This window comes from Shewanella sp. A22 (genome assembly GCF_053850585.1).
On record NZ_JBSQBN010000012.1, the window covers coordinates 1 to 57,569 of the forward strand.

Sequence of the window (57,569 nt, forward strand, 5' to 3'; positions counted from 1 at the left end):
AGATGCTGGAGGTAGAGTAACGCAGGAGCTTGTTACCGAGGATCACTATTCGCTTCAATCATCTGCCTTGCCTACAGCACTTTGAACTCCCGCTGAAAGATCACATATTTAATAGGATTGGTATAAATTGGCATTTTTAAAGATTACCAAGATTATTAATCTGAAGCCTTCTAGCGCTTTCTTGTCAGCTATTTTGGGGCCGTTCAGTAGGCTATTTCAAAATAGGTGCCGTAAAAAGAGTTTTCGTTATCCATTACTCGATAGAAATATATTATGATATGATTTGTTCACTTATATTTGCAGCGTTTATGTTATCAGATGCTTAAAAAATTAATTAATCTCATTGTGTTACCAATATTTTCTTTAATATCAATCACGCTTGTACAAGCTACTGAAGTAGGCAAGCTTGATGAAGCTGATATTGCGGTAAGCTCACGTGCAAACGATGTAAAGAATGATGCCTTAAAAGAGGCATTAGCGGCTGTATTTTTGAAGAATTCAGGTCGGCCGAGTGTGGTGTTAAACCCACTGGTTAAAGCGCAAATTAATTCGCCTGAAGTTATTCTAACTCAATATGGTTATTATGAAAAAAATGGCGAGCTAATGCTCAAGGCCAACTTTGATCATCAACGAGTTATTTCAACGTTACGTCAAGCTGGCTTACCTGTTTGGGGTAGCCAACGGCCATTAACTTTATTATGGATGACTGTTGAAGAAAATAATGAGTCGACGATTTTAGCTGATGCATCATTGGCCGATATTCGTGTTGATCTTGCTCGAGAATCCAATAATAAAGGTATTCCATTATTGCTGCCTGTTATGGATTTGGATGATGTTATGAAAGTGAGCATTACTGACGTTCGAGGTATGTTTACAGATGTATTAGCGAATGCATCATCACGTTATCAAGCCGATTATTTTGCTATTGCTAATCTGGATACTCTGGGCGGTAATGTGCGTTTTTCTGTCAAATTATTTGATAAAAATAGAACGAATGGCGTGTTACAGGCATTAGTATCACAGCAGGGCGATGCGGTAGATTATCAACAAGCGATCAAGAGAATGATGAATATTTTGGCTGATTACCATATTAGCCAATATGCTATAGCTTCAACGGGAACGGATGTTGCGACTCAGGTTAGTTTTACGGGGCTTAACAATATGGCTCAAGTGGTGCAGATTGAAACTTACCTTCGCCAATTAAGTGCGGTTAAATCGATTCAACTTAGTCAATTTAAAGGTGATTCTGCCATATATACAGTTGAGCTGTTTAGCAGTTTAGATGACTTACAACGCTTACTTGATATTGATAGCCGACTTTCATTATTAGATAACGTTGGTAGTATTGAGTCGTTTTATGAACCTCAAAATGACAGTATTAAACCTAAATTGATTTATCAATGGCTGGGTCAATAAATAACATTAACCGATACACTCTACATTTGAGTTGTACAGTGTATCGGTTGCCAAGCAACCACTTATCTTTAGGCTTGTCGCAGAAACTCGCATAATGGTATGACTTAGGTATAATGATGTTAGTTTGTTTATGATATTGAGACCTATCTGAGTGACACAAAACTCACCAAGACAATTATCTTTACCCGTTTATTTACCTGATGATGAAACTTTTCAAAGTTATTATCCAGCCTCTGGTAATGATGAGTTGATCCAAAAGCTTCAAGCCAGTGCCGAGGGGGAGTTAGCTCCCTCTTTGTATGTTTATGGTCCAGAAAAGTCAGGTCGAACTCATTTGATGCATGCAGCTTGCGCGCATGCTAATGATTTGGAACGTCGCACTCTTTATATCCCACTAGGTATACACGCAAGTATTTCACCAGCATTATTTGAAGGACTAGAGTCTCTTGAATTGATTTGTATTGATGATATTGAAGCCATCGCTGGTCACCCTGTATGGGAAGAGGCGATATTTCATTTATATAATCGTATTGCGGAACAACAAGATTGTCGTTTGATTGTTAGTGGTAAGGCTTCGCCTTCTGAAACAGGTTTTTTATTGCCAGATTTAATTTCTCGTATGCAGTGGGGCTTAATATATCAACTTCAACCCATGGCCGATGATGAAAAGCTTGTTGCTTTGCAGCGGCGTGCAGCTATGCGTGGTTTGCAATTGTCGGATGAAGTAGGGCGTTTCTTACTAACCCGTATGGCACGTGATTTACGTACATTATTTGATGTACTTGATAAATTAGATAAAGCCTCAATGGTGCATCAGCGTAAGCTTACGATTCCGTTTATCAAAGAAATGCTTAGGCTTTGATCGAAGATTACTTTACAGACAATAAAAACGCCAAATACATGTATTTGGCGTTTTTTTTGGGTACAGCATCATAGAGGCTACTTGAGTGTTATTTCTGTGACTTTTTCTTTAGCCCTAATCCCAATTCTCTACCGCGTTTACGGGCATAAAACGGAAAGCTGATTAACAGGACACAGATAAGAACAGATTCAATAAGCGCAAATACTAGGGCATCTGTCGTAATGTACGCAAGGGTTAAGCCATGTAGTAAATATAAGCACAGAATAAAACTTGCCCAAGCATAAGTGTAAGGATTACCCGTTAAAATACCTTTTAATGGGAACAATAATGGCACAATCCAAACAAGACTGAAGCCCAATGAGTAAGTTCCATTTATGCCTTGTCGAATAAACCAACCACTCAGAAGCAAGACTAAAGCAAGATACCCAATACGGCTTAATTGGAACAAAGATTGAGAGGTCATTATGTTACTCATTAGAGAATAGAAAGGGCATTTTCAGGCGGACGACCAACGGCAGCTTTGTTGTTGGCTAACACAATAGGGCGTTCAATTAATTTTGGTGTTGCCACCATTGCTGCAATGAGTTGGTCTTCTGATAGCGAAGTATCCGCTAAATTTTGGGCTTTATACTCATCTTCTTTGGTGCGCATAAGTTGGCGAGCTGTTAAACCAAGTTTTTGTAAAATATCGTGAATTTCATCGGTCTTCGGGGGTGTTTTCAAATATTCAACTACAGTGATATTAACTCCATTTGCTTGTAGCAATGCAAGTGTCTCACGGCTTTTTGAACAACGTGGGTTGTGTAATATAGTGGCTTTTTTTAGTGTCATGATCACAGTCCGTCATTAAAAATGGCAAACAATAAGTGGATTTATTGTTTGCCATTATTCTATCAAAGAATCACTTACAAAGTGAGATTATCGAGAGGATTTAAGTTCTTCCATTGAAATATCTGCTTGTCTAAATTGCCTTATCCGTGCTTCTATACGGGCCATTTGTAAGGCTTCACCGTCTGAATAGCGGTACGCATAATTAAGCTGGTCAATTGCTCCCTTATAGTTAGCAGATAAGGCCATGAGTTCAGCATTGCTATAATACTCAAGGGCTTTGTTGTTTAACTTCCGATATGCATCAGCCATAATTTGATATGGCAGCATACTTTTCTTATCAAAAAAAATCAGCTCTTCTAAAAGTGGGATAGCCTTCTTAGGTTGGTTTGCTTCAACATAGATATTGGCTAGGTTGGCATTGATCACTTGCGATGTTGGTTTTATTTTTCGTTGTGCTTCTAATAATGCGATTGCGCTTTCATAGTCTTTTTTCTGGGCTAATAAGTCTGTTTTAGTATCAATATAAAATAAATTATTATCATCTTGTTTAAGTAGTTGATCAATAATGGCTTCAGCTTGGTCGAATTTGCTTAAGCGAAATAGAGCTAAGGCTTTACCATAAAGTGCGGCATCTTTAAAAATGTAATCATTCTTTTTTAGCTGTTGTTCAAATAATGACAATGCAGCATCATCACTTAAACTGGAGAAGCGCACCTGGATACGCGCTTTTGCTAATTGAAAATTAAGGCTGTTGGGTATATTGCGCTTCGGATATTGAGCAGCACGATTACGTGCTTCAGTGATACGTGATTCAGGTAATGGGTGTGTAAGCAACATTTGTGGTGGTGTTGTTGTAAAGCGATAACGAATAGCTAATTGCCCAAAAAATGTTGCTGCAGCACTCGGTTCAAAGCCCGCATCAGCCAATATTTGCATACCAATTCGGTCAGCTTCTTGTTCATTTGAACGGGTATAGTTAATTCTAGCTTGGGTAGATAATGCTTGGGTGGTTGCTAATGCAGCCATCCCAGCTTGTGGCGCTGCAACGGTTAATAGTATAGCGCCTAGCATGCCAACAATGGTGGCTGTTGAGGTTTTAGCCTGAGCCTCAACAGAACGTGCTAAATGGCGTTGGGTTACATGGGTGATTTCATGGGCTAAAACTGATGCTAATTCACTTTCGTTGTCGGCAGTTAAAAATAAACCTGTATGTACTCCAACATGACCGCCAAAAAAAGCAAATGCGTTAATTTCGTCGTTGCGAAGCAGAAAGAAATAAAACGGCGTTTTAACGCCAGTAGCATTAGCCACTAGCTTATTACCCAGCTCCGATAAATATTGGTTCAATACGGGATCACTTAAAACCGGTGCTGATGAGCGAATAATGCGCATATAGGCGTCGCCGTAAACAGTTTCTTTTTCTAAACTAAACGTATTCACCGCAGCAGTGCCGAGATCGGGTAGGTCGTTATTAGCAAAACTGTGGCCAATACTGGCGGCAAGTAACACGCTAACCGCACTAGCGGCAAATGTTTTTGAAAAGGTCGATAATGATAATTTACGCAAGCGAAACCTTTATTGATGATTGAATTGAAAATTTAACTTTAACCACAAATTTAGGTAAATTACATCGCTTGTGGTTTAGTGTTCAAGCTAGGATAATAGGCCTAGATTGTTTAAAGCAAGTTGATAATGATTTTAATTGATTTAACACCCTATGTTTGCCCTTATCCTTTGGTAAAAGTTAAACTTTTACTGAAACAAATGCATGCGGGTGAAAAATTACATGTACTCTTATCTGACCCCGGTTCACGGCGAGATGTTCCCCTGTTGATAAAAAAAATGGGTTTTGGTATTGAAATCGTTGCAGAACAATCACATTGTTTGTCATTTATCATCACCAAAACAAATTGATATTGTTTATAGAAAAGGTTTTTCAATGCTGGAATTTCTATCTGATTGGTACAAAACGCGTTTTAGTGATCCACAAGCGATAACATTAATGTTTATCATTATTGGAATAGGGCTTGCTTTGTATTTTGGTGCTGGTTTACTTGCGCCATTGCTTGTTGCATTGGTGTTGGCCTTTTTACTTGAATGGCCAGTGGCACAAATGTCGAGATTAGGTATAAGCCGTACGGCTGCCGCAACAGTAGTGTTAGTAGTGTTTTTAGGCTTGATGCTAATTTTGATGCTGGGTTTAGTTCCAAGTGTTTGGCGTCAAGGTGTGTCATTGGTCAGTGATTTGCCCACAATGATAGATAAAGGAATGTTGATTGTTAGGGAGTTTAGTGCCGATTACCCCCAATTTGTGAGTGCATCACAGATTGATTCTATGATGTCAGAAATCAATAAAATGTTAGATACTCAACATATTATTGATTTGGGTAAACAAATTTTAGGTTATTCGGCGTCATTGCTCGTATTGATGGTGTACGCCATTTTAGTGCCGTTGTTGGTTTTTTTCTTTTTAAAGGATAAAGACTTTTTATTGAAAGGGAGTAAACGATTTTTCCCTGCTAATCGTGGTCTTGCACGAAAAGTGTGGTTTGAAATGGATCAACAAATTTTTAACTATATTCGTGGTAAGGTCATTGAGATTGTTATTATTGGCGTCGCCAGTTATATCTTTTTTGCCATCATGGGGCTGCGATACTCAGCTTTATTAGGTGTGCTCACGGGGCTGTCGGTATTAATACCTTATGTTGGAGCAACCTTGGTAACGTTGCCGATTGCGCTAGTGGCATTTTTTCAATGGGGTGTGAGTGCAGAGTTTGGTTACTTAATGCTAGGTTATGGGATAATTCAAGCGTTAGATGGCAATTTATTGGTGCCACTGCTTTTTTCTGACGCTGTTGATTTACATCCGGTAGTGATTATCGCCGCGGTGTTGGTCTTTGGTGGCCTATGGGGCGTGTGGGGGGTATTTTTTGCTATACCACTCGCATCATTAGTGAAAGCAGTTATAAATGCTTGGCCAAATACAAATACCCAAGGGCAGCATGTCACGCTTGACAGTGAATAGTACATGCGGGCATACCTAACTGAGTAAGGCCTCAAGGTAAACTTATGCTGTAACAAAAAGCTAACATCATTATGGTGTTAGCTTTTTTATGAGTAACATTATGATCTTGTTAGTACTTATCAATTAGTCAATAAAGTGTATATAAGATTTTCTGATGACAATGAGTTTATTCATTTATCACATATTGATTTGGCACATATGTTATTAGGCCATTACAAAGGAGGGTTATTATCTTTAGTGTTTTTGTTGTCTTCTGCTGGCGATGCTTCTACGGTTTTTTCTGATTGACTTTGTTGCCCTGAATGAGGTTTTTTTTCTTTAGGTTCGCCAAATTGAGGCATTTTAAATTTGGCCGAATATTTCAATACCGCAATATTACTGGCGATAACACCGATGACTAAAATGATAATCAGCCATACTTCATAGCCTTCTAAACTCATTAGAAACTCCTGTTTAAACTTGTGCTTTTTAGCCGTGTACTGTGCTAACACCAAGGTGACAATAACATATTTTCCAATCACATTAACAACCTGAGCTGTTCAGGGCGCCTCAATCTTTTTGATTCAAGGCGCATTGATGTAGAAATGGTTATTTAAGTTGATGCAATGCAATCGTGGAATGCTTGAGGTGCTTCCTTCGGATAGAGGCGCATCACTTATTATACAGAAGCTGCTTGAGGTAAGAATAGCGTTTTCGCCTTAATTAACGCAATTTTCTTTCCTGCGGCATAACCCGATAATGAATACGATTAGTATTTATTAGTCAACGGCTAAGCGTAACTCACATTTACGAATATCTTCTGGAGTATCTACTTCTGGAGAGTCGAATGCGCTGATGGCAATTTTAATTTTATGGCCGTATTCAAGAGCGCGTAATTGTTCTAACTTTTCAATATCTTCAAGTTTACCTAGCGGCAACTTAGCAAAGGCATTTACAAAACGTTTTGTATAAGCGTAAACGCCTAGGTGTTTATAAACGGGGTAGTCATTGGTGTCGCGGCCATAGGGAATGCGAGCACGTGAGAAATATACGGCATTATAGTCATTATCAAATACCATTTTGACATGCAATGGATCATCTAATTCATTTCTGTCGACGATTTCAAAACCTAACGTTGCCATTTCAAACTCACCAGGATGACGCTCAAATAGGCTAATAATTTGCTCAATGGATATTGGGTCAATAAGTGGTTGATCGCCTTGTAAGTTAACCACTAAATCGTCATCTTTTAGGCCAAGTTGTTCAATTGCATCATTGATACGATCGGTGCCTGAAGCTGCATCTGGGCTAGTCATTACCACTTTTCCACCAAATGATTCAACTGCATCTTTGATTCGGTCGTCATCGGTTGCAACATAAATGTTATCTAAACCTTTGGCTAATGATGCGCGTTCATAAACATGTTGTATCATGGGTTTACCATTAATCGGGGCGAGTGGTTTACCCGGGAAACGGCTTGAACCATAACGCGCCGGGATTAATAGAGTAACGTTCATTAAATTAGACCTACCTGTGGTTATGTTAGAGCCTGTTTATCTTTGCGGGTTAAATTTTGTTCGAGATAAAACGTGTTAATCGAGGCGAGTAGATTGCTGCTTAGCAATATAAGCAACTATCACGTCGAGAAGATCCACTCAACAAAGAGTAACACGTTTTTAACCGAACCCTTCGGGCAGCGTTTGTTGTTCATTTCTACTGCGTTATCGGCTTTTAATGTAGAATAATGACACTACAAAGCCTCTGCCTTGTAGCTCATGTTTAAGTAATGAACAAAATTCGTTGCCAAAACAACCTTGAAAGATCAACAGGCCCTAGTAATGTAAACAATATATAAAAGGGCTCATAAGAGCCCTTCATGAATGACTCTATCGTGACTAAATACGACGGAATAACGTCGTTAGCATTTCATCGGTCACTTTTTCTTCCCATCCTTCACCGTAAACATTTGCCCATAATGGCCCCATGCTTTTAGTGACTGCAACCATTTTAGCAATGGTTTCATCGGGTAAGTCTTTACAGATATTTTTCGGTAACGTGATGTTGTGTTTCTTCATCATTACACGGAATTCTGCTACGCCTTCAGGGTAGAACTCTTCTAATACATCAAAGGCGATACAATTACCAATACCATGGTGATAACCAAGAATATAAGACAAACCGTATGATACGGCATGACATGCACCTACTTGACTGTACGCGATGCTCATGCCACCCATAAATGATGCCATCATGAGTTTGTCGTCTTTTTCTGGGTGATCTTCAATGTACACTTGGCGACATAAATCCATGGCTTTCTCAGCATAAGATTTCGAGAATTCGTTTAAAAAGGTACCCTGTAAAGATTCGACACAATGGATGTAGCAATCCATACCTGTGTAAAACCATTGATCGGTTTCAACACCATCAATTAACTCAGAGTCCATAATGATTTGGTCAAAAACAGTGTAATCAGAATTTAGGCCTAATTTACGAACTGGTCCGCATAATACTGCAGTGCGTGATGCTTCTGCACCAGTACCTGAAATCGTTGGTATACCAATGTGGTGAATGGCTGGGTTGTTAATTAAATCCCAACCTTGATACTTAGCAGAACCACCTGGATTGGTTAGCATTAACGATACCGCTTTAGCAACATCCATCGTAGCACCACCACCTAAACCCACAACACTCACTGGGTTTTGGCTGTTATAGGCTTGAACTTGCTCTGTTAATGTATCAATTTGAATGGTGCTCGGTTCATCATCGACATTAACCCAAATAATGAGGTCTTGTTCTTTGGCTGGAATACGTGCTTCTAACGCTTTACCTTTATGTACGTCATCGACCAAAAACACAACAAAGCTATCATCGTTGATACGTTGTGCAGCTAATACCGTGTCGAGCTGACTGAAAGAGCCACGGCCGAAGATCATTTTTTCAACTACTTTAAAATTCTTAAAACTCATTACAACAGTCTCCATTGAGATAAATACTGTAAAAAGTGCGCTCGTCTATTTGTGGACGAGAGGCATAAATGCTATGCAAAAGCACGTTTGATGTTTTCAATACGTTCAGCAATCTGTTCGTCGGTCCAAGATAACTTGATTAGCATCGAAATCGTGCGACTTATAATAGCGTCTGATTTTGGTGTCTTGATTTGGGTATAGTCAGGACGGTTTTCAACCAACATAATTGGTAATGCTGCTGGTGATTTAAGTTCTTGGATGTGTTTCCAATTCTTTAGGTAATGCCAGTTGTTAATATACCAATAAAAACAACCATCAACTTTGTTGGCTGCCAGCTTTTTATTGATTTCTTGGGTACGCTCTTCTGTTGGTAAGAAGAAAGTTAAGAAACCCGCTGAATCACCATCTGCATCAGGGATTTCACGGAATGTGACTTCTGGTATTGCGGCCATTGCATCTTTGATGGTTTTTTTATTCTTGCGTTGAATAGCAATGATCTTATCTAGCTTTCGTAATTGGGCTAAGCCCATTGCAGCATTCATTTCAGAAATACGGAAATTCAATCCCATAATTGGGTGCGTTTCAGCGCCACGGTCGCTACCTACATGGTCATGACCGTGATCAGAAAACATGTGTGAGTGATTATAAATTTCGCTGTTATTAGTAATGACAGCACCACCTTCACCACAGGTGATGGTTTTGACTGAATCAAATGAGTAACAACCTACATCACCGATAGTGCCTAATGCTTGGCCTTTATAACTGCCACCAATGGCTTGGCATGCATCTTCTAAAATCAACAGGTTATGCTTTTTACATACCGCTTTAATTTCGTCCATTTTGGCCATAGAACCACACATATGGACTAAGTTAATCGCTTTGGTACGTGGGGTGATAACGGCTTCAATACCTTCTGGAGATAAACACAATGTCTCGTCAATTTCTGCGAAAATTGGCACAGCACCAGCCATGAAGACGGCTTCAACTGAGGCAACAAAAGTAAATGGAGGAACAATGACCTCATCGCCAGCACCAATGCCTGCTGCAGCCATGGCTGTTTGTAGTGCTGCGGTACCGCTCGATACAAGATGCGCGTGTTTAACGTTCATCTTTTCGCAAAGTAGTTGCTCCATGTCGCGGGTTTTCCAGCGATCATTGCGCATATGGTCGAAGTTATAACGGAAAGTGAAACCGTTCTCCATTACGTCAGCAACTTCCTGCTTTTCTTCAGGACCAAATAATTCAAAACCAGGCATGGAAATAATCTCCTAAAAATTCTGCGCATAGTAGCGCTAAATAAACGCGCTAATTATAACCCCCTCAAAGGGTGTTCGCGACTTTTATCGCATATTTTTAATAACAAAAAACAAAGGCCTGCTAAAAAGCAGGCCTAATTATCTTATATTTCATATAGGGTACAAAATGACTACCAAAAAGAGCCGCTAACATTGACCTTTATGACGGAATATTGCGTCCATGTAAACGATCAATGGTCACATCTAAATCGGTGAGCAAGCCATTATTAATGCCATAAATCCAACCATGGACAGCGACATCTTGTCCACGGTCCCATGCTTCTTGAACGATGTTAGTCGCCACCACATTTGATACTTGTTCCATTACATTGAGCTCACATAAACGGTCAAAACGCTGTTGTTCGCTCATGAGTTCAAGATCGGCATGATGAATACGATGAATATCACGTAGGTGCCCGAGCCAATTATCAATGAGGCCTAATCTATCTTGATTCATGGCAGCTCGTACACCACCACAACCATAATGCCCCACCACCATGATGTGTTTTACTTTTAACACATCAACAGCGTATTGAAGCACTGATAAACAGTTTAAATCAGTATGTATCACCATGTTTGCGATATTACGGTGGACAAATACTTCACCTGGTAATAAGTCAATAATTTGGTTTGATGGTACGCGGCTATCAGAGCAACCAATCCATAAATATTCTGGGTTTTGTTGCTTAGCGAGTTGTTCAAAAAAGGTCGGATCTTCTTTATTGATCCGTTCTGCCCATCGGCGATTATTATCAAATAATGGTTTAAGAAGTTTCATCGTTGCTCAGATTATTCAGGATGTTACCAGTAAAATTTTACTGGCAGTATGTCATTTTTTACGAGTATATCAGCAATGTACGCCGATCTGGTCTATCCATTTGGTTGATTAATTAAAATTAACTTTTTTCAAAAAATCAATAAGATGTTGATTGAAAAAATCAGCTTTTTCAATATTAGCCAAATGACCCGCATCTTCAATATGTAATAATTCGCTACCATCAATGCAGTCATGCATTAAGTAGCTTTCTAACGCTGTGCGTAAATGTCCTTTTAAACCAACAGCGATTAATGTGGGTAAGGTTAATGCCTCTACTGATTCTAAGGTATCGTGTTTGAAAATAGCCATGTTGGCAAACTTTAATAAAGGCACTATTTGTGCTGTGTCTATTTGAGTAAGTTGTTGAGTGAACAGCGCTTTTTTGAGTGCCAAATCTGGGGTGTGTTGACATAGTTCTGCGAAGTTTTTACTGAAAAATAAATTGCTTAAGCTGGTTGCTAGCTCGTTTGGAATTGCTTGATGGTTAGCAATTTGTGACATATAACCTTGGTATTTAATGCAGTTTACTTGGGGTTCAAAGCCAACAAAACTATTAAGCAGCACTAGGCCTTGAATACGAGTTGGCGCCATTAATACCATTTCGGCTGCAATAGCTCCGCCACTACCATGACCAATAATCACGACATTATTTATTTCTAGTATGTCCAGTAAACGTAAGACGTGCTGAGCGACATCTTGTAACGTTTCACAGTCTAGCGGTAGCGTTTTACTCTGGCCATGGCCCCAAAAGTCTATGGCAATGCAGCGGTAATGAGCCGATAACATATCAATTTGTGTTTGCCACATTTGGCTGTTAGCCAACAAACCGTGACAAAAAACAAGTGTTGGGCCATTACCCTGATCAATATAATGCAGTGGTTGGTTGTTGATGACTTTGTGGGGTAATAAGGTAGGCATAAAGATGGCTCATTTATTATGTTGATTAGGCCGGAGAGGGCGCAACAAAAAAAACATAACGATTAACCAGTTCGGTTAATCGTTCAAGTAGTGGCAATTGTAAAGATATTTCAACGCTAGACAACACTTTTGCTAATTCGTTGATGTTGAAGTTTTTTAAATAGAGATCGGCAACAGGATAGTAACTTAAATGCCAAGGTTCAGGACTGACACCACTTTGCTGGGGTTGGTAGGGGAAATAAAAACCAAACTGCCTGGCATGGGTAGATAACCATTGATATAAAGCAAAGCAAGGGCCATTACTTTCATATTCAGTCGTAATCAGTTGCAACGATTGTTTATTGATTTGTCTGGCATCAAAAACATCAATATCGGTACCCCAATGATGTCTTGATGCACCGGGTAACGCTGACCAAATTAAAATGGTGTCGATTAATTGTTGCTCTGTTAATGCTGCAGAATCTACCGGTTGTGATCGATTATCCAACAATACTCGTTCACCTTTGGCTTTAGAATTCCAAATATGCACTTGACGTTCAAAAGGGCGATAAGCTGAACACAATTGTAAATCTATGCCTTCTTTGGCTGCTTGTTGTTGCATCCTTGTCAGTGCGATAGCGGTTTGCTGTTCAAGTAGAAAATGGCCAACAGATATCATTTTCTGATCGTCTAAGCCGTACAATTTATATTGTTGTTGGGGAATATTGATTTTTGGCTGTTGAGTTAATTGCACAGTAACTTTTCCAAAATACGTTCATAACAGTTAGCGAGTACTTCTAAGTCAGATACTTTGACACATTCATTGACTTTATGAATGGTGGCATTAACTGGGCCTAATTCAATAACCTGAGCACCTGTAGGGGCGATAAAACGGCCGTCTGATGTGCCACCTGACGTTTGTGGGTCGGTGTCATAACCTGTGACTTCCCGAATGGCATCGCGTGTTGCATCAAGTAATGGTCCATCACCTGTTAAGAATGGTAAGCCATTAAAAATCCAGTCGATTTCGTAATCTAATCCGTGAGCATCAAGAATGTTAACCACACGTTTAATCAATTCTTCAGCGGTAACTTCTGTAGAGTAACGGAAGTTAAACATTACTTTAAGATCACCTGGGATGACATTGGATGCCCCCGTGCCGCCATTAATATTGGCTATTTGAAAGCTGGTTGGTGGGAAAAATTCATTGCCATTATCCCAATGCATTTGGGCTAATTCAGTGAGGGCGGGGGACGCTTTATGAATTGGGTTGTCGGCAAGGTGAGGATATGCAACATGGCCTTGAATACCATTAACGGTTAAGTTACCTGTTAAGCTCCCACGACGACCATTTTTGACCACATCACCGAGTTTATGGGTTGACGATGGCTCACCAACTAATGCCCAAGTGATTTTTTCATTACGGGCTTCTAAAGTATCAATAACACGTGTAGTGCCATTAATAAAAGGGCCTTCTTCATCACTGGTAATAAGGTAAGCAATAGAACCATTATGATTGGGGTTTTTGGCGATAAATCGTTCGGTTGCGACAATCATGGCTGCCAGTGAACCTTTCATATCTGCAGCCCCGCGGCCGTGGATATAATCATCAATAATGGTCGGTTCAAAGGGGGGCGTGTGCCAGCGATTTAAATCGCCAGTGGGGACAACGTCGGTATGGCCTGCAAAACAAAATACCGGTTGGCCTTTACCTCGTCTAGCCCACATATTAGTTGTGTCTTCAAAGATCATAGGTTCAATATCAAAGCCTATTGCTGTAAGACGGTTTGCCATTAATGTTTGGCAACCTTCATCCAATGGCGTCACGGAAGGGCGTGCAATTAATTCTTTGGTTAACTCAATAACATCGTTATTCATTATGCAAACCACGCTTGGTATTGTTCAGCGTTAAAGCCGATGAGAATATTGTCTTGTTTGACTAATACAGGCCGTTTGATCAGTGTTGGGTATTGCACCATTAGGCTTATTGCTTTTTTTTGAGTGATATCCGATTTTTCAGTATCGCTTAAGCCGCGAAAACTGGTGCTGCGCTTATTAAATAATGCTTCCCAACCGACAATATTAACCCATTGGGCAACGGTTGTTTCGTTTAGGCCATCTGCACGGAAGTCATGAAATGTGTAGTCTAATTTTTCTGTTTCAAGCCATTTGCGTGCTTTACGAACCGTATCGCAATTTTTTATGCCGTATAAGGTCAAGAGAATACTCCACTAATGTTGATTGGATTGTCATATTTAGGGCTAGTGATTACATCACTTGGTAATGGCCAAATGTGATATAAATATCATTGAATGCATTATCTAACATTGTGGCATTGTGAAGCGGCTTGAACAAGCCGAAGACGGTGTTTTGAAAAGATTTCATAGAACGCAACCAACGCAAATTAACACGTTGGCTTGCATTTTAGTGTTCTGAAAGGTGTTAACGGCTTTAGGCGTTATTACATTTGCACAGTAAAGATCACATCTTTACCCGCTACCACACTGCCTTGAGCTTTATCCAATTGTTTGACGTCTTCCATATTGGCTAATACTACTGGCGTTAATAAACTGTCAACTTTATCGCGCAAATAAGCCAAATCGAAGGACAAAATAGGCTCACCCGCTTTAACTTGTTGGCCTTCCTCGGCTAAACGTTTAAAGCCATTACCTCTAAGCTCTACCGTTCCCACGCCAAAGTGAACAAACAATTCTAGCCCTTGTGGCGATTCGATGCTGAACGCATGATTGGTTTCAAAAATTTTACCAATAGTGCCATCAATTGGGGCGACAATAAGTTCACCCTTTGGGTCAATGGCAATGCCATCGCCAACAATTTTTTCGGCAAATACCACGTCAGGTACTTTTTCTATCGCAACAATATCGCCTGACACAGGCGCAAAAATAGCGATACCGCCAGTTAATGGCGGTTGACCAGAAATAAGTCGTCGAATGCGGCTTAAAAATCCCATAAGAACAAGCCCCTTTTTATTAATATTTTTAGGAGGTTAATTGTAAACGCCTCTAGTAACTTTACCAACTTTATTTGTATGTTCAATTACAATCGAGTGTAAAAGCGTTAATCACATCCCGAATATCGGCTATTCGTGTTAACAAAGCAACATGTTGTGCATGTTTAACAAATTTCGTGTAATCACCTTTAACTAAGGCCACTTTTACGTCCAATAAATTAGTGGGATTAATGCTCAATTCATCAAGACCAAGCCCAACAAGTAGAGGCAATAGTTTTGGGTCGCTGCCCAGCTCGCCGCATAACGATACTTTTACATTAGTATGCTGACATTGTTTGATCGTTAATGCGATTAGTTGTATAACTGCTGGCGATAATGGTGGGTACTGTTTGGCTAAATTAGGATTAGTGCGGTCGGCGGCTAAAGTATACTGGGTTAAATCATTGGTGCCGATACTGACAAAATTGAGTAGTGGTATCATGCTTGGCAAATTGAGTACCGCAGCTGGGGTTTCAACAACGATGCCATAACTGACGTTGCCAAACCCCTTTTCTTGTTCCATTAACTCAGCTTTAGCGCGGTCAATTAATATAAACGCGGCATCAAGCTCCTCTACCTGACTGACCATGGGGAACATTAACCTTATGTTGCCATGATGAGCCGCACGGAGTATCGCTTTGATTTGGGTTATAAAGGTTTGGGGATGCGCCAAACTGTACCGAAGCCCACGAATGCCAAGTGCCGGATTAGTTTCACTGTTTTGTGCTAAGCAAGGGATTTCCTTATCGGCACCGATATCAAATGTTCTAATGGTAAGCACGTTTCCCTGTAAGCTATGTAAAGCATCACAATAGAGCTTATATTGCTGCTGTTCATTAGGTAATGCTTTTGCGTTCATCAATAAAAATTCGGTACGAAATAAGCCAATACCTTGGGCTCCCACATCATTAATATGGGATATTTCACTTAGGTTACCAACGTTGGCTAGTAAGGTAACATGGTGGCCATCACGAGTTTTACTGGGATTATCTTTATAAACCATCAATGCATTACGTCGTTGCGATTCTTGTGATTGTTTATACGTTAATGAGTTAAAAAGATCGGCTGTTGGGGCAATGTGTAACTCACCAGAAATCGCGTCTAAAATTAGCGGTGTGCCATCTTCAATTTTAGAAAACGGGTAATTAAGTAACGCCGGAATACCTGCTGCTCTAGCGAGAATAGCGGTATGACTAGTCAGGCCGCCTGATTCGAGTATTAGCCCTGTGATGTGAGTGAGTGGCAACATCGCAAATTCAGCCGGGGTTAAATCATCAGCGAGTAATATGGTGTCTTCTCTGAGGGTTGATAAGTCCCATTGTAAATGACCATGCAGTGCACTGATGAGGCGTTTGGCTAAACAAATAATATCGCCACTACGATTGGCTAAATACGGGTCGTCTAATGCAGAAATTTCTGCCGCATGTTGGTTAAATATGCGATCAACAGCAACGGCGGCGCAAACTCTAAATTGACGGATATGGAGATACAGTTGTTGTTGTAACTCTTCATCTTCAAGCAGCATGATGTCGCTATCAATGAGTTGGAAGTTTTCACCTTCGGGGCTCAAATGATGTTGACAATGTTGTAAATGAGTAATTAGGTGATCGATGGCTTGTGTTAGTAGTAATTCTTGGTGGTTAACTTGTTCAACACCGAGCAGTTTGAAATCAAGAGGTGGTAGGTCTGTGGTGATAGTCAGTGCTTTACCAAATGCGATACCTGCAGATACAACAATTCCATCAATTGACATACGGTTGTCCTATTAACTAAGCGTAATCAGCAGAGCGGCAATTTTGTCAACGGCTGCTTGAGCGTGTTCACCAGAGGCAAATACCGTAACAGATACACCTTGATATAACCCTAATGTTTGTAGTTTAAATAAACTTTTTGCACTGGCTTGTTTACCATTACATTCAACCATAACATCACAATCAAACTCTTTGGCTTCTTTAACCAGTAATGCCGCAGGTCGGGTGTGAATACCGTGAGGAGCAACAATAGTGACCGTTTTTTGATACATAGACAACTTACTCTACAAAGATTGAGACAACTAATACTCAATTTGTTCATTATCCAAGTAACGACATAATGCATTAAATTGATATTCATACAGATTGAATTGAATATTGCTAATTCAGTACGCTATAGTATTGAATTATTGATGAATTTCTTCGTCATTAATGCACGAAGGTATTCAATTTGATGGGCATAATATACCCTAAAGTCACAAATGCTAAAAGTGGTGTATGGCTCTAAATGATTGCAGGTGTTTTATTTATCGTAATTATTAACGATAAATGATGCTGAATTGGGAATAAAAATCGCTTCCCACATGAAGGCTTACTGTTATATGTGGGAAGCGCTCGACGGATTAAATTTTAAATTGACCTAATGTTTGACTCATATCCACACTAATGGTCTGCAATGACTGAGCAGCTTCACTGTGAGTTTTGTTAGTTGCAAGAGCATGTTCTGTTAGTTCTGAGATGGTATTGACGTTGATATTGATGTCTTCAGTGACTAAAGCTTGTTCTTCTGTTGCACTAGCAAGTTGTGCTGTCATACTACTAATATTGTCGATCAAGGTTAAGATTTCGATAATTGCATCACTTGATTGAACCGCTTTTGATTGTAATTGTGCCGATTGTTGTTGTGTATGCGTAATGCTGTCGATAACCGATTGAATGCCGGTTTGGATTTGACTAATAATTTTATTAATTTCGTTAGTTGATGTTTGCGTTCTGCTTGCTAAAGCACGAACCTCGTCAGCGACAACCGCAAAACCTCGGCCATGTTCTCCTGCGCGAGCTGCTTCAATGGCTGCATTAAGCGCGAGCAAATTTGTTTGATCTGAAATGCTACCAATCACATCTAGAATACTGCCAATTTCGGCAGAGGATTGACTGAGAGTTAATGATACTGTTTCAGCTTGATGTAATTCGTTGACTAAACTTTCTGTTTGCTCGACAGTTTGTTGCATCAATTGTTGATTCTGTTCTGCCTGATGTTTCACATTAGTCGCACCATCAGCTGCATCTTGAGTATTACGAGCCATCTCTTGACTCGTAGAGAGCATTTGATTGATAGCGGCAGCGACGCTTTGGGTTTCACTGTGTACTTGGTTAGCACTTTGGTTAGATGACTTGACCGTCTCTAATAAATGCACAGCTTCATTACTCAACGTAATCCCAAGTGGTTGTAATGTGGCCACCACATGAGCAATTTTTAGGACAAATTGATTGAAAGCATCAGCTAACTTAGCGACTTCATCGTTACCTTCAGTCGATAAGCGTTGAGTCAGGTCACCTTCTCCTTTAGCAATTTGTTCCATTGCGTCAATGGTGACATTGAGGGGTTGGGTGATCGAATGATTCAGCAATAAAAAGAACGCAAAAATAGGCACTGAAATAATCATCATAATAATCAAGTAGTCAATGATGATGCCAGTCATGCTTTGGTTGACATCCTTAACATTGGCTTGGGTGATTAAGGTCCAGTCAAGTGGTTGATAATACTGCATTGCTACCAACATTGTTTGTGGCTGATTGTTGGCGTCGACAATTGCGAGTTCAGCTTGAGCGGTTTGTTTCTCTTTGGCCGTGTTGATCAGTTGCTGGTATGAAATGGAATCATTAGATGTAGTCAGTTGGGATATAGGTTTGCCAACAGTTGCATTATTGAATGGGTTAACAATAATACGATGTTGATTGTCAACAATGATAAAGGCTTGATGCTCAGAAACCTTAATTTGACTAGCAAACTGGCTTAATACTGCCCCAGTAGTATTTTTATTGGCTAGCTCATAAGCGTCAAGAGTGTTACTCAATTGGCTCACTTGTCCTGTAATTTGTTTGAACTTCTCTTCTATTAAATGACTGTATTGTTCTTTAATAGAAAACGAACCAAAAATCACAGTGCCTATAGCTGCTAAAGCTAACATAATGAGTAAGCGCTTTAAAATCGTTAAGCGCCTTAATAATCGAATCATTACTAGTCCTAGTTCAACGTATCCATACAAAGTGGTGAAATTATAATGAAAATATTACAAAAAATAAGATTAAAAGATTGTTTTTGTGAACAGACTACACATTTTTGGCCTTTATAAATTGAATGTAAATTATTAGTAAAAATCATTTATTATCAGTGAATTAGTGAGTTGTTAAGTTTGAGCGGTTAATTAACATGCTAATCGATTGTTTTAATTTTGATTTTTTTTCGATTTACCCGCAAGATTAGTCTAATTAACAAATTAAGGTAACACCGCTATGAATGCATCCCATACAGTCAATAATGACGATATTCTACTTAAACTTTGTCATTCGGTTTCACATGTGCTGTCAAGTACCAGTGCAAGCCAAATAACCCATGCCGGAATGGTACAAAGTATTTCACGCACGCGCTTAAAACCTGATTTAGGCTGTTTCTCGATTTTCGATGGTGGCTTTTGTGGTTTAGTTGTCATTAACTTCTCTGCTGCTGCAGCGATTGAAATTTATCGTCGTTATATGCTTAACATGGGCATGCCTGAAACAGAATTAGCTTTTTCGCATACGTCTGACGATGTCAGCAATGTAATGGGCGAACTAATGAACCAAATTTTGGGTGATTTTATTGGTAAAATTTCAAAAGAATTACAAACATCAATAAGCCAAAGTCAACCAAAGATGTTGACTATAAATAAAGAGCTAACAATCTCCGTTGATACAAATCTTGACAATGCAGTGGCCAGAAGAGTGTCGTTTAAGACTGAGAATAACCATATTTTTTATCTCGAGTTTGCTATGGACCAAACAGAGTTTATTCGTTCTGCAGATTTTGAGATGGATGAAGAATTTGATCTTGATTCATTAATTGAAACTCATGGCAAAACGGCGCAGGTTAAAGCCGATAAAACAAAAGACGTGTTAAATGATCCTAATGTGAAAGGCATTGTGGTTGATGATGCAGATGATTTACTCAGTGAGCTTGGGTTATAAGTTTGTGTGATAACCACCAAGATAGGCTTGGTGGTTTGTTTATAGTGGCGACGATAATAAAAACAAAAGGTTAACCATACAAATGGCATCTAAAGCGACTTCTATTGATATAGCTTACCGTGCAGGAGTGTCTCAATCGACGGTATCCCGTGCGTTAAGAAACAGTCCGTTGGTCAATTTAGAAACACGGCAGCGTATTCAAGCCATTGCTAAAGAGCTCAATTATAAAGTCGATAAAAATGCCAGTAACTTGCGCATGCAAAATAGCCAAACATTAGCTCTACTTATTTGTGAAGATCCAACCAATGATGAGTCAATGATTAATCCGTTTTTTTTATCCATGCTAGGCTCTATTACCCGAGCGACAGCACGGCAGGGTTATGATTTACTTGTGTCATTTCAACAGCTTTCTAGTGATTGGCACGCAGATTATGAAGACAGTAATAAAGCCGATGGTATTATTTTATTAGGCTATGGCGATTATATGGATTATGCCCATAAACTCGAAAAGCTGATTGAAAAGAATACGCACTTTGTTATTTGGGGGGCGGAGCATAATAATAAAGCGGTATTGTCGATTGGATGCGATAATCATCAAGGTGGCTACATTGCCACCGAACACTTACTGAAGTTAGGGCGTAAACAGATTGCCTTCTTAGGTGACTCATCAAGTAGAAGCCCAGAGTTCAGAGACCGTTATTTAGGCCATATTGATGCGTTAAAAGTGGTCGGTATCGAGGCCAATAAACAGTTACAGCATGATGCGATTAATACTGAAGCTTCTGGCTACAGTGCGGCGAATCATTTGTTGGATAACGGTGTTGCTTTTGATGCCATTTTCACTGCTAGCGACCTGATCGCTATTGGCGCCATCCGTGCGCTAAAACAGCGTGGCGTGTTGGTTCCTGAACAAGTAGCGGTAGTGGGTTACGATGATATACCTATTGCAAGTTTTACTAACCCAGCACTGACAACGGTAAAGCAAGATACTCAATTTGCTGGTGAAATATTGGTTGATAGTGTGCTCAAATTAATCCGTGGGCAAGATGTCAGCCCAAGGTTAATTAAAACGAATCTTGTGATCCGTGGCTCTTGTGGAGCCAATATTAACGAAAATTAGTTTTTCGCAATAGCAAACTCGTTATATAAAGTTTTCTCTAGATGGTTCATCTAAAATAGTTTGTTATTAATATATTGTATTTTAAAGGGTAATACTGTGTATGGCAGGTGCAAGTTTATTAACGCTATTAGATGATATCGCGACTATTTTGGATGATGTCGCGGCAATGAGCAAAGTGGCGGCCCGTAAAACGGCTGGGGTGCTAGGTGATGATTTAGCGTTAAATGCGCAACAAGTGTCTGGTGTTGCCTCTGAACGTGAACTCCCAGTGGTGTTTGCGGTAGCAATGGGATCATTTAAAAATAAAGTGATTTTAGTGCCAATGGCTATGCTGATCAGTGTGTTTATTCCATGGGCTATTACACCTTTGCTGATGTTTGGTGGATTGTTTTTATGTTATGAAGGCTTTGAAAAAGTCTATCATTCACTAACACATAAACGTGCTCCTGTGATCGATGACGATGCGGTAGTCGCCAAAGCAAAAGCGGATATTGAAGATTTAGCTGCATTTGAGAAGGAAAAAGTCAAAGGCGCAATTCGCACCGACTTTGTGTTATCGGCTGAAATTATCGCTATTAGTTTAGGGGTGGCAGCCCACATGGATCTATTAGCTCAGTTTTTAACTTTATCGGTAATTGCTGTTGTTATAACCGTTGGTGTATATGGCTTAGTGGCAGGTATTGTTAAAATTGACGATCTTGGTTTGTTTCTTGCCCGACGTAAACCTAGCGGAATAGGGCATAAAATAGGATTAGGGCTGATATCTGCAGCACCTTATTTAATGAAAATCCTCACCTTTGTCGGCACAATTGCGATGTTTATGGTGGGAGGCGGCATTTTAACTCACGGTATTCATCTGGTATTTGAATGGATTGAGCATGCACAAACCGTTGTTAATCAAATCAATGTAGTCGGTGGTTTTTTAGGTATGTTAACGCCTAGCGTGCTCAATGCACTATTTGGTGTTGTCGCTGGTGGTTTGGCTGTGTTAGTGATGAATGGTGTGATGAAATTAATGCCATCTAAATCGTAGAAATACTTTCAGAATAGCGCTTTAAATACAAAAAGAGCATAGTCACTGACTATGCTCTTTTTGGTAATAATACTGCTTAATGTCTAAACCGCTAAATTATCATTATTTTCTAGGTTAGGCATCGCTTTTGGATTTGGCCCATATTCATTATCATCTTTACTGTTAAAGCACATTACAGCCAAAATGATTAAGATACCAAGGATAGGTATTAGTACTAATAACAACCACCAACCAGAATGGTCGCTGTCGTGTAAACGGCGCACACTCACCGCTAAACTTGGGATTAATATCGCCATTGAATAAACGGAGCTAAGTAAGCCCGCACCATAAATATCACTGTATAAACCAACACCCATATCAACTAAGGTCAATATAATACTAATGACCGCACTGATTAATCCAAACATCCAATATTCTTTACGGCGCGCTCGACCGCTAAAATCAAAATACTGCTTTAAAACTTTTAGATACCAATCCATTTGTTTTCCTTAACGTTAACTTTTTAATACGGTATATATGTAACAAGATAGTATTGAATTAACAAGGCTTTGTTTAAAATTCTGACTAAGAATAAAGCCCTTGTTTACCACAACGGTTTATTGAGCTAGCTACTAATAATATTCTTAATAACAGGGCTCTTGATGTGTGCTTATCTCGCTAGAGTTTGCTTTACAACAGGGTAAAAGTCCCACACTTGTTCGTCGGTCATCGAACGTACCAATTTAACGTATTCTGCATGGGTCCAAGCCAGTGGGGTGGCAGAGTTAGTCCCTTGGCCCATTTTGTAGTCATAGCGAGTGGCATTACCGACACCGTCCCAAGCTTGTTCTGGTAACATTAACCCTTGGTTGGCAAAGGTTTCCATGCCTTGAACATAGGTATTGATAAGTTTGTGTTTGGTGTCGGCGGATAATGTACCGTTGGCGTTGACTAGGGCTAACTCATAATGGCCACGCTCACCAGTAAAGAATGGCCAAACACGTCCTCGTTGATCTTCAGTATTGCCTTTTTCGGCATAACTTAGCCCTGTTACTGTGTCTTCGCCGTAGCCATCATTACCATAACGGCGGTAGCCTGGAATTTTGCTACCATCTTTAGCGGTAAACTCATATTTAATTCGCAGGTTATCTTCAAAGCCTTGATTATCTATCAACATTACGCTGTTTTTAATCACTGGGTCTTGAGCGTTAACCACACCATAACGGACTAATTCTAAAAAACCACCGTCCAAAATCATCCGCTGATCAAGTCCCGGTTTACCGTTATTATCTAAGAGTTTATCTGCGGTGTTCGGATTGCCATTGGGGCTAATACGCACATAATAAGGTGCAGACTTATCGCTAGCATCTTGCTCCCCGTTCGCTTTTTCAGTAAGCAAACTTGTAGTTGTCACCATAGTGGTTTCAAGCTGACTTTGAAGCTTACGTGCTAAATCGGCATACTCAGGAGCTTGTTCATCATTTGCTAGCGCTCCAATATCACTGGCAGCCACTAAACCCGCAATGACAGCTGCAGTTGTGGATGGAGAAAATCCGGCTTGTTCTTCCCAGCGTTCTTGTTGAGTACTTGGTGGAGTAATTTCAGTGTCATTCCAATCCAGTTTTACGTTACCGCCTTTAACTAAAAAGTCAGCGGCTGGTTTAAGCATGTCGTTGTACCATTGGGTTATTTCAGCATCGCTAAATACACCTGCTTGCCACAGTTTCCAGCCGAGCATGATTGGCATGGCAGTTTGATCGAGCTGCACGCCAACCCATTCAATTTCACCATCGACATGAGTTTTTTGTAAAAACCATCCAGGCGTACCTGCAAACCCCGGAGTTTGTTGCTTAACTTGTACTTGTTTTAAATACTCAAAGGCCACTTTAGGCGTTTGGGTATCGCCCATGGCTAAAAATGCCATTGCGCATTGGTAAAAGTCACGTGGCCATACCGCTTTATAGCCAGTGCTGCCTACTTTAGCTGAAACGGTGTCGCCCCAAGGGTTTGAAAGTGATGCGATTAACGCACCTGCATGGCTTTTATCTTCTTGAGCTTTTAACACTAAGGCGCTGGCATAGAGTAATTTACCGTTATCTGTGGTGTTGGTACTCATGCTATTTAGTGGCTTAAGCGAGGTTAAATAGTCTTTCCAGCCAAGATGTTTGTCGTCACCTAAATAGGCTTGTTTAACGGCATCATAACCCTCATCCAATGTTGCTTGAGTGGTGGCAAGGCTGCTTGCTTTGTCTTTACCAAATCCAATAACCAAGTTAAAACGTAAACTATCATTAGCCTTTTTAAGGGTAGGGTATTGAGCCGTTAGCGCAACATTTCCACCTTGATTGGTGTTGCTAGTGGCTTGGTAAAGTGAATCGAGTTTGCCATTATCTTGTATATCTAACAGGCCATCTGATGTGCCGACGAACCCAGCGCTAGCGGCGACAAACTCAACATCTGTTTTAACAGTCATTACCGTTGAATTAGTGTCACTTGTGTAAGCCACTAGCGATTGGCCTTCTACACTAGCAATGTCATTGGCGCCGCTGTTATCAATGTGCGGATTGACATAAAGATGTGGTGTAATGCCAGCCTCAAAAGCCGTAAAGGTGACTTTCATCATCAAGCTACTTCTATCGGGATCGGTAAAGATATGTTTTTCTATTTGGTATTTACCTTCAACATCTTTATTAATGACTTTATAAGCTAGCGATAATGGTCGTCCCATATCATCGGTATCTAAATACTCAATAGTGCTTATCGTGTTGTCTTTTTCAGTATCGACAAAGCCATTGCCAGAGATAATGAATTGCAGTTCTTTAAGCTGGGCATTGTGAATAAGGCCAAACATGGTTTCGGTTAATACACCTTGAGCTATTGAAAACCACACTTTACTCACTGGATTGACGGCAGTGTCTTGGTATTGGCCGTTAACATAGGGCTCGTAAGATGTGCCAATGCCTGTTTTACCAGCAAATGCCCAAGTAGGTTCTACGCCTGGCGCACCGGTGGCGACGTTAACAACTTGAGCTGAAGTGTTAACTTGAGTATCTACTGGTGAGCAAGCACTTAAGGCTAGTGCCATCATGCTGGTTGTAATTGCTTTCGCTATGATGCTGCGATGTGTGAGTAAATGTGGTTTTAACATGGAGTTCCCCAAAAAAATAATCTTAATCTAGTTACTAGTGACAAAGACTGGTAATCCTTATTGTGTTTGCTTGTCTTGATCTACAAATAGCACCGCAATGCCCGACAACATCATAAATATCCCGCCTAGTACTAACGCGTAAATAGGTTGGCCATCAAAAAATACCTTAAGCAATAAGCCAAGAATACTGGCTGCTAATAACTGAGGGATCACAATGAAGAAGTTAAAAATCCCCATGTAAACGCCCATTTTTTTCGGAGGTAATACACCAGATAACATGGCGTAAGGAACCGATAGAATAGATGCCCAAGCAAAACCAACGCCAATCATCGGTATCCACAAAAGGTTAGGATTTTCAATAAACATAAAGCTGATGAGACCCGCTCCGCCAATAAACATGTTAATGGTATGGGTGAGTTTAATGCCGACGGCTTTGGCTAGAAACGGAATAATAATCGCAGCAATTGCAGCAAAGCCGTTATATGACGCGAATAACATACCGACCCAATCTGCACCGTCATTATAGGCTTGTGATACTACATCAGTGGTGCCGTAATGGTACGACGTAACGGCCGCTGTGGTGTAAATCCACATTGCGAATAGGGCAAACCAAGCAAAAAATTGTACCAGTGCTAGCTGACGCATGGCTTTGGGCATATGAAACAAATCATCGACAACATTAAACGTCATGCCAAATCCGTCGCGTGTTGCTGACGATTCAGTGTTGCTGTTTGACAGTTTGGCTAACTTACGCGAGCAGTAAAGTTGCAACGGTCCGAAGGTGAAAATACCCAAGCTTAAAATATAAAGTTGCTTATCAAGGTCCTGGGTAACAATTGCGAGGGTGAAAATGGCGCCAATAGCCATCCATATAATCGCACCATTTTGATATTGTTTGGCTGTACGCGTATTAACGTTAGTGTCTTGTGCGTCAGTGGGGTCTTGTTGATGAAATTCAGCTAATTGCTCTGGAGAGTATTCTTTGGTTGAAATAATGGTCCAACCCACGGTTAGCATTAGTACCGCGCCACCAAAGTAAAATGCATAGCGCACTGAGTCGGCAATTTCGCCCGCTGGTGCGGTATTTTCGACATCAAATACATTGGTTAAAATATATGGCAAGGCAGATGCCACCACCGCGCCGATACCAATGAAAAAGCTTTGCATTGCATAGCCTTGGGTTCGTTGGTTTTTGGGAAGATTATCGCCGACAAAAGCCCGAAACGGTTCCATGGCGATATTGATCGACGCATCCATAATCCACAACATACCTGCAGCAATCCATAAAGTAGGCGAGTGCGGCATGATAAAGAGTGACAATGTGGTTAATACTGCACCAATTAAAAAATACGGGCGACGACGGCCAAGGCTATTCCAAGTATTGTCACTTAAGTAACCAATGATAGGTTGTACAATGAGGCCCGTGAGTGGGGCGGCAATCCATAAAATGGGAATGTCATCAATGGATGCTCCGAGGGTTTGAAAGATACGGCTGACATTGGCATTTTGCAGTGCGAAACCAAATTGGATCCCCAAAAAACCAAAACACATATTGAAGATTTGCCAAAAATTAAGCTGCGGTTGTTGGGTGATTTGTTTATGATTATTGCCAGACATGTGACATCCTTTTTGGTAAGTCATTGTGCTTACTTCTTTTAATTCTATTGCTAATGTTAGTCTTACTGGTTTTTGTTTGTATCTTCAGTTTAAAGATTTACAGCTAATATGTTGCCAAGTTAGTCATTAGATCTATGTAACGATAGCCAAAAAAATAGCGAATACGCATCTCCCTAAGACGGGTATTCGCCAAGACCTGCACTTTATTCATTGCCGACTTTCGCAAATTATCAACGGATAAAGTTAAACAAGGTACTCTAAAACTGATGATCTCCATGGTCGAAGATTCACCAGAAACGACCCAATCCATTTCGTCCTGCAATCACAGATGAAATAGCTGGGTATATCCTATCCTCGAGCTCGTTGTTGGTACAACTTAATACATACGTATTCATGCCTTTTGGATAACTTAACGCATACGCTTTATTAACATTTATAAGGCTTAATTTGCTTAAAGCGCTTTAAAACGAATTGCAGTACCACCACTGGCAGCTAATGATAAATTTAGGGTGTCTTTTGCAGTAACATTTTTAGACTCAATTACATAATCATAAGGGCTTGTTTGCCAATCCGCTTTATCACCGTCACGATAAATTGTGGCTTGATAATGTTTACCTGGAGTTAAAAAGTTAAGCTTTAGCGTCAATTTTCGTGAGTTTTCATCTGTTAATGCGCCTAGATACCAGTCTTCTGCACCACGTTGTTTTCTTGCAAAGGCTACATAGTCGCCAATTTCACCCGTAAGGGCGATGCTTTCGCTCCAATCTGTTGGTACATCTTGAATAAATTGAAATGCATCTAAGCGTTGCACATAGTTACGTGGTAAGTCTGCAGCCATTTGAATTGGGCTGTACAGCACAACATATAGGGCTAATTGCTTTGTGAGCGTGGTTTTGACTCGGTTAACCGCATCTAGACCTTCTGGTGCTAAATTAAAAATCCCAGGTGTGAAGTCCATCGGCCCAGCCAGCATACGAGTATAAGGTAGAATTGCCGTATGTTCTGGAGTATTAGGTGGGCTTCCCCATGCATTAAACTCTTGGCCTCGCGCGCCTTCACGTGCAATCCAGTTAGGGTAAGTGCGGCGCAATCCTGTGTCTTTTATCGGTTCGTGAGTATTAATGCTAATACCACGTTTTGCGGCTTCTGTAACGCTATGTAGATATTCGTTAACCATAAACTGACTGTCGTGCCATTCATGACGCACTATACCATTTTCATCTATTCGTTTAATATCACCACCGTCTGCCACATAACCTGTCTTAACTTGAGTCACGCCATATTTTTGATATAAATCATAAGCATTACTCATTTGATTTCGGTAATTAGTGACTGAACCAGAAGTTTCATGATGACCAATTAAACGGACATTTTTATTGTGCCCATATTGAGTAACTTCATCAATATCAAAATCAGGATAAGCTTTAGTAAAGCTAAAAACATCACCGTTATCGAACCAACTACCATCCCAGCCTTCATTCCAACCTTCGACCAATACACCATCAAACCCATATTGGGCGGCAAAGTCCATATAACGCTTGGTTTCGCTGGTGGTCGCGCCATGCTTAGGTCCACTTCCCCAGGTATTTTCATCGAGGTGCATACCCCACCAAATGCCAACGTATTTACCTGGTTTCACCCAAGACACATCACCTAATTTATTGGGTTCGTTAAGGTTAAGGATCAGGTCTGAGTTAAGCAGGCCAGAGGCATCTTTAGCTATTTGAATCGTACGCCATGGTGTTGAAAATCCAGGTTGAGTCTTCACGCGAATACCGTCCGACCATGGCGTTAAATCAGCACGTAAAATACCGTCGCGACCTTGATTAAGCACCATAGCAGCATAGTCGGTAAGGGTGGCTTCATGGATACTCAGATGCACGCCATCGGCCGTTCTAAAGGTCATTGGTGTGTGGGCTCGGTCGATTTTATCAAGCGAAGTTGTACGGTATAAATATTCGTAACGGTTCCAACCGCGCCCTGGGATCCACCATGCGGTAGTATGTTGTGGTTCTGGAATCGCAAATTCAGTTAATTCGTCGGTAATATTCAGTTTGGGAGTGTCATTAAGTCCAGCTTGTTTTGGCACCAAGTAGCGAAAACCAATACCGTCGTTAAAGGCTTTAAATTCAATGTCAAAATCGACTTTACCGTTACTCAGGGTCGTCACTATGCGATTGTAATTATCTCTAACATTCTCACGCTCACCCCAAGGTTGCTGCCAAGTTTGGTCAACACTGTTGGAGGTGACATTTTTTATACTGAAATCTACCCCAAATTCACCTAATTGCTGAAATACCAAGCCAAGTTTACTCGGGTTAACCACGGTTTTACCGTTGAAGCTCACTTGATATTCAGGACGACCATTGTTATCAGTCAAACTGATATTGATATGTTTGTCTGGGGATTCGACGTTGACGGTTCTAGCTTGTACCATGCTAGGGACGGTAAGAGTTGCAAATGCTATTGCACTCGACAACACGATAATATTGGGAATAAAGCTTAAATGAGCTGTTGAGGTCGTAGAATGAGTCGAGTTAACGCGCGCCATACAAAATCCTTGTTGTTTATTATTTTATCTTTTCAACAAGCAATATATGACGCTTTTAGATTTTACAGCAAAGATCTGCATACGTATTCAGTGTGCAAGCTGAAAACCATTGTAAATAACGATCTCTATATCGAAGCTGTGGGGTGTTCACGGTGGTCATGTATATTCGCTCGCTCATTACTTTAAACCGATAACTCTATATTGTCCTTTTACTGACAAGTGAACGGTTACAGGGTGATTTGACTTATTTTTCCAATACCACCCGTGAGAACCTGCAAAAGGTGCGGTAAAACTGCCTTTCACATCATCCGATATCGCGATGACATAGCTTTCATAATATCCAGTAGTATCTCCCTTTGGTTCGCCGTGTAGATCAAAAAATAATGATGTTCCATCGGTTACCCATTCATAACTCATTTTATCAAATTGCTGCATTTCAAATTTATATTCTATTCCTCGCTCAGCTGGCACTACTACGGCTATCTTTCTATACGTATCGGAGCCTATTGTTGAAACACTTATTGGTACTTCAGATTCAACAGTCGGCGCTAATCTGGTAACACCTAATTTTTGGCCAATTCCAGTTAGATCTATATTGTATTCGGCCGGCAAAATGAGTATCACTAGAACAATACCAGCTGCCATAATTGCCGTTAAGGAAGCTTTAATTAATGTACTGCTGCTTACAGTCGGTTGCATGTGTTTCTCATTGTTATTGGTTGATTATGTAGCCTGCAAGTTGAAAACCAATCAACATAACACCTGCGCTCATAAGTAGAGTATTGGTAAATGTTGAAAAACGTTGAAATGAAGACCATTTTCGCCATGTATTAATTATTATCAAAATAACGGCTAATGCTGCAAATTGGCCAAGTTCTACACCAATATTAAAGGCCACTAAATTGGTAGTAAGTCCATCTTTTGGTAAATTAAATTCCTGTAACTTTGTCGCTAAACCTAAGCCATGAAACAATCCGAAAATAAACACAGCCCACTGGGTATTAGGCTGCCAATTGAAGCAACGTTTAAAACCACCTAAATTATCAAATCCTTTGTACACGACGGACAAACCAATTACGGCATCAATCAAGAAAGCATTTATTTTCACATCACCTAACACGCCTAGTAGTAGAGTGGTGCTATGCCCAATAGTGAACATAGTGACATACAAAAATACATCACGACTTCTATATAAAAAAAAGATAACGCCAAGCAGAAATAATAAGTGATCATAACCGGTAATCATATGCTTAGCACCAATGTAGAGAAATGGTACGAACTGCACGCCAGTATTTTGTTCTAAAAAAGCACGCGTATTGTCATCAACCCCATGAGATAAAGCTTCGGTGCTAATGAAAGTTATGCCGATGATAATAGCGAATAAGCAATAACTTGATAGTTTACGAATCATTGGATAACTGCAAAGTTTTTGTGTCAATCAAAATTGATACCTTTTATTTATGTACAACACTATCTAGCACAGAGATACTGGAAGCATACTTTGACACAGAGCTCGATTACAGAGCAAACATTTAAGCTTCAATCCATTGAAATATATTAATCATTCAACACATGTAAACTGCTTTCTTTTTCGATAGAAAACGTCGGTGTTATATGGTTGCTGAATAAAAGATTATACCAATCCTATTAAATATATGATCTTTCAGCGGGAGTTCAAAGTGCTGTAGGCAAGGCAGATGATTGAAGCGAATAGTGATCCTCGGTAACAAGCTCCTGCGTTACTCCACCTCCAGCATCTGACCGCCATGGAGGGTGGGAATGTCTTATTTTTTATGGAAAAAAATAGACCATGCAGCCGTATTTTGAAAGCATCTAACGAAGCATAAAGGACTTTAAAAACCGCCAGAATGGAGTCTCTCAGGTATTCCACTTCTGTGTTACATCGATTTAAAAGGCAACAACCATTTCTACATCAATGTACCTTGAATTGAAAAACCTGAGAGACTCTGAACTGACCAGATATTTAATGAGATTGGTATTATATGCCTAGTTAATATGGCAGGGGGGATTAGCGCTTGTTATCATCTATTACGGTACATTCTTGATCTTCTACTCAATAAGATTGAACACCAGGCAGCCTTCTAAAGGCGTAGGTAACTCTTGATGGGTAAATGGAGTGGTTAAAAATAAAAAATGATAGTAAAGAGACTTTACTATCATTTTCATATTAACGCTTTAAGTCATGTTAGAATTTATAGCTGACTTCTGCACGATATGCCGCACCAATTGCCGCGCCAGGATATGAGAAGCTGTTGTAATATGGCCATTCGTCATGTGTAACATCCGTTTCAGGACGTTCGTTGAAAATATTTTCACCACTTATAGCAACGGCTAAATTATCATTAACCTGATAAACAACACTCATGTTAAATGTGTAATAAGCTTTTAAACGATCCACTTTAAAGTTTTCGCCAGTTTCAGTATTATAGTTCTCACTAGGTTGTTCCCAAACAGGAACTGAACCAGTGCGATCACCACGTAGAGCCACAGCCCAATCTTGATATTTCCAAGTTAATACTAAGTTAGTTTTTGAACGTGGTTCAGAATTATCTTGATCGTCTCTAATATCTTCAACTGGTGAGTCAGCATTAGGTTGATATTTAGTGCTAAGAATATGTGTCCATCCCATAGAAGCACCAAATTCGCCATATTCGGTATCCAAAAGATAATTAATCTTTGCATCCAGACCACTTTGTTCATACAACGCTTTGTTTTCTGGGGTTACTTGAATATATTCGACATCTCCTTCATTTGGAGAGCCTGCACCTGCTCTTACAACTTTAGCCGCATTATTAGTACATTCGCTACTGCTAGAGACTTTACCGCCTAACTCATATTTACAGTCATATTCAAGATCTAAAATATCTTGTTCGCTTTCATCTGAAATCAAATCTTTTAAGCTGATATTATAATAATCTAACGTAAAGCTAAGATCTTCAACAGGTTCGACTATGATACCAACTCCCCAGTTTGTCCCTTTTTCTTCCTCTAAGGTTTTACTACCAGAACGCTTACCTTCAAGGCTGGTTGTTTCACATGAACTCGCACTTGGTACGAAATTAGGGTCATCATCATGTTCATTGACTCGGCAATCTATATAATCATATGCACTAGTAAAATAACCAGAATCACCAGCAAATACATAATGCATATCAGGTGCTCTGAAGCTCTTACCCCAATTCGCACGGAATTTTAGCTCATCCATAACCTTGTACGTTAGATTGACTGAAGGTGATAATCGCCCACCGACATCGGTAGTATCATCATCATATTTATCATAACGAGCGGCTAAACCAAGATCTAAATTTTCAATAATTGGCACAAGTAATTCAATACCAGCAGCATAACGGCTACGGTCACCACCGCCTTCAGTACCAGTTAAGCCTTGCCAGCCCATCCCTTCATCATTTAGCGTACGTTCATCCTGCGTAAGCTCATATCCCTGCTTATTATATTCAAGTACGGCAGCAAACCCAACGGCTCCTGCTGGTAGCTCAAATAAATCTCCGTTAATATCGGCAGAGAACGTTCTAGAATATGAATCCCCAACAATGACTTGGGTTCCAAGTAATTGGTCACGGATCTCTGGGGTAATTACATCGTATAAACCAACAGGTGCATCACCATTATATAAGCCGTATACATTATCGATTGCACCTAGAAAGAGCTCGGTAACTTTCTCTTCTTTCATCCAATCACGATTACTTTCATAATCATAACGACTCTCTGAATAATAAACTTGCCAATTATATTCATTATCAATGTCACCCTTTAACCCAACTGTGACATTATAAGTTTGTTCATCGAATGTCGTTGTGCGTTGGCCCATTTCGTTAAAATTGAAGATACGCTGAGATAATACATAATCTTTTGTACCGCCAAAATTTCCCGAACCGTCAGGGGTATCCATTAGCAAATATTCACTGTAAAAATGGCGAGAACCAGATACTGATGAATCGACTTTAGAAAACATGGTGTCTGCGAATAACTGTAAATTATCATTGATATCATATGTACCAAATAAATAACCAGTTAACGTTTCACGTTCATTTCGAATCGTTCTATCACCCGTTGTATCTATACCACAGTAATTACCAAAACCTTCACGTTCAGTATAAGCATAACCAGAACCTGAATCGATACATGCTTGTTCACCTGGGTCTCGATACGCTCCAGCAAATGGGTCGTATGACAAAATACCTCTTGATAATGGACCTGCACCCGCTGGGTTATCATCAACAGAATCCATAAAATCACGTTCATGAGAATATATAGGTTCTTGTTTATAAAACTCTACTGTGCCGCCCAGAGAATAATTTGAACCCGTTTTACCACTTGTTATAGAAATGCGCGATTGCTCACCGCCACCTTCAGTAGTTGCCCCAAACATCGCATTAACTGTAGTTTCATCAATATCTTTTTTCAAAATAATGTTCACTACACCAGCAACCGCATCTGAGCCATAAATCGCTGAAGCACCTTGAGTCAAAATTTCAATTTTATCAACGGCAGAAAATGGAATACCACTTAAGTTAACAAAGTTACTTTGCCCATTATAAGGTGTTGGGTTTTCTGCTATACGTCGTCCGTTTAGCAACACTAGAGTATAACCAGGCCCAAAACCACGAAGGTTAATTACGTCAGCATTAGGCGTAAAGCCGCCCTGTGCGCCGTATTCATTACCTTGAGCTGTACCTGTATTTTGTGACAAGCTCTGTAATGCATCAAAAGCAGTAGAAAAACCTTCACTTTTCATATCTTCAGCTGTTAACACAACTACTGGCTGAGCATTTTCTAAGTCGGTTCTACTTATGCGACTACCAGTTACTTCGATTTTTTCTATTTTATCTTTATTATCGATATCTTCTGCGGCAAATGTGACTCCAGCAACAGATACTGATGCAGTTAATAAACTGAAGTTAATTGCTCTACTCAATTTTGTTAAATTGTTCATTTTCACTCCCTGAGACCTACCAATAACGCTTTAGTAAGGTAAAGATAGATACAAAACCTATTTTTATGTTAACGTTTAAGATTAATGTTAACTTTATTACAACAAATATAAACTATTACATTAAAACCTTAATGTAAACATTGTTGTATAATTGTAAGGTAAAAATGCGATATGTTACCTTTTAGTCAGGTTTAGAACGTTAAAACTTAGCTTTTGAGTGACACCTAACATAAATGTAGGGTCGGTAAAATTTTTATATAAGAAGTACAGCCAATCACAAGAATGCAGGCATGCTTAAGGTTGTATTAAAAGGAAGATAGATATGAAGGTAGTAATGATAAAAATGATAAAAATGATAAAAATGATAAAAATGATGAAATATATAGCAACATCACTAATCTTATTTTTTTGTGTATCGTCAATGGCAAGTACTTCAATTAATCTTGAGGGATTTGCAAAACATAACATGTTCAATAATATAAGAATATCCCCCAACGGTGATTACTTAGCTGCAACTTATCCATATAAAGAACACAAACGATTAGCCATTATCAACAATAAAGATCAACAAATTATCTGTAATTTTTTCTTTGGCGAAGAGGAATCTGTTCAGAATTTTTGGTGGGCAAATGAAGATCGCATCATTATGACCATTTCGACTCAATTAGGGCAGTATGCCGCTCCATTTTTAACTGGAGAACTATTCGCAGGTGATGCTGATTGTAGTAATAAGCTACAACTTTTTGGCGTTAGAAACAGTGACAGTGCTGCAGCCAATCTAGAAAGTTTGCTAATGGATGACCCTAAAAACATATTAATATCCTCTAATTTAGAAAAAAAGCAATATAACAGTTTGTATAAGTTAAATATTTATAATGGAAAGCGAAAGTTAGTAGAAAAAGCTGACTATGAAAATGCATCAATTATTCTCGATAATAATGATAAATGGCGAGTAAGCGAATCATATAAAACTGAACGAGATGGCCTTTTGAAAGCAGAAGCTTCGGGTGAGTTGGTAACCTATTTCCGAGATCAGGAGAATAAATGGAAAACGTTATCTCTTGCTGATTTGACGAGAGCTAGCTCTAAAGGGACTACCAAAGTTATAGGGTTTAATGCCAATAACGAATATATGTTTACATCGGATAATATTGAAGCCAGTACTGTTGGTATATATAGAATTAAATTAGAAGATGGTACGCGTGAACTGATGTATCGAAACAATGTAGTTGACGCTTATCCATTTGTTGATATTTACACGGCAAAAAATGGTAAGCGAGTTAGGGAAACTGTAGGTGCCATTATTAATGATGGGAAACCAGAAGTCGTTTTTTTTGATGAAACGAGTGAGTTTGCAAAAGAGTACCGTGGTTTACAACAAGCATTTCCCAATCAAATGCTAAGAGTGACATCAAAAACCAGTGATAATCAGACATGGGTATTATTTAGCTATTCAGATGTGAACCCAGGAAAATTTTATCGGTATGATAGAAAGAATAAAAAAGTATCATTTTTAGCTGCTTCTAAACCTTGGATTGATGAGAAAAAAATGTCTCATAAAACGCCAATCAGTTTTATTGCTCGAGATGGGTTAAAAATTCATGGTTATTTGACCACCCCTAATGGTAATGAAGGTAAAAACTTACCGTTAATAGTACATCCACATGGCGGGCCGCATGGGCCAAGAGACTATTGGCAATTTGATGATGAAGTACAAGTATATGCCAGTGCAGGTTACAGCGTTCTACAAATTAATTTTCGTGGGTCTGGCGGTTACGGAAGAGAATTTGAAGATAGCGGTTATGGTCAGTGGGGCGGAGAAATGCAAGACGACCTAACTGATGGTACTTTGTGGGCGATTAAGCAAGGATACGCTGATAAAGATAAGATTTGTATCTCAGGTTCTAGTTATGGCGGTTATGCTTCGTTGATGGGGGTAGTTAAAGAGCCTGATTTGTATAAATGTGCAATTGGTTATGTTGGAGTGTACGATTTACCTTTAATGTTTAATAAAGGTAATGTTGCTGAAAGGCTTGGCTGGGGGAAAAGGTATATGGAGCAAGCATTTGGTGGAACAGAAGCTGAAATGAAAAAAAACTCCCCATCGTACAACGCAGATAAGATAAAAGCAGGGGTATTTATTATTCATGGCGGTAGAGATGAACAAGCGCATTTTGAAAATGCGTATGTAATGAGGGATGCCTTAATCAAATCTGGCAATACACCTAAATGGCTTTGGAAATCTACTGAAGGTCATGGATTTTATGATGAAGACAATCGTAAAGAACTTTATACAGAAATGCTAAACTTTCTAAAAATTTATTTAAATTAATAAGCAAATTTAATGATGGTGCTTTAAGGCCATCATTAAAGAAATTGATTTTTTAAGTTGACAGTATATGGTTTCTATCCAAACGTAAAAGTAAGCGTTACCCATTTTGATAAGGATGTCGTTGCACCAAGTCAAAATGAGTAACGCTCATTATTTATATCAATAACCCATCGTCACGTTGAATTGTTTGGTTAGTATTCACATACTCTATTTGGGTCATTAAGATCTCTACACACTACGAATATTAATTAATGTGGTGAGCCATAGTTGCATTTACCAGGATAGAGCGTTGTCATTGCTGATTAGAAGCATGCTTGTAAAGTGTTATTTGAGGAATTACATACAATCACATCAGAAAATATAATAAACCAACCAAGTATTTGTTTGCTAACAAATCGGTAATTTGGATTGTTGTGTGTATTTATTACAATCTCATATCTAACTCATTATGGATCAACACCACACATTGCGACGCAAACAGCATTCTAGGCCCTAAATTAATGTGTTGGGTACCCAGACGCTTTAAGCTATTAAAGCTCTTTTTAGGCATAGGAATATGATCAGTTAGTAGAAAACAAGGATTGTTAGCAAACTCAATTTCTCGCACAGGAGTGCCTTTTTTCTCTAACATATACAGTTGATAGTCTTCTGCTAACTCTTGCACCAACTTTTCAAAACTTACTGTCCGCACGGTAATGCCTGGTTCAACCTCGCGCAATTGTTCTTTCGTCATTCCCTTAGATGCTGCTAAAGCTTTGGCGATTTGATGAGTGAGATTCTGCTCATGAAAGCCACCAATATGACCTAATTCACTTGAACGAAAGCAAATGGTGCGCGAAAAATCGAGGGTGCTTTCTAACACTAAATACACCACCACATCATCTCGATGAGATTGGGCGACAAAAATAGTGTTCATTAACGTGTGGGCTAAAATTTCAGTGTGAGCCGATTGACCTATACCAGCCAAAAATTGCTGACTATCGACAGGAGCCGCTCTGGCTCGAACTACAAAAGCGCGCATTGTAAATCCTAATAAGAAAATTGGAGCAATAAGTATGATAATTGAGTTGGATAATCAATCAGCCATTGCGCATGGTATTGACTGTATTATCACAGCTTTACGCCTGTCTGTAACGCGTTTAATCTAATGGTTGTAATTTTATAGAATATTGAGTCGTTGAATGACTTAATGAGTTTGTTTGATCCTTGATTAAACCCTAAGCTGAAGTTGTGTTGTTTAGAGAGTGTATAATGATGGTTTTTAAACCAATAAATTCCATTTCACGAGGTCACTAGCCTAAGGATGTTTATGATTGTTATTAGAAAAGCATCAGAGATTGATGTTCAAGCTATTTACTCCTTAAGAAACCGCGCCATTATTGAAAAATGCTCAAGTTTTTACAGTTCAGAGCAATTGACATTATGGACTCAAGGCGATATTTCAGCGGTCTTGGTTGACGATATTGTGGATTATTTTTATGTTTCATTACTTGATGATAAGGTTATTGGTTGTGGCAAGGTTAACCTCGAAACCGGAATGAACGATGCAATTTTTGTTGATCCCGACCATTTTGGCCTAGGTGCGGCAAAGTTGATGCTGGTATTTCTTGAACGTTTAGCGCTAGACAATAATCTCGAATTATTGCAACTTGAATCAACGCTAAATGCAGCCTCATTTTATCGTGCTTGTGGTTTTTTGGCGATAAAATAACGACGTATCATTCTCCAAGGGGAATTAGTTTGGATTGTATTCCGATGCAAAAGAGCCTGTCACCATTAAGCACAACGGTTCAAGATAACATTTAACCCGCTACAACTCGTCGGGGAACTATTGCTAAAGTGAATATTTTACTGTTATCGGAATGATGGATTGTGCATACATAAGGAGTTTGGCGGTGTTTGAGCGTTTTGTTATTTATTCAGGCTTAATTGCAACAATCTGGATCGTCATTGGAGTATACATCGCAGGTCGGTTTTATAGCGGATATGATCATGGGAAGCAATTTTGTAGTGAACTAGGGGCTGCTGGTAGTCCAACAGAAAAACTGTCGCCAATTATAAATAATTACCCATTAGAATTACTGTTTAGCTTGTTTGGTTGCTATTTAGCACAACTTACAGACGTCTCTCTTTTGGTCAATATTACGGGCTGGTTAGTGATTGTCCATGGAATTGCTACTTGGGTGGCGGGTTATTTTCCTATGGATGCCGACCCATTTACAAAAAGCCCAACGGTAAGTTGTAAAGTACATTCTTGGGCTGGCTTCATCATGTTGCTTTCGTTAACTGTCGCCCCCATTCTTATTGCGATAAGCCCAACAACAGATATGATCCCATTGTATTTTCGTTTCTTTTCAATTTTTTCCGTTATCGCAACGATTTATTATCTTTTTGCTATGGCTAAAGCGATAAAAAATCAAAGCAAACCTGGTGTTTATCAGCGTATCTCTTATGGTTGTCAACTTATTTGGCTGAGTGTGTTCTCGATAATTTTGGTATGAGGCGCTTAATTAACTCATTGTTATATTGGCTTATTTTAAGCTGCTTTTACATTGATAAATTGCTCGTTTACTGCTTTGGCTTGTAATCAAAACAAACTATCACACTAAAACCATGTTCTAGATCGAAACTCAGCACTATGTATGGTCAAATAATGTTAAATATCAAATACAAAATCGCCGTAATGGGTGAATATCTCCGTGAGTATCCAAAGCTAATTGAATTATAAAATGATGTCATTGATCAATAAGCGCGATAAAAAAACGGCTTAAGATAAATCAATGAGCAGTATGTTTTAACGTTATCCCGGATGTGAACGATCCACAAAAGAAGGAGCATTCCATGTTGCAATTTATCCCCGTATTTGATGGTAATACCATTGCTATTCGTGCATCAGGACAATTAACAAGAGAGGATTATCAGAGTTTTTTACCGCAACTTGAAGAGCAAATTAATCAATTAGATAAAGTATCCTTACTTTTTGAGTTTGATAATTTCTCCGGTTGGGACTTTGATGCCATCAAAGATGACTTTAACTTTGGCATGAAGCATATTCATGATTTTGATCGCATAGCGATGGTTGGCGATAAGTCATGGGAACGTTGGATTGCTATCTTGGCTAAGCCGTTTTTATCATCCAGTGAAGTGCGTTATTTTAACCGAGAAAATCTGCAAGATGCTTGGGACTGGTTGCGTGAAAAGCAAGAGCTTGAAAAGTCAGCAGAACAGTTGAAACCTTATAATAGTATTGTGGTTGCCGTGGATTTTTCTTTGTATTCAAAGCGTGCGTGCAAACGTGCGATAGAATTAGCTAACTATTATCAAGCTTCGTTAACATTGCTAAATGTTGTTCAAGAGGTTATTCCTTATACACTCTATGGCGATCCAGTGGGCAATAATTTTGTTGATTTAAGCATTATCGAAACACAAAATAAACAAGGTATTGATGCTGCTCAGTCCCAGATGAACGTTTTTGTAAACGATCTGGATACCGATTATCCCATTGACACCAAAGTGATTTGTGGTGAAGTCAATTATGGCATTGTGTCATTTTTGGAAGCTCGGCATGTTGATTTAGCTATTTTTGGGGCAAAAAAGAAAAAAGGCATAAACAAGTTATTGGGCTCAGTGCCGAGTTATGTCCAAAATCATAGTCGTTGTGAAATATTAATTGTTCCGGTTCAAGAATCTGTGTTCTAACGAGTTACGGCAAAGGAGTTACGATATGTCCGATATACAAGATATAGAAATTGAACGTTACCAAGACAATATCACTGAAGACTTACGTAAAGTAGTAGAAAAGTATCGGGAAATCATGGCTTGGGATGTTCCTGATAATGACACTGTTGAGGCTGATAGACTGATATTTGAAGCTATTCATTGTGCGGTTACAGAAATGGAAGAAAGCGCAGCAAAAACCTAAAACCATTAAAGTTAGGGTTAATAAAGTAGATGTCATTACATGCTTCTATTTTATTTATGGCTAATCTATTGAGTATTTATCTACAAAGCTTTGCTAAGTTGATTTAAGGCACTATCACAAACACATATGTGGTGGAGATGTGCTGTATCAATGTTGACTGAGGCCTCAAAAAAAGAATATTTATTAGGGCTTGTGGGTGAGATCAGTGTTTATGAAAAGGTAATGGATTATAAAGTATAAAAAATTTACACCTTAATTGGAGATACCATGTCTGAATCAGTGCACGGCCATCAAGTGATGGAGATGATGTTAACCCACGGCTCTGCGTTAACAAAGCAAGATCTTAAAACTATGATGCATAATAAATTTGGTACTGAAGCTCGTTATCATACCTGTTCTGCAAATGCGATGGATGCAGAGATGCTGATTGATTTTTTAGAAGGTAAAGGTAAGTTCATCCCGAGTGAAGGCGGCATTACCACTGCTGAAGATAAAATCTGTAATCACTAGGATCTGATAGTCTTTGTTGGTTATATTTTGCTCTTAAAAAAGCGCTTTAATCGAAGCGAGTGGTTTGATGCCTAAAAATCTAAGCTACACTCGCTTCAAAAAAATCAATTACTTTAAGGCGCTCTAAGCCTTTATCTAATTATCTTTTTACTTCAAGAATGACAGATTGCAAAGGGGCTAATTTAATATCAACACTGGCACTGCCATCTTGATTAAGTATGAGCTCTTGACTGAGTTGAGCGTTTTTTAGCAAATCTGTCAGTTTTGCATTTCCCATAAGATGCCAAGTTTGTATTAATGTCTTTGGTAACTCAAAAGTAAATAGTTTGCTTTGGGTTTGACTGAAATTACTGACGATGAGCAATTGCTGCTCAGTGTTAAAACGACTGAAAGCGAATACATTGTTGTCATATCCAACAACCTGTTTTTTGCGTTGAAAGCTATCTAATTCCATATAGTTACCGCTAAGAGCTGATGCTGTGTGGCTTAGATTTAATAGCGTTTGATAATATGCGCGCAGGGCTTTCTCATCAGCGGTTGATTGCCCGCCATCGAACTTACCGTTATTCATCCAACGTTGATGTGCGGGTACGCCAACATAATCAAAAATACTTGTTCGAGTGGGTTGACCAAAGCCTGCATTTTTAGCGCCTGGCTCGCCAACGTCTTGGCCGAAATATAATAAGGTAGGCGAACGGCTTAAGGTGGTAGATATCACCATAGCTGGTAGGGCATGGTGTGAATGACCCGCAAAGTCAGCGGTGTTAATACGTTGTTCGTCGTGGTTTTCTAAAAAGTGCAGCATATGCTGGTCGATGTCACTGACTTTGGCTTGTACAGTCGCAATGGCTGCCGCGCTGGCTTTACCCTGAATAATAGCTTTTAAGGTGTCATATAAATCAACTTTGTCATACAAGTAATCCATTTTACCTAAGTGAATATAATCGCGATATAAATCGGGGTTATACACTTCAGCTAAAATAAACGCATCTGGGTTAGTGTGTTTAATGTGGCTGTTAAGATAGCTCCAGAATTCCACAGGTACCATTTCGGCCATGTCGTAGCGAAATCCATCGACACCTTTAGCTAACCAATACTGGGTAATGTGCTCAAACTTACGCCATGAATCGGGAATATCATCGGCAGCTTGTGCTTGCCAAAAGGCTAAATGTTCGGCTGCGGTTTTATTTGCATAATCATTAGGCAGTGTAGGGAAGTCATAGCTACCATCGGGTTTGACTCCGTAGTTTATTTTGACCGTTTCGTACCAATCATTGATGTCAGGTTTGGCTACGCGCGAGCCATTGCCGGTCCACTTGGCTGGTGACTCATAAAATTGACCGTCATTGAGGGGATGTGCTTCACCACCTAGTGGTTGATATCCCTTTGACGCATCTGGGACTTGAAAGTCTTCACCCACCACATAATAGAAATTGTTGTGCTTGCTATAGACCTGAGTCTTATCATCGTTGACGCCAAAGTCTGACTTGCCTTTAGGTGCTGAAATAGAATGATAATTCCGTGCGACATGGTTAGGCACTATGTCTATAATCACTTGCATGCCATTGGCGTGAGTGCGGTCGATTAAGGCTTCAAATTCAGCCAATCGATTAGCCGGATTATCAGCTAAATCTGGATTAACGTTATAATAGTCTTTTACCGCATATGGTGAGCCCGCGCGACCTTTTACTACATCAGGATCATCATTACCAATACCATAAGCCGTATAGTCATTAATTAATGCATGGTGTGGCACGCCGGTATACCAAACATGGGTGGTGCCAAGTGACTTAATATCTTGTAATGCTACATCAGTAAAATCGCTGAATTTACCCACACCGTTATCTGCAATAGTTCCCCATGGCTTGTTGCTAGTATTGGTGTTGCCATACAGGCGAGTGAATACCTGATAAACCACAGGTTTGGTTATTGTATTAATGGCTTTGTTGTTTTCATCAATGTTGATATCTGGCTGTGGTTGAGTTGACTCAGCTATAACGGGCTTGATTGACACTGTTGGTGTATTCTTCTGATGGCAACCACTTATCGTTAGACAGAAGCTTAAACCAATACTACAGATTAGTGGGTAGGTGTTAAGCAATAAAAAAGCAGGTGAATGTAATCGCATAGGTTCTCGTTATGTTTCTAATTATTGAGCCTTAAGGCAATGGATTTGGCTTAAACATACTGTGCGAGTCAATCAATATGATTGTCTCGCACAGTATTATTGGCATTAATGATTAAGCGCCAATATCGTTACGCCTTTTTTTGCCAGTTTTAGTGGTTGATTTAGTACTTGTGTTTGCTTGTTAATGATATCGATGCCTTGAGTATTGCCATTAAAGACTCCGCTAAAACGGCTTAGATCAAGTTCAACGGCTTGTTCATTTTTGTTATAAACAATTAATAAAGTTTCATCATTGAAATGACGACTCTGTACGTAAATGCCGTCTTTAGGTACAAAATGATGTAAATCTCCTTGCTGTATCGCTTGCGAGGTTTTACGGTAATTCAGTAGCGTTCGCATAAAATTCAACGCTTGTTTTTGTTCTGCATTTAAGCCTTGATGACTAAAGACATTGACGCTGTCTTGTGGCCACCCTCCAGGGAAATCGGCGCGTACAGCACCGTCGTTACGCTCTCCTGTTGGGCTTTGCATTAGTATTTCTGACCCGTAAAATATTTGTGGAATACGGTTACTGGTAAGCACATAGGCCATGGCCATTTTATACAGTTCAATATCGTTATTCATTAAGCTGTAGATACGATTGGTATCGTGATTGCCCTCAAATAAGACTAGCTTGCTAGGCTTGGCATACACCACATCATTTGCCAGTATTTTATAAAGCTCAATAAAGCCTGAATCCCATCCTTCTTTGTCGGTTAAGCTTGATATAAGTGTTTCATACACTGGGAAATCCATCATGCTTGGTGCAAATGATTGATAACCATCTGCATTTATCTTACCTGCTTGCCAATAACTTACTGTTACAGGATTACCACTCCATTCCTCACCCACAATATTAAAATGAGGGTATTCATCCATAATGGCTTTTGACCATGTGGTTAGAAACGTTTTGTCTGCATAAGAGTAAGTATCTTCCCTTATGCCACTTAACCCTGCATATTCAATCCACCAAATACTATTTTGGATTAAGTAAGTGGCCATGTGCGGATCGCGCTGATTGAGATCCGGCATGGTGACGTCAAACCAGCCATCACTGAAGTCGCTAATATCTTCGCTAACGGCATAAGGGTCTTGTACTGTGGTGCGTCTGTGGCTTGAGTAACTAACATCGGTTGGATTTTTTAGCCAACGAGATTGGTCATTTATCCAAGTGCTGCTTGGCATATTGTTTATCCATTGATGGCCTGATCCCATGTGATTAACAACCACATCTTGAATGATACCAATACCAAGTGTTCGCGCTTCTTTTACTAAGGCTTGATATTCTTGATTACTGCCAAAGCGTGGATCAATTTTATAAAAATTGGTGGTGGAATAGCCATGATATGAATATTTTTGTTGGTTATTTTCAAGCAGAGGATTAATCCATAACTGAGTAACGCCTAAGTCATGTAAGTAGGGCAGTGCTTTGCGGATCCCCATAATATCGCCACCATGACGGCCACCATCAAAACTACGATTAGCTTGTTCAAGCATATCGGGATGGTTGTCATTATCTGGATTGCCATTAGCAAAACGGTCTGGAGTGATTAAATAAATCACATCTTTATTGCTAAATCCTTGACGATCACGAGAGCCTTTTTGGCGGGCTTGTAGTGCATAATCAAATTGCTCAACCAATTGATCGCCTTTAAATAAACCCAAGGTTAGCTGCTGTGGTTTAGCGAGACTTAAATCAAGGTTTACAAATAAATGGTCGTTGCTGTTCGTCTTATCAACGTTGCTGAGCATGACACCGTCAGCCTTGATTAATTTCACTTGGGTGTCGCGAATGTTATCGCCGGCAATCAACAGTTGTAACTTCGGTTGTTGCATACCTGCCCACCATGACATTGGTTCTACGTTAAGGGTGGCACTGGCTGACATGGTAATGCCACTGAGTACACAACCCAATAAATAGCTTGCTGCTAGTGTACTGATACTGCGCGGGGGCGATTTTTTCGAAGCGGGATAGAGTATGGGCATAATGATTAATCCTGTATTGTTTCTTTTTATTGGCTTATTGATACTTATGTTAAACAATCGGTTAAAGAGATTTAATGTAGTCTTCATGTGTCGTCATTTGTTTAACCGTCGTGGAGATAACTTTTCGGATATTGGCTAAATACTCGGTAAGATCGACAGGGCTGACCGATCGCGTGAGTGGATGAAAATCTGTTGGAATGATGCCTTGCCCAAGCATGACTTGTAACCATGACACTTCAGTAAATAATTCATCTTTATGCCTAAATATTGTTGCGGTAGCGCCAAATAAATCGATTTTCTGTTGTAAGCTTTCGGGAATATCCATATCGCGACATTGTTGCCATAAACCGTGTTCACCGTTGGCCGATTGTTTTGCATTGAGGCGGTAGTGCAAAATAATAAAGTCGCGGATTTGTTCAAACTCAGTTTGTGATTGGCGATTAAACTCTTCTACGTGTTGAGGTTGGATACCATGATGGGGAAATAATTTGGTTAAGCGAATTATTGTCGATTGCACTAAATGCAGGCTGGTGGATTCTAGGGGTTCTAAAAAACCACTGGATAACCCAATTGCAACACAGTTTTTATGCCATTGTTTGACGCGTCTGCCAGTGGTGAAGTTTATTTTACGCGGCTCGGCCAATGGTTTTCCATCAAGGTTGGTTAATAAATGCTGTTTTGCTTGTTCGTCGCTCATAAATTGGCTGCTATAGACTATGCCATTACCTGTACGATGTTGTAGCGGTATTCGCCATTGCCAACCTGCATCATGGGCGATGGCTTTGGTGTAAGGTGTTAGCTGCGAGGCCCTTTCACTAGGCACAGCGTATGCGCTGTCACAAGGTAGCCAATGTTGCCAGTTATCAAAGGTAACCCCTAAAACTTGGCCGATTAATAGTGAAGAAAACCCTGAGCAATCAATAAATAAGTCACCTGATACCGTTTGACCATTGTCTACTGAAACGCTCGCTATATTCCCCTCTGTATCTAGCTTGGTTGCGTTGATCTTGCCTTCAATACACGTCACACCTCGCTGAAGGCTGTATTGCTGCAATAAGTCAGCATAAAGACTGGCATCGAAATGATATGCATGTGTAATTCCACTCATTTGTGTTTGTGCAATATTCTGAATGGGTTGGAACTTATTGTTTTTAGCTGCTTGATAATTAAGAGAATATTTCCACAAATCTTTTGTGGGGTATTTGTTGTTAATGTTTGTATTGTTGGACAGGGAACTTAACCAATAGTGATGAAAAGCGGTAAAACCTAAGTCGCGACCAACATTACCAAAGGCGTGCATGTAAGTGTCGCCTTTTTGATGCCAGTTTTCAAATTCGATGCCTAATTTGAAGGTTGCTTGAGTTGCTTTAATAAACTCGCTTTCTTGAATACCCAAAATACTGTTAAATATCTGTAAGGGTGGAATGGTTGCTTCTCCCACGCCTATCGTGCCTATCGCTGCGGACTCTATAAGGGTGATATTGAGCTGGGATGCAAATAATTTGCTCAACATGGAAGCCGTCATCCAGCCAGAGGTCCCACCACCAACAATGACAATATTTCTAATGTGAGTTTGCTTCATTGTTATCGCCTTAGCTGTATCATTTGTCGCTGATAATTAAAAAGCCTCTGTAAGAGGTTACAGAGGCTTTTTATCGGTTTAGTTCAGTTTACAAGCCCATTAGAACTTGTAGTTAGCACCTAGCATAAAGTTACGGCCATAATTTTGGTAATCACGCACTAACCTTTGGTCATCACCTGTGTAAGAGGTAAACGGTTCGTTAGTTAAGTTGTTCACTTGGAATTGTACCGATAAACCGTATAGGGCATCGATACCACTTTCAGTAAAGTCATAACCAATTTGTGCATCGACAACCGTTTCTGCCTTAATGTTGACGTTTTCACGTTGTAAACTGATTTTTGTGACTTCACCTAGGAAGTCACTGCGATAACGTGAGCTAATGCGTGCTTCAAAACCAGAGTTTTCATAGTAAACGGTTGCGTTGAAGGTTTTCTCAGAAAGACCAGGTAAGGTCGTTGGATCACTGTCGGCGGTTTCTTTCACTTCGCTGTCGTTGTAAGAACCACTCAATATAGTACCAAAACCACTTAGTGAATCAGCAAAAATACCAAAATCGATAGATAAAGAGGCTTCAATCCCTTGTACGTAACCTCCATTACCATTTTGTGGTGTGCTGATACTTCCTATTGGATTATCACCAGAGTTTCTTTCAGGTAGTAGGCTACTGAAATCAAAATTAATATCTTGATTGTAAACATAGTTTTCTAAGTCTTTATAGAAAACTGCTAATGAAAAATAACCTTGGTCGCTAAAATAATTTTCATAGCTTATGTCATATTGGCGGGCTAACCATGGACGTAGTTCTGGATTACCTGCGCCACCTGACCAGTTAACACCGTCATTTGGATTTTGGCTGTAACTAAAGTTAAAGTTAGCGTTCATTTTGTCCATACGGGCACGTGTTAATGTGCGCGCTGCGGCAAAGCGTAACATTTGGCCATCGGCAATTTCAAAGCCTAAATTCATACTTGGTAACCATTCAACGTATGAATCGCCAGCTGTACGAGGAGTCAGTACTACAACTTCATTTTCAACTGATGCCACGGTACCATCAGAACTTTGATCGGTATGCACTGCTTGAATACCGATATTACCCGTTAACGGTAAACCAAATAACTCAGACTCTAGATTTGCTTTAACATAAAAGGTTGATACTTCTTCAGAGACTGCCCAAGAGTTTGTCGCTCGGGAGATATCAACATCAGCGGCATCAGTTTCGGTATAGCCGCCATCATTATAAAACGCTAGTGAATCGTAACTTAACACATCGCCCATGCCGAAGAAGTCGAGTGAGGTAGGTGATAATAAATACGCTTCAGGTATGGTTTCTGTGTAGTTATCAGAACCATCATAACCCGCTAACGTTAAGTAATAACCTTTGTCCAGCTTGCTTTTATCACGATTGGTGCGGTTTACGCCAAACTCAACGCTGCGCACTGCACCTTGGTCGAATACGTATTGGGCACTTAAACGGAACGATTGTAGTTCGTCTTCAATTTCGGGTTTGTTAATAAAACCATCTTGGGTATTATCACCAAGCGGATTCGCCCAGCCAAGTGGATCGGTAAGTTTAATTAAGTTTGGATCAGAGTAGTCAAGGTCGTGGGTAAAGTTGTAGCCACCATTACCATTGTAGTTAAAACCTAAGTCATCAACGGCACCAACACCTGTGCCGCGCCCTGTACCACTGTAACTTTCCATACCAATATCGGTACGATCAGCTTTTGACAAGGCGATATCAGCTTCAACACTCCAGTTATCGTTAATCGTGAACTTGTTGTTCCAACCAATTGACAGTGATTCGGCATCACGTTTGTTTACATCATTACGGATAACGACTTGAGCCCCGTTAATGGTTCCTTGGGTGACTAAACCATTATCGGCTGTTGTTGACGTTAAGCCATCATTAGTCCCCCAAGCCCCAGGAATTTCAATGCCGCGTAAACGCTGATCGTCGGTAAATTTGGTATAGTAAACATCAACGACCGAAGTAAATTGGTCGTTAGGTGCATATTCAAATACAGCTAACACGCCATCCCGTTCTAATTCGCTTGAACGAACAAATGGTTTTGCACCACCTAATATACTGTCACCAGCATCATTTTCTGGGTATCCCCATGCTTGCCAGCGTTCTTCTTGGTTTGGTGACATCATGCGGGCATAACCTAACGCAATGCCAATAGTGTCGTCGGCAAATTGGTCTATATATGAAATACTGCCACGATAACCCGTGTCGCTTGAGCCGCTATTAAGTGAACCTAAATCATTCATTTCACCACGCAGTGACATGGCAAACGTTTGTTCACCATGAGTTAGTGGGCTAATGGTTTGCATATCTACTGTGCCGCCAATGGCCTGCGCCATAACAGATGCATCTGGTGTTTTGTACACCACCACACGATTTAATAATTCAGAAGGGTACTGGTCAAATTCTACACCGCGATTGTCATTCACTGAGGCTTGTTCGCGACCGTTAAGTGTTGCTGTCGTGAAATCAGGTCCTAAACCACGGATAGAGATAACGTTGGCGCGTCCATCTAAACGCTGAGCTGAAACACCAGGTAAACGTGCAAGTGATTCTGCAATACTGACATCTGGTAACTTACCAATATCTTCAGCAGAAATGGCTTCAACAATGGATGATGAAGACATTTTTAATGATTGTGATTCTTGTAAACTGCGACGTATACCAGTGACTTTTACCACTTCAATATTTTCGTCAGCAGTCACTGTTGTCGTAGCGTCATCAGCAGCATAAGCATTTATACTTGCTCCTGCAGCAACTAATGCCAGCGTAAGTAGGCTCGGTTTAAATAGCAACATTCATCTTTCCCCTTTTGTGGACACTTAACCCCTTTGTGTTAGGGCAGAGTGTTAGTGTCCTTTTGAATTTTGGTTACAGTCTTTATTGTGATTTTTCCTCAGCATACTTAATTAACTTAATATAAGTGACTGCATAAGAGCTGAAGTTATGACCAAATTGTTGCGCAACAGTGACGATACTACTCGCAGTTCAGTTTTGGCGACAATATCATGCATACGTATTCAACGTTTATGGAGGTGGATTTACACTCTGCGTTTACATTTTTGAAACAACTCGACGATGTTGCATTTAATATATAAAACCTTGTATTTATTTGATTTATGTTATTTATATCGCTAACGATAATGCAAGTATTTCTTTGCATACGTATGCAGGTGTATTGAACCTGATTTCCTTATTCACGTATCCTCGGGGTATTACAAAAATACAGCGAGCTGTTACTCAGCTGCAACATCAAGATAACTCAATAGGATGATTGTAGAGTTAACTTAATTCTAAGGGGAAACAATGGGTCAGGTAGCCTGGTGGCGCGGAGGAGTGATTTATCAAGTCTATCCTCGCAGTTTAATGGATTCTAATGGCGACGGTGTGGGTGATTTGCAAGGGATTATTGCAAAGCTTGACTATATTGCCAGCTTGAATGTTGATGCAATTTGGATTTCGCCTTTTTTCAAATCTCCGATGAAAGATTTTGGTTACGATATTAGTGACTATCTGGAGATTGATCCCTTATTTGGCACCATGGCTGACTTTGAGCAGCTTATTGAAAAAGCGCATCAATTAAACATTAAAGTGGTGATTGACCAAGTGCTGAGCCACACTTCTGATCAACATGCGTGGTTTGAACAAAGTCGTCAAAGTCGCGATAACGACAAAGCCGACTGGTACGTGTGGGCTGATCCGAAAGATGATGGCAGTGCTCCAAACAATTGGTTGGCCATTTTTGGTGGGTGCGCTTGGGAGTGGGAACCTCGTCGTCAGCAATACTATTTACATAATTTTTTAAAAAGCCAGCCCGACCTTAATTTTCATAACTTGCATGTTCGACAAGCCGTATTAAACAATGTTGAATTTTGGCTAAAAAAAGGGGTAGATGGTTTCCGCCTTGATGCGATTACATTTTGTTATCACGATGAACAATTGCGAGACAACCCCGCTAAACCCAAAGATAAGCGTCAAGGCCGCGGCTTTAGCGAAGATAATCCTTATGCCTATCAATATCATTATTACAATAATACCCGGCCGCAAACGGTTGCATTTATTGAACAACTGCGCACATTAGTTAATTGTTATCCAGGTGCTGTCACCTTAGGTGAAGTGTCATCAGAAGATTCATTAGCCACCATGGCAGAATATACTCAGGGCGATGATCGTCTGCATATGGCGTACAGTTTTGAACTATTAACCGATGATTTTAGTGCCGCTTATATTCGTCAAACAGTTGAAGAACTTGAAGCCAGTATTGGTGATGGTTGGCCATGTTGGGCAATTGGTAATCATGATGTGCAGCGTGTTGCGTCTCGTTGGGGTAAAGATTGTGTTAATCCTACAATGGTAAAAATGCTCAATGCACTGTTATTTTCACTACGTGGCAGTGTGTGCAGTTATCAAGGTGAAGAATTAGGTTTAACTGAAGCCGCGATTGAGTTTAATCAATTGCAAGACCCGTTCGGCATTGCGTTTTGGCCAATGTTTAAAGGCCGTGATGGTTGTAGAACACCAATGCCTTGGTTAAGTGAAGCACCTAATGCTGGGTTTACCGAAGTCACACCATGGCTACCGATAGATCCCTCACACATTAATCGTGCTGTTGACATACAAGAAGTTGATCAAGGCTCAATATTAAACAGCTACCGCCAATTTTTACAGTGGCGCAAACGACAAAATATCTTGATTGAAGGTGCTATCGAGTTCATTGACAGTCATGTTGATGTATTAGCGTTCATTCGCGGTCAAGGCCAACAACGAATACTTGTGTTGTTTAACTTATCAGATAAACAGCAAACCTTTAGTTTAGGGCACTTGTCTTTATCTTCAATATTAAGTGGTCATGGCTTACTGAGTGGTTGCCAAGATAAGCTGCACCCAGAGACCCTTGTTTTGCCTGGTTTTGCCTGTTTTTATGCCGAACTTGGTTAGTCGTAATATACAGAACCGAAATATGAATGTATTTCAGTTTTTTTAATTTATTAATCTACAACGCTTGTATAACAATAATTAACCAGAAGAGACCACACTATGGCTTCAACAATACAAAGTACTGAGCAAACAACAGTGACAGGAGGTAGCGGTAGCTATCGTTTTGCACTTGTGTCATTGACTTCACTATTTTTTATGTGGGGATTTATTACATGTTTAAACGATATTCTTATTCCGCATTTAAAAGCTGTGTTCTCGCTTAATTACACCGAAGCCATGCTGATACAATTTTGCTTCTTTGGCGCATATTTTTTAGTCTCGTTGCCTGCGGGGAAATTAGTTAAAAAATTGGGATATCAAAAAGGCATCGTAACAGGGCTTCTTATTGCTTGTATTGGTTGTCTATTGTTTTATCCTGCTGCTGCGTTTGCCACTTATGGACTCTTTTTAGGGGCGCTATTTGTGTTGGCATCTGGGATCACCATTTTGCAAGTGGCGGCGAACCCCTACGTTAATGCATTGGGGAGCGTTGAAACCGCATCAAGTCGTTTAAACTTAACTCAAGCGTTCAACGCATTAGGCACAACGGTTGCGCCTTACTTTGGCGCAGTGTTGATTTTGTCGGTAGCCTCTGGTGCCGTTGAAAATTTAAGTCATGCACAAGCCGAAGCCGAAGTGGTTAAGCTTCCTTATCTTATTCTGGCAGGAATGTTAGGTTTACTGGCCTTGATCTTTTCTAAACTTAACTTACCGACGATTACAGAACACAGTGATACTTCAGGCTCAAAAGTTGTTACCCATAATGGTAAAACCAGTGCCTTACAAAGTATTCATTTGGTGTTAGGTGCAATTGGCATTTTTGTGTACGTTGGCGCAGAAGTGTCTATTGGTAGCTTTTTGGTCAACTTTTTAGGCGAAGAGCAAATCGCTGGCTTACAAGAAGCTGATGCGGCTAAATACATTACCTATTATTGGGGCGGGGCGATGATAGGGCGTTTTGTTGGATCTGTCATTATGCAAAAAATTCCTGCTGGAACCATGTTAGCATTCAATGCATTTGTTGCAGCACTATTGGTTTTGGTGGCGATGAACAGTACTGGTGCTGTTGCCATGTGGTCAATTTTGTCTGTAGGGTTATTCAACTCTATTATGTTCCCAACCATATTTAGTTTAGCATTAAGAGACCTTGGCCCGCATACTTCCCAGGGCAGCGGCATTTTATGTTTAGCCATTGTTGGCGGCGCTATTGTGCCATTATTACAAGGTGTAATGGCGGATAATATGGGGTTGCAACTGGCGTTTATTTTACCTGTCGTGTGTTATGCATTTATTCTGTTCTATGGTGCAAAAGGTTCAAAAATGTAATCTGTTGTCGACAGTATTACGCGTTATATAATTTGCGGCTTTCGGGCCGCTTTTTCTGCTTTGTCACGTAGTTATTTAAACGTTAACGATAAGCGTGAGCGTATTCATTGCTTTATTGCTCAATAGAATCATTGTCATCATGTGGCTAACGGGAAACAGAGAAATGAACTTTGTTTATTTTATGACATTGGTTTAAGTGTTAAACGTTGATCTTGCCTTGCTATCACAGGCTTTAATCCCTATGATCAGCACGTTTTTAATTGACCGTTATATTATGAGAGAGCCCATGTTGACTTATCCGTTGTCAGGCAGTTCATCAGAGTTAGTATTAAATGTGCTAACCATGGTGCTAACCCGAGGAAAACCATTAGATAGAGCCTATTCAGAGCATTTTTCTGGTTTATCGCTTAATCCATCAGAGCAAGCACGGATCACACAAGTCGCTGGCGATATTTTACGTCGTTTAAATTTATACTGTTTTCTTGTTGATATTACGCCTGAAGAGTTTGATCGTTTCGGATCAAAGTTATTAAATGGCTGGCATATTTTTCACAAGCTAGATCTGCCTAAAATGCAGTATTCATTGCAGGTTGAGCAAGCTGCTTTTGACGCTAAGCTTGAGCTGGCAAAGACCGACCCTGTGCTATGGGATGGCTGTCCACAATGGCTCGATGAACTTGGACAGGTTCAACTTGGTGATAAGTGGCCTGCTGAACGCGCAGCACTGGCCGAGCAACCCAAGCGATATTTACGTGTGAATGAACTAAAATGTGATCGTGATAAACTCATTACGCGTTTGCAAAAAGAAGGGGTCACGGCGGTGGCGTTAGCCGATGTTGCGTCTGCAGTTGAAGTGATATCAGATTCAGCTTTGTTTAGAACAGATGCATTTAAAGACGGTTGGTTTGAGCAACAAGATGCGGGATCACAGTTAGTTGCTAATGCCGTTAATGCAAAACCGGGAATGCGTGTTGTAGATGCTTGTGCAGGAGCGGGTGGTAAAACATTACATATCGCCGCGCAAATGCAAGGCAAAGGTCGTTTATTGGCGATGGATGTTGAGCAATGGAAACTCGACAATCTCAAAAGCCGCGCAAAACGTGCAGGCGCCCATAACGTGGAAACGCGTATTATTGCTAGTTCTAAAACCATAAAACGTCTCAAACTGTCAGCAGATCGAGTATTGCTTGATGTTCCTTGTTCAGGGCTTGGTGTATTAAAGCGTAATCCTGATTCTAAATGGCGCGATACACCTGAACGATTACCTGTATTAGTTGAGCTGCAAAAGCGCATTTTGCAGAGTTATAGTCGCATGGTGAAAGTGGGTGGCATGTTAATCTATGCAACATGCTCTATTATGCCTGAAGAGAATCGTGATCAAGTTGATGCATTTCTTGCTGATAATCCTCAGTTTACCCTTATCGAAGATGAAAATATTCTAGTATCAGAACGTGGCTTTGATGGCTTTTACTTAGCGAAGATGGAACGTATTGGCGAATAGTTATTCAATTATTCTGGTTTTTTAATCTTCAGGTTGTTGCTCGTTCTTTAGCGAAAAACAGTGCAAATATTTTGCGCTGTTTTTTTTTGAGGGCAATTAATCATACATGGAAATTAGCTTATTGAATAAATTAACGTTAAGACATTGATAAAGTTCTCACAAATGCATAATCTTATTCTATATTAGAAAGTGTATTTTTAAGCACTTGTGGTAAATGGAGTATTATGGATATAGGACCACATACCAATGCATTTATAGAAGATTGTGAACAGCATGATTTTCGTGAAATGAGTATTGAGCGTTACAGCACAATATTGGATATGGTATTAAAAGGCCTTCCATTAGGTGAAATGCTTAATGCACTTGTTTTACTCATTGAGGCTCAAAAAATTGGAACTCGTGCATCAGTTCTGTTGTTGAGTGAGGATGGTAAACGGTTATTGTCTGGTGCTGCGCCTAATCTTCCTGAACAATTTAACAATGAGATTAATGGCATCGAAATTGGTCAAGAGGTTGGGTCGTGTGGTGCTTCAGCATACACAGGTCAAAGAGTCATTGTTGAAGATATTGAACATCATCCCAATTGGCAAAAATATAAAGCACTACCACTAAAGGCTGGACTTAAAGCGTGTTGGTCGGAACCGATAAAAGACAGTAATCAAAAAGTGTTAGGTACATTTGCCATGTACTATGACACGGTTAAGTTACCGTCAGAACAAGATTTATACCTGATACAAGAAGCCGCTCGTTTGGCAAGTCTGGCTATTGAACGCAGTCGCGGCATGCATATTCAACGTTTAAGTAGCAAAATTTTTAATAGCTTACCCATAGCGCTGGTGATCACGAGTGAAGATAACTCGGTTCTATCAGCCAATCCTATTTTTAAATCATTAACCTCCACGTATTATGCAAACCTTAAGTTATTTGACGTACAGCGATTTTTAAGCCATTCCCCACAAGATATGGTTGCCGATTTATTTGAACATTTATCGCGTGGGCATGCCTGGCAAGGGGAAATGAAAGGGCTTAGAACAGATAACGATATTATCGATATTTCGCTCACGGTGACGGTGATTAGGGATAGCTTTACTCAACAAAATTGTTTTGCTTGGTTAATTACAGATATTTCTGCACGTAAAAATGCTGAAAAAATGATTGATTTTCAAAATAATTACGATCAGCTTACTGGGTTGGCCAATCGAAAGTATTTATTTAACAGTATTCAAACAATTATTACATCAAATGAGAATGCACTGGATAGTAAGCAAGAATTTAGCTTAATGTTGATGGACATTGATCATTTTAAACAAATAAACGATACCTTAGGCCATGATAACGGTGATTTAGTGTTAAAATTTGTCGCCCAACGTTTATTGAGTGCTATCCCTGAAAATGTGTTACTTACACGAATTGCTGCAGATGAATTTGCTTTAGTTTTGCCAGGTAAAATGTGTACTGAAGCATTGATCAGTATTGTTGATAAATTAACCAACGAACTCAAGAAGCTTTTTATTGTGGATGGTCAGGATATTATGCTCTCAATGAGTACGGGTCTAGCTCGTTATCCTCATGATGCAGATAATGTAGAACAAATATTAAATTGCGCAACCCAAGCAATGTACAATGCAAAATCTCATGGTCATAATTGTTTGCAGTTTTTTAATCAGCAAATTCAAAAAGATGCTGAACGACATGCCGAGCTTAATCTGTATCTCAAAACAGCCTTGAGCCTAAATGAATTTACGTTATTTTATCAACCAATTGTTAATCCGTTTACAGGTCAAATCATCAAAGCAGAAGTGCTATTGCGATGGTCACATAATGGACAGTTCATTTCACCTGATGAATTTATTCCTATTGCAGAAGAGTCGGGGTTAATTGTACAAATTGGCGAATGGGTTAGAGCTCAAGCGATAGATACGATTTTAACCTTGCAACAACGTCACTTAGCGATTCCATTTTCGATAAATGTGTCGACAATCGAATTTTGGACGACAGAGTTACAACAACGCTTTTTAACTTTTTTCGATGACAAACAAGAAGAGTTAGGGATGGTTGAGTTTCCGTATTCCTTAATTACTCTAGAAATTACTGAATCCTTGATGATGAAACAACAAGAAACCATTAGTCAATTGCTAAAAGAGTTAAGACATCGAGGCATGCAAATTTCAGTCGATGATTTTGGAACAGGGTATTCGTCATTATCATACTTGGTTAACTTTCCTGTAGATCAAATTAAAATTGATAAATCATTTATTCAAAAAATTTCATCCGGCTCACGACATGAAGTACTTATCGAGGCGATTGTGAGCATGAGTCGAGCATTAGATTTAATTATTGTTGCAGAAGGAATTGAGACAGAAGAAGAACTCAATTTTATAAAACAACAAGGTATAGAAGCTGTTCAGGGGTATTATTTTCACAAACCTATGCCGCAAGCGGCTTTTATTGAGCTTTTAGAAAAGCAATCTAAATCGATATAATTTGTGCCTTCAGAGGGTATTTAGCTGCGTTGATATTGGAAGTCGAGCGTAGTAATGATGGCCTGCAGCTACCATGACCTAGTAAACGAATGACATACATAAAAATGCCGCATATTGAATGCGGCATTTTATGAGACTGTAACTAATTTTGTGTAACTGCTTATCAAAACGTACTCTATTGAGAGTTAAGGATAGGCAGATACTCATGAACAAAAAAGATATTGAAGCTTTTGCTAAAGAAGCAGCTAAAAGCATTAA

The 57,569-nt window shown here is 39.8% G+C and carries 45 protein-coding genes; 17 read left to right on the plus strand and 28 right to left on the minus strand.

The features are described 5' to 3' along the window. The first annotated feature begins 318 nt into the window (after window positions 1-318). Together ACWXWT_RS03930 and hda are read left to right on the plus strand one after the other, a co-directional pair. On the plus strand, window positions 319-1,416 hold the full coding sequence (locus ACWXWT_RS03930; RefSeq protein ID WP_456040306.1) for a DUF2066 domain-containing protein: 1,098 nt from the start codon (window positions 319-321) through the stop codon (window positions 1,414-1,416). 151 nt (window positions 1,417-1,567) lie between these two features. Then, window positions 1,568-2,278 (plus strand): DnaA inactivator Hda, encoded by a 711-nt coding sequence (hda, locus tag ACWXWT_RS03935; RefSeq protein WP_456040307.1) that lies wholly within the window; start codon window positions 1,568-1,570, stop codon window positions 2,276-2,278. An 88-nt stretch (window positions 2,279-2,366) separates the two neighbouring features. Here the strand turns inward: hda and ACWXWT_RS03940 are convergent, their stop codons facing one another. From ACWXWT_RS03940 to bepA, 3 genes are all read right to left on the minus strand, one after another. After that, window positions 2,367-2,741 (minus strand): DUF2069 domain-containing protein, encoded by a 375-nt coding sequence (locus ACWXWT_RS03940; protein ID WP_456040308.1) that lies wholly within the window; start codon window positions 2,739-2,741, stop codon window positions 2,367-2,369. 11 nt (window positions 2,742-2,752) lie between these two features. Continuing rightward, a complete protein-coding gene (gene arsC / locus ACWXWT_RS03945; protein WP_456040309.1) occupies window positions 2,753-3,109 on the minus strand; it encodes an arsenate reductase (glutaredoxin) in 357 nt (118 codons plus the stop codon). A gap of 87 nt (window positions 3,110-3,196) precedes the next feature. Next, entirely contained in the window at window positions 3,197-4,675 is a 1,479-nt protein-coding gene (gene bepA, locus ACWXWT_RS03950; protein WP_456040310.1) for a beta-barrel assembly-enhancing protease, read from the minus strand. A 126-nt stretch (window positions 4,676-4,801) separates the two neighbouring features. Between bepA and ACWXWT_RS03955 the strand changes: the two genes are divergently transcribed. Together ACWXWT_RS03955 and ACWXWT_RS03960 are read left to right on the plus strand one after the other, a co-directional pair. Further along, window positions 4,802-5,023, plus strand: a complete 222-nt coding sequence (locus ACWXWT_RS03955) for a sulfurtransferase TusA family protein (protein WP_456040311.1) — start codon at window positions 4,802-4,804, stop codon at window positions 5,021-5,023. Between the two features lie 25 nt (window positions 5,024-5,048). After that, window positions 5,049-6,134: an AI-2E family transporter gene (locus ACWXWT_RS03960; RefSeq protein WP_456040312.1), complete on the plus strand. Its 1,086-nt coding sequence runs from the start codon at window positions 5,049-5,051 to the stop codon at window positions 6,132-6,134. A 212-nt stretch (window positions 6,135-6,346) separates the two neighbouring features. On the opposite strand, the gene ACWXWT_RS03965 is transcribed toward ACWXWT_RS03960, so the two are convergent. From ACWXWT_RS03965 to ACWXWT_RS04025, 13 genes are all read right to left on the minus strand, one after another. Next, window positions 6,347-6,574, minus strand: a complete 228-nt coding sequence (locus tag ACWXWT_RS03965) for a DUF2897 family protein (protein WP_456040349.1) — start codon at window positions 6,572-6,574, stop codon at window positions 6,347-6,349. 318 nt (window positions 6,575-6,892) lie between these two features. Next, window positions 6,893-7,630, minus strand: a complete 738-nt coding sequence (gene kdsB / locus ACWXWT_RS03970) for an 8-amino-3,8-dideoxy-manno-octulosonate cytidylyltransferase KdsB (RefSeq protein WP_456040313.1) — start codon at window positions 7,628-7,630, stop codon at window positions 6,893-6,895. A 378-nt stretch (window positions 7,631-8,008) separates the two neighbouring features. Beyond that, window positions 8,009-9,079, minus strand: a complete 1,071-nt coding sequence (gene kdnB / locus ACWXWT_RS03975; RefSeq protein ID WP_456040314.1) for a 3-deoxy-alpha-D-manno-octulosonate 8-oxidase KdnB — start codon at window positions 9,077-9,079, stop codon at window positions 8,009-8,011. Window positions 9,080-9,150: 71 nt separating this feature from the next. Continuing rightward, window positions 9,151-10,335, minus strand: a complete 1,185-nt coding sequence (gene kdnA / locus ACWXWT_RS03980) for an 8-amino-3,8-dideoxy-alpha-D-manno-octulosonate transaminase KdnA (RefSeq protein ID WP_456040315.1) — start codon at window positions 10,333-10,335, stop codon at window positions 9,151-9,153. Window positions 10,336-10,534: 199 nt separating this feature from the next. Continuing rightward, window positions 10,535-11,152, minus strand: coding sequence for a carbonate dehydratase (can, locus tag ACWXWT_RS03985; RefSeq protein ID WP_456040316.1), 618 nt, complete (start codon window positions 11,150-11,152; stop codon window positions 10,535-10,537). A 108-nt stretch (window positions 11,153-11,260) separates the two neighbouring features. Next, window positions 11,261-12,109 carry an alpha/beta fold hydrolase gene (locus ACWXWT_RS03990; protein WP_456040317.1) on the minus strand — a complete coding sequence of 283 codons (849 nt, stop codon included), beginning with the start codon at window positions 12,107-12,109 and terminating at the stop codon, window positions 11,261-11,263. Window positions 12,110-12,134: 25 nt separating this feature from the next. Further along, a complete protein-coding gene (locus ACWXWT_RS03995; protein ID WP_456040350.1) occupies window positions 12,135-12,767 on the minus strand; it encodes a M15 family metallopeptidase in 633 nt (210 codons plus the stop codon). A gap of 65 nt (window positions 12,768-12,832) precedes the next feature. Continuing rightward, entirely contained in the window at window positions 12,833-13,966 is a 1,134-nt protein-coding gene (dapE, locus tag ACWXWT_RS04000) for a succinyl-diaminopimelate desuccinylase (protein WP_456040318.1), read from the minus strand. Then, window positions 13,966-14,307, minus strand: coding sequence for an ArsC family reductase (locus tag ACWXWT_RS04005; RefSeq protein ID WP_456040319.1), 342 nt, complete (start codon window positions 14,305-14,307; stop codon window positions 13,966-13,968). The genes dapE and ACWXWT_RS04005 overlap by 1 nt, the downstream gene beginning before the upstream one ends. Window positions 14,308-14,549: 242 nt before the next feature. Continuing rightward, window positions 14,550-15,059 carry a PTS glucose transporter subunit IIA gene (gene crr, locus ACWXWT_RS04010; protein WP_456040320.1) on the minus strand — a complete coding sequence of 170 codons (510 nt, stop codon included), beginning with the start codon at window positions 15,057-15,059 and terminating at the stop codon, window positions 14,550-14,552. Between the two features lie 82 nt (window positions 15,060-15,141). Further along, on the minus strand, window positions 15,142-16,851 hold the full coding sequence (gene ptsP / locus ACWXWT_RS04015; RefSeq protein WP_456040321.1) for a phosphoenolpyruvate--protein phosphotransferase: 1,710 nt from the start codon (window positions 16,849-16,851) through the stop codon (window positions 15,142-15,144). A gap of 12 nt (window positions 16,852-16,863) precedes the next feature. Further along, window positions 16,864-17,121, minus strand: coding sequence for an HPr family phosphocarrier protein (locus tag ACWXWT_RS04020; protein WP_456040322.1), 258 nt, complete (start codon window positions 17,119-17,121; stop codon window positions 16,864-16,866). Between the two features lie 351 nt (window positions 17,122-17,472). Beyond that, window positions 17,473-19,089 (minus strand): methyl-accepting chemotaxis protein, encoded by a 1,617-nt coding sequence (locus ACWXWT_RS04025; RefSeq protein WP_456040323.1) that lies wholly within the window; start codon window positions 19,087-19,089, stop codon window positions 17,473-17,475. Between the two features lie 277 nt (window positions 19,090-19,366). Here ACWXWT_RS04025 and ACWXWT_RS04030 point away from each other — a divergent pair, with 277 nt between their 5' ends. From ACWXWT_RS04030 to ACWXWT_RS04040, 3 genes are all read left to right on the plus strand, one after another. Next, window positions 19,367-20,077, plus strand: coding sequence for a DUF3334 family protein (locus ACWXWT_RS04030; protein ID WP_456040324.1), 711 nt, complete (start codon window positions 19,367-19,369; stop codon window positions 20,075-20,077). A gap of 82 nt (window positions 20,078-20,159) precedes the next feature. Then, entirely contained in the window at window positions 20,160-21,197 is a 1,038-nt protein-coding gene (locus ACWXWT_RS04035; RefSeq protein ID WP_456040325.1) for a LacI family DNA-binding transcriptional regulator, read from the plus strand. A 100-nt stretch (window positions 21,198-21,297) separates the two neighbouring features. Beyond that, the gene (locus ACWXWT_RS04040; RefSeq protein WP_456040326.1) at window positions 21,298-22,230 is read left to right on the plus strand and encodes a DUF808 domain-containing protein; all 933 of its coding nucleotides are present in this window, start codon (window positions 21,298-21,300) and stop codon (window positions 22,228-22,230) included. 83 nt (window positions 22,231-22,313) lie between these two features. Here ACWXWT_RS04040 and ACWXWT_RS04045 read toward each other — a convergent pair whose 3' ends face one another. The 7 genes from ACWXWT_RS04045 to ACWXWT_RS04075 all read right to left on the minus strand — a co-directional run bounded on the left by ACWXWT_RS04045 (window position 22,314) and on the right by ACWXWT_RS04075 (window position 34,500). Then, a complete protein-coding gene (locus ACWXWT_RS04045) occupies window positions 22,314-22,709 on the minus strand; it encodes a DUF805 domain-containing protein (protein ID WP_456040327.1) in 396 nt (131 codons plus the stop codon). 170 nt (window positions 22,710-22,879) lie between these two features. Continuing rightward, window positions 22,880-25,357, minus strand: a complete 2,478-nt coding sequence (locus tag ACWXWT_RS04050) for a glycoside hydrolase family 15 protein (RefSeq protein WP_456040328.1) — start codon at window positions 25,355-25,357, stop codon at window positions 22,880-22,882. 57 nt (window positions 25,358-25,414) lie between these two features. Then, complete coding sequence (locus tag ACWXWT_RS04055; RefSeq protein ID WP_456040329.1) at window positions 25,415-26,974, minus strand: MFS transporter; 1,560 nt, start codon at window positions 26,972-26,974, stop codon at window positions 25,415-25,417. Window positions 26,975-27,425: 451 nt separating this feature from the next. Further along, window positions 27,426-29,525 carry a glycoside hydrolase family 97 protein gene (locus ACWXWT_RS04060; protein ID WP_456040330.1) on the minus strand — a complete coding sequence of 700 codons (2,100 nt, stop codon included), beginning with the start codon at window positions 29,523-29,525 and terminating at the stop codon, window positions 27,426-27,428. Window positions 29,526-29,702: 177 nt separating this feature from the next. Next, window positions 29,703-30,224 carry a hypothetical protein gene (locus ACWXWT_RS04065; RefSeq protein WP_456040331.1) on the minus strand — a complete coding sequence of 174 codons (522 nt, stop codon included), beginning with the start codon at window positions 30,222-30,224 and terminating at the stop codon, window positions 29,703-29,705. A 13-nt stretch (window positions 30,225-30,237) separates the two neighbouring features. Further along, window positions 30,238-30,936: a HupE/UreJ family protein gene (locus tag ACWXWT_RS04070; RefSeq protein WP_456040332.1), complete on the minus strand. Its 699-nt coding sequence runs from the start codon at window positions 30,934-30,936 to the stop codon at window positions 30,238-30,240. Window positions 30,937-31,731: 795 nt separating this feature from the next. Further along, window positions 31,732-34,500, minus strand: a complete 2,769-nt coding sequence (locus tag ACWXWT_RS04075) for a TonB-dependent receptor domain-containing protein (RefSeq protein ID WP_456040333.1) — start codon at window positions 34,498-34,500, stop codon at window positions 31,732-31,734. Between the two features lie 322 nt (window positions 34,501-34,822). Here ACWXWT_RS04075 and ACWXWT_RS04080 point away from each other — a divergent pair, with 322 nt between their 5' ends. Continuing rightward, window positions 34,823-36,832, plus strand: a complete 2,010-nt coding sequence (locus tag ACWXWT_RS04080) for an alpha/beta hydrolase family protein (RefSeq protein WP_456040334.1) — start codon at window positions 34,823-34,825, stop codon at window positions 36,830-36,832. A 424-nt stretch (window positions 36,833-37,256) separates the two neighbouring features. On the opposite strand, the gene trmY is transcribed toward ACWXWT_RS04080, so the two are convergent. Further along, window positions 37,257-37,853: a tRNA (pseudouridine(54)-N(1))-methyltransferase TrmY gene (trmY, locus tag ACWXWT_RS04085; RefSeq protein ID WP_456040335.1), complete on the minus strand. Its 597-nt coding sequence runs from the start codon at window positions 37,851-37,853 to the stop codon at window positions 37,257-37,259. Between the two features lie 288 nt (window positions 37,854-38,141). Here trmY and ACWXWT_RS04090 point away from each other — a divergent pair, with 288 nt between their 5' ends. The 5 genes from ACWXWT_RS04090 (at window position 38,142) to ACWXWT_RS04110 (ending at window position 41,264) form a co-directional block, all read left to right on the plus strand. Continuing rightward, a complete protein-coding gene (locus tag ACWXWT_RS04090; protein WP_456040336.1) occupies window positions 38,142-38,543 on the plus strand; it encodes a GNAT family N-acetyltransferase in 402 nt (133 codons plus the stop codon). A gap of 184 nt (window positions 38,544-38,727) precedes the next feature. Then, complete coding sequence (locus ACWXWT_RS04095) at window positions 38,728-39,333, plus strand: DUF998 domain-containing protein (protein WP_456040337.1); 606 nt, start codon at window positions 38,728-38,730, stop codon at window positions 39,331-39,333. 340 nt (window positions 39,334-39,673) lie between these two features. Next, on the plus strand, window positions 39,674-40,531 hold the full coding sequence (locus ACWXWT_RS04100) for an STAS/SEC14 domain-containing protein (RefSeq protein ID WP_456040338.1): 858 nt from the start codon (window positions 39,674-39,676) through the stop codon (window positions 40,529-40,531). 25 nt (window positions 40,532-40,556) lie between these two features. Further along, a complete protein-coding gene (locus ACWXWT_RS04105) occupies window positions 40,557-40,754 on the plus strand; it encodes a hypothetical protein (RefSeq protein WP_456040339.1) in 198 nt (65 codons plus the stop codon). Between the two features lie 267 nt (window positions 40,755-41,021). Continuing rightward, window positions 41,022-41,264 (plus strand): YecH family metal-binding protein, encoded by a 243-nt coding sequence (locus ACWXWT_RS04110; protein ID WP_456040340.1) that lies wholly within the window; start codon window positions 41,022-41,024, stop codon window positions 41,262-41,264. A gap of 139 nt (window positions 41,265-41,403) precedes the next feature. Here ACWXWT_RS04110 and ACWXWT_RS04115 read toward each other — a convergent pair whose 3' ends face one another. The 4 genes from ACWXWT_RS04115 to ACWXWT_RS04130 form a co-directional block, all read right to left on the minus strand. Next, on the minus strand, window positions 41,404-43,392 hold the full coding sequence (locus ACWXWT_RS04115) for an alpha-amylase family glycosyl hydrolase (RefSeq protein WP_456040341.1): 1,989 nt from the start codon (window positions 43,390-43,392) through the stop codon (window positions 41,404-41,406). Window positions 43,393-43,497: 105 nt separating this feature from the next. Continuing rightward, the gene (locus tag ACWXWT_RS04120; protein WP_456040342.1) at window positions 43,498-45,417 is read right to left on the minus strand and encodes a glycoside hydrolase family 13 protein; all 1,920 of its coding nucleotides are present in this window, start codon (window positions 45,415-45,417) and stop codon (window positions 43,498-43,500) included. Window positions 45,418-45,478: 61 nt separating this feature from the next. Next, window positions 45,479-46,999: a tryptophan halogenase family protein gene (locus tag ACWXWT_RS04125; RefSeq protein WP_456040343.1), complete on the minus strand. Its 1,521-nt coding sequence runs from the start codon at window positions 46,997-46,999 to the stop codon at window positions 45,479-45,481. A gap of 99 nt (window positions 47,000-47,098) precedes the next feature. After that, window positions 47,099-49,822 carry a TonB-dependent receptor gene (locus ACWXWT_RS04130; RefSeq protein ID WP_456040344.1) on the minus strand — a complete coding sequence of 908 codons (2,724 nt, stop codon included), beginning with the start codon at window positions 49,820-49,822 and terminating at the stop codon, window positions 47,099-47,101. Between the two features lie 508 nt (window positions 49,823-50,330). Here ACWXWT_RS04130 and ACWXWT_RS04135 point away from each other — a divergent pair. From ACWXWT_RS04135 to ACWXWT_RS04150, 4 genes are all read left to right on the plus strand, one after another. Beyond that, window positions 50,331-51,962: an alpha-glucosidase gene (locus tag ACWXWT_RS04135; protein ID WP_456040345.1), complete on the plus strand. Its 1,632-nt coding sequence runs from the start codon at window positions 50,331-50,333 to the stop codon at window positions 51,960-51,962. A gap of 99 nt (window positions 51,963-52,061) precedes the next feature. Further along, window positions 52,062-53,327 carry a sugar MFS transporter gene (locus ACWXWT_RS04140; RefSeq protein ID WP_456040346.1) on the plus strand — a complete coding sequence of 422 codons (1,266 nt, stop codon included), beginning with the start codon at window positions 52,062-52,064 and terminating at the stop codon, window positions 53,325-53,327. A gap of 286 nt (window positions 53,328-53,613) precedes the next feature. Continuing rightward, window positions 53,614-54,828 (plus strand): RsmB/NOP family class I SAM-dependent RNA methyltransferase, encoded by a 1,215-nt coding sequence (locus ACWXWT_RS04145; RefSeq protein ID WP_456040347.1) that lies wholly within the window; start codon window positions 53,614-53,616, stop codon window positions 54,826-54,828. Between the two features lie 224 nt (window positions 54,829-55,052). Further along, on the plus strand, window positions 55,053-57,311 hold the full coding sequence (locus ACWXWT_RS04150) for a bifunctional diguanylate cyclase/phosphodiesterase (protein WP_456040348.1): 2,259 nt from the start codon (window positions 55,053-55,055) through the stop codon (window positions 57,309-57,311). Window positions 57,312-57,569 lie beyond the last annotated feature (258 nt).

Bases quoted from the DNA above. Each gene is read 5' to 3' on its own strand.
- ACWXWT_RS04055 (WP_456040329.1), bottom strand. From the start codon at position 26,974: ATGTCTGGCAATAATCATAAACAAATCACCCAACAACCGCAGCTTAAT.
- ACWXWT_RS03990 (WP_456040317.1), bottom strand. From the start codon at position 12,109: ATGCCTACCTTATTACCCCACAAAGTCATCAACAACCAACCACTGCAT.
- ACWXWT_RS04075 (WP_456040333.1), bottom strand. From the start codon at position 34,500: ATGAACAATTTAACAAAATTGAGTAGAGCAATTAACTTCAGTTTATTA.
- kdnB (WP_456040314.1), bottom strand. From the start codon at position 9,079: ATGAGTTTTAAGAATTTTAAAGTAGTTGAAAAAATGATCTTCGGCCGT.
- ACWXWT_RS04060 (WP_456040330.1), bottom strand. From the start codon at position 29,525: ATGGCGCGCGTTAACTCGACTCATTCTACGACCTCAACAGCTCATTTA.
- ACWXWT_RS04045 (WP_456040327.1), bottom strand. From the start codon at position 22,709: ATGGATTGGTATCTAAAAGTTTTAAAGCAGTATTTTGATTTTAGCGGT.
- ACWXWT_RS03940 (WP_456040308.1), bottom strand. From the start codon at position 2,741: ATGACCTCTCAATCTTTGTTCCAATTAAGCCGTATTGGGTATCTTGCT.
- crr (WP_456040320.1), bottom strand. From the start codon at position 15,059: ATGGGATTTTTAAGCCGCATTCGACGACTTATTTCTGGTCAACCGCCA.
- ACWXWT_RS04070 (WP_456040332.1), bottom strand. From the start codon at position 30,936: ATGATTCGTAAACTATCAAGTTATTGCTTATTCGCTATTATCATCGGC.
- ACWXWT_RS04140 (WP_456040346.1), top strand. From the start codon at position 52,062: ATGGCTTCAACAATACAAAGTACTGAGCAAACAACAGTGACAGGAGGT.
- trmY (WP_456040335.1), bottom strand. From the start codon at position 37,853: ATGCGCGCTTTTGTAGTTCGAGCCAGAGCGGCTCCTGTCGATAGTCAG.
- ACWXWT_RS04080 (WP_456040334.1), top strand. From the start codon at position 34,823: ATGAAGGTAGTAATGATAAAAATGATAAAAATGATAAAAATGATAAAA.
- ACWXWT_RS04150 (WP_456040348.1), top strand. From the start codon at position 55,053: ATGGATATAGGACCACATACCAATGCATTTATAGAAGATTGTGAACAG.
- ACWXWT_RS04065 (WP_456040331.1), bottom strand. From the start codon at position 30,224: ATGCAACCGACTGTAAGCAGCAGTACATTAATTAAAGCTTCCTTAACG.
- dapE (WP_456040318.1), bottom strand. From the start codon at position 13,966: ATGAATAACGATGTTATTGAGTTAACCAAAGAATTAATTGCACGCCCT.
- ACWXWT_RS04100 (WP_456040338.1), top strand. From the start codon at position 39,674: ATGTTGCAATTTATCCCCGTATTTGATGGTAATACCATTGCTATTCGT.
- can (WP_456040316.1), bottom strand. From the start codon at position 11,152: ATGAAACTTCTTAAACCATTATTTGATAATAATCGCCGATGGGCAGAA.
- ACWXWT_RS04145 (WP_456040347.1), top strand. From the start codon at position 53,614: ATGTTGACTTATCCGTTGTCAGGCAGTTCATCAGAGTTAGTATTAAAT.
- ACWXWT_RS04125 (WP_456040343.1), bottom strand. From the start codon at position 46,999: ATGAAGCAAACTCACATTAGAAATATTGTCATTGTTGGTGGTGGGACC.
- ACWXWT_RS03960 (WP_456040312.1), top strand. From the start codon at position 5,049: ATGCTGGAATTTCTATCTGATTGGTACAAAACGCGTTTTAGTGATCCA.
- ACWXWT_RS04120 (WP_456040342.1), bottom strand. From the start codon at position 45,417: ATGCCCATACTCTATCCCGCTTCGAAAAAATCGCCCCCGCGCAGTATC.
- ACWXWT_RS04110 (WP_456040340.1), top strand. From the start codon at position 41,022: ATGTCTGAATCAGTGCACGGCCATCAAGTGATGGAGATGATGTTAACC.
- ACWXWT_RS04030 (WP_456040324.1), top strand. From the start codon at position 19,367: ATGAATGCATCCCATACAGTCAATAATGACGATATTCTACTTAAACTT.
- ACWXWT_RS04035 (WP_456040325.1), top strand. From the start codon at position 20,160: ATGGCATCTAAAGCGACTTCTATTGATATAGCTTACCGTGCAGGAGTG.
- arsC (WP_456040309.1), bottom strand. From the start codon at position 3,109: ATGACACTAAAAAAAGCCACTATATTACACAACCCACGTTGTTCAAAA.
- ACWXWT_RS04135 (WP_456040345.1), top strand. From the start codon at position 50,331: ATGGGTCAGGTAGCCTGGTGGCGCGGAGGAGTGATTTATCAAGTCTAT.
- ACWXWT_RS04040 (WP_456040326.1), top strand. From the start codon at position 21,298: ATGGCAGGTGCAAGTTTATTAACGCTATTAGATGATATCGCGACTATT.
- ACWXWT_RS04090 (WP_456040336.1), top strand. From the start codon at position 38,142: ATGATTGTTATTAGAAAAGCATCAGAGATTGATGTTCAAGCTATTTAC.
- ACWXWT_RS04020 (WP_456040322.1), bottom strand. From the start codon at position 17,121: ATGTATCAAAAAACGGTCACTATTGTTGCTCCTCACGGTATTCACACC.
- ACWXWT_RS03965 (WP_456040349.1), bottom strand. From the start codon at position 6,574: ATGAGTTTAGAAGGCTATGAAGTATGGCTGATTATCATTTTAGTCATC.
- ACWXWT_RS04130 (WP_456040344.1), bottom strand. From the start codon at position 49,822: ATGTTGCTATTTAAACCGAGCCTACTTACGCTGGCATTAGTTGCTGCA.
- ACWXWT_RS04025 (WP_456040323.1), bottom strand. From the start codon at position 19,089: ATGATTCGATTATTAAGGCGCTTAACGATTTTAAAGCGCTTACTCATT.
- ACWXWT_RS04115 (WP_456040341.1), bottom strand. From the start codon at position 43,392: ATGCGATTACATTCACCTGCTTTTTTATTGCTTAACACCTACCCACTA.
- ACWXWT_RS03995 (WP_456040350.1), bottom strand. From the start codon at position 12,767: ATGATATCTGTTGGCCATTTTCTACTTGAACAGCAAACCGCTATCGCA.
- ACWXWT_RS03955 (WP_456040311.1), top strand. From the start codon at position 4,802: ATGATTTTAATTGATTTAACACCCTATGTTTGCCCTTATCCTTTGGTA.
- ACWXWT_RS03930 (WP_456040306.1), top strand. From the start codon at position 319: ATGCTTAAAAAATTAATTAATCTCATTGTGTTACCAATATTTTCTTTA.
- kdsB (WP_456040313.1), bottom strand. From the start codon at position 7,630: ATGAACGTTACTCTATTAATCCCGGCGCGTTATGGTTCAAGCCGTTTC.
- ACWXWT_RS04105 (WP_456040339.1), top strand. From the start codon at position 40,557: ATGTCCGATATACAAGATATAGAAATTGAACGTTACCAAGACAATATC.
- ptsP (WP_456040321.1), bottom strand. From the start codon at position 16,851: ATGTCAATTGATGGAATTGTTGTATCTGCAGGTATCGCATTTGGTAAA.
- kdnA (WP_456040315.1), bottom strand. From the start codon at position 10,335: ATGCCTGGTTTTGAATTATTTGGTCCTGAAGAAAAGCAGGAAGTTGCT.
- ACWXWT_RS04050 (WP_456040328.1), bottom strand. From the start codon at position 25,357: ATGTTAAAACCACATTTACTCACACATCGCAGCATCATAGCGAAAGCA.